This window comes from Streptomyces olivochromogenes, assembly GCF_021538895.1.
Taxonomy (GTDB): domain Bacteria; phylum Actinomycetota; class Actinomycetes; order Streptomycetales; family Streptomycetaceae; genus Streptomyces; species Streptomyces olivochromogenes_A.
The window spans coordinates 1-57,671 of record NZ_JADDRL010000051.1; the positions used below are offsets into that span (position 1 = coordinate 1).

The 57,671-nt window shown below is 70.8% G+C and carries 50 protein-coding genes (1 of these 50 running past the window's edge); 31 read left to right on the plus strand and 19 right to left on the minus strand.

Annotated features, from left to right (window positions below; genetic code table 11):
* Positions 1-315 (minus strand): MFS transporter (locus IPZ69_RS24825; protein ID WP_235456671.1); only part of this gene is annotated, 315 nt, incomplete at its 3' end.
* A gap of 93 nt (positions 316-408) precedes the next feature.
* Positions 409-1,455, minus strand: a complete 1,047-nt coding sequence (locus IPZ69_RS24830; protein ID WP_235456598.1) for a S66 family peptidase — start codon at positions 1,453-1,455, stop codon at positions 409-411.
* A gap of 101 nt (positions 1,456-1,556) precedes the next feature.
* Here IPZ69_RS24830 and aroQ point away from each other — a divergent pair, with 101 nt between their 5' ends.
* Positions 1,557-2,030 carry a type II 3-dehydroquinate dehydratase gene (gene aroQ / locus IPZ69_RS24835; RefSeq protein ID WP_235456601.1) on the plus strand — a complete coding sequence of 158 codons (474 nt, stop codon included), beginning with the start codon at positions 1,557-1,559 and terminating at the stop codon, positions 2,028-2,030.
* Positions 2,031-2,383: 353 nt separating this feature from the next.
* Here aroQ and IPZ69_RS24840 read toward each other — a convergent pair whose 3' ends face one another.
* Together IPZ69_RS24840 and IPZ69_RS24845 are read right to left on the minus strand one after the other, a co-directional pair.
* Positions 2,384-3,040: an MBL fold metallo-hydrolase gene (locus IPZ69_RS24840; RefSeq protein WP_235456603.1), complete on the minus strand. Its 657-nt coding sequence runs from the start codon at positions 3,038-3,040 to the stop codon at positions 2,384-2,386.
* Positions 3,041-3,130: 90 nt separating this feature from the next.
* Positions 3,131-3,820 carry a maleylpyruvate isomerase family mycothiol-dependent enzyme gene (locus IPZ69_RS24845; RefSeq protein ID WP_235456606.1) on the minus strand — a complete coding sequence of 230 codons (690 nt, stop codon included), beginning with the start codon at positions 3,818-3,820 and terminating at the stop codon, positions 3,131-3,133.
* Positions 3,821-4,043: 223 nt separating this feature from the next.
* Between IPZ69_RS24845 and uvrA the strand changes: the two genes are divergently transcribed.
* Positions 4,044-7,082 carry an excinuclease ABC subunit UvrA gene (uvrA, locus tag IPZ69_RS24850; protein WP_235456608.1) on the plus strand — a complete coding sequence of 1,013 codons (3,039 nt, stop codon included), beginning with the start codon at positions 4,044-4,046 and terminating at the stop codon, positions 7,080-7,082.
* Positions 7,083-7,172: 90 nt separating this feature from the next.
* Here uvrA and IPZ69_RS24855 read toward each other — a convergent pair whose 3' ends face one another.
* Entirely contained in the window at positions 7,173-8,084 is a 912-nt protein-coding gene (locus IPZ69_RS24855) for a carbohydrate kinase family protein (RefSeq protein WP_235456609.1), read from the minus strand.
* On the minus strand, positions 8,081-9,202 hold the full coding sequence (locus tag IPZ69_RS24860; protein WP_235456611.1) for a LacI family DNA-binding transcriptional regulator: 1,122 nt from the start codon (positions 9,200-9,202) through the stop codon (positions 8,081-8,083). The genes IPZ69_RS24855 and IPZ69_RS24860 overlap by 4 nt, the downstream gene beginning before the upstream one ends.
* A gap of 184 nt (positions 9,203-9,386) precedes the next feature.
* On the opposite strand from IPZ69_RS24860, the gene IPZ69_RS24865 reads away from it, so the two are divergent.
* Positions 9,387-9,815 carry a Rieske (2Fe-2S) protein gene (locus tag IPZ69_RS24865; protein ID WP_235456612.1) on the plus strand — a complete coding sequence of 143 codons (429 nt, stop codon included), beginning with the start codon at positions 9,387-9,389 and terminating at the stop codon, positions 9,813-9,815.
* 43 nt (positions 9,816-9,858) lie between these two features.
* Here IPZ69_RS24865 and IPZ69_RS24870 read toward each other — a convergent pair whose 3' ends face one another.
* Positions 9,859-10,806, minus strand: a complete 948-nt coding sequence (locus IPZ69_RS24870; protein ID WP_235456614.1) for a hypothetical protein — start codon at positions 10,804-10,806, stop codon at positions 9,859-9,861.
* Between the two features lie 303 nt (positions 10,807-11,109).
* Between IPZ69_RS24870 and uvrC the strand changes: the two genes are divergently transcribed.
* From uvrC to pgi, 12 genes are all read left to right on the plus strand, one after another.
* The gene (uvrC, locus tag IPZ69_RS24875; RefSeq protein ID WP_235456615.1) at positions 11,110-13,245 is read left to right on the plus strand and encodes an excinuclease ABC subunit UvrC; all 2,136 of its coding nucleotides are present in this window, start codon (positions 11,110-11,112) and stop codon (positions 13,243-13,245) included.
* Positions 13,242-14,243, plus strand: coding sequence for an RNase adapter RapZ (gene rapZ / locus IPZ69_RS24880; protein ID WP_235456618.1), 1,002 nt, complete (start codon positions 13,242-13,244; stop codon positions 14,241-14,243). The genes uvrC and rapZ overlap by 4 nt, the downstream gene beginning before the upstream one ends.
* Positions 14,240-15,334, plus strand: a complete 1,095-nt coding sequence (locus IPZ69_RS24885; RefSeq protein ID WP_235456620.1) for a gluconeogenesis factor YvcK family protein — start codon at positions 14,240-14,242, stop codon at positions 15,332-15,334. The genes rapZ and IPZ69_RS24885 overlap by 4 nt, the downstream gene beginning before the upstream one ends.
* On the plus strand, positions 15,325-16,314 hold the full coding sequence (gene whiA, locus IPZ69_RS24890) for a DNA-binding protein WhiA (RefSeq protein WP_030642347.1): 990 nt from the start codon (positions 15,325-15,327) through the stop codon (positions 16,312-16,314). Before IPZ69_RS24885 ends, whiA begins: the two co-directional genes overlap by 10 nt.
* A gap of 149 nt (positions 16,315-16,463) precedes the next feature.
* Positions 16,464-19,418, plus strand: coding sequence for a M14 family metallopeptidase (locus IPZ69_RS24895; RefSeq protein ID WP_235456621.1), 2,955 nt, complete (start codon positions 16,464-16,466; stop codon positions 19,416-19,418).
* A gap of 251 nt (positions 19,419-19,669) precedes the next feature.
* Positions 19,670-20,677 (plus strand): type I glyceraldehyde-3-phosphate dehydrogenase, encoded by a 1,008-nt coding sequence (gap, locus tag IPZ69_RS24900; protein ID WP_235456622.1) that lies wholly within the window; start codon positions 19,670-19,672, stop codon positions 20,675-20,677.
* A 144-nt stretch (positions 20,678-20,821) separates the two neighbouring features.
* Positions 20,822-22,033, plus strand: a complete 1,212-nt coding sequence (locus tag IPZ69_RS24905; RefSeq protein WP_235456623.1) for a phosphoglycerate kinase — start codon at positions 20,822-20,824, stop codon at positions 22,031-22,033.
* A 5-nt stretch (positions 22,034-22,038) separates the two neighbouring features.
* The gene (gene tpiA / locus IPZ69_RS24910; protein ID WP_235456624.1) at positions 22,039-22,815 is read left to right on the plus strand and encodes a triose-phosphate isomerase; all 777 of its coding nucleotides are present in this window, start codon (positions 22,039-22,041) and stop codon (positions 22,813-22,815) included.
* 98 nt (positions 22,816-22,913) lie between these two features.
* Positions 22,914-23,150 carry a preprotein translocase subunit SecG gene (gene secG / locus IPZ69_RS24915; RefSeq protein WP_235456625.1) on the plus strand — a complete coding sequence of 79 codons (237 nt, stop codon included), beginning with the start codon at positions 22,914-22,916 and terminating at the stop codon, positions 23,148-23,150.
* Positions 23,151-23,355: 205 nt separating this feature from the next.
* On the plus strand, positions 23,356-23,691 hold the full coding sequence (locus IPZ69_RS24920) for an RNA polymerase-binding protein RbpA (RefSeq protein ID WP_003976875.1): 336 nt from the start codon (positions 23,356-23,358) through the stop codon (positions 23,689-23,691).
* 145 nt (positions 23,692-23,836) lie between these two features.
* Positions 23,837-25,081: an MFS transporter gene (locus tag IPZ69_RS24925; protein WP_374293833.1), complete on the plus strand. Its 1,245-nt coding sequence runs from the start codon at positions 23,837-23,839 to the stop codon at positions 25,079-25,081.
* A gap of 74 nt (positions 25,082-25,155) precedes the next feature.
* A complete protein-coding gene (gene pgi / locus IPZ69_RS24930; RefSeq protein WP_235456626.1) occupies positions 25,156-26,808 on the plus strand; it encodes a glucose-6-phosphate isomerase in 1,653 nt (550 codons plus the stop codon).
* 57 nt (positions 26,809-26,865) lie between these two features.
* Here pgi and IPZ69_RS24935 read toward each other — a convergent pair whose 3' ends face one another.
* From IPZ69_RS24935 to IPZ69_RS24945, 3 genes are read right to left on the minus strand one after another with little or no spacing between them, the layout of a single operon-like run.
* Positions 26,866-29,148 carry an ABC transporter permease gene (locus tag IPZ69_RS24935; RefSeq protein ID WP_235456627.1) on the minus strand — a complete coding sequence of 761 codons (2,283 nt, stop codon included), beginning with the start codon at positions 29,146-29,148 and terminating at the stop codon, positions 26,866-26,868.
* A 51-nt stretch (positions 29,149-29,199) separates the two neighbouring features.
* Positions 29,200-29,949: an ABC transporter ATP-binding protein gene (locus IPZ69_RS24940; RefSeq protein WP_235456628.1), complete on the minus strand. Its 750-nt coding sequence runs from the start codon at positions 29,947-29,949 to the stop codon at positions 29,200-29,202.
* Positions 29,946-30,461: a PadR family transcriptional regulator gene (locus IPZ69_RS24945; protein WP_235456630.1), complete on the minus strand. Its 516-nt coding sequence runs from the start codon at positions 30,459-30,461 to the stop codon at positions 29,946-29,948. The genes IPZ69_RS24940 and IPZ69_RS24945 overlap by 4 nt, the downstream gene beginning before the upstream one ends.
* A 128-nt stretch (positions 30,462-30,589) precedes the next feature.
* Between IPZ69_RS24945 and IPZ69_RS24950 the strand changes: the two genes are divergently transcribed.
* The 5 genes from IPZ69_RS24950 (at position 30,590) to IPZ69_RS24970 (ending at position 37,317) form a co-directional block, all read left to right on the plus strand.
* Positions 30,590-31,858, plus strand: a complete 1,269-nt coding sequence (locus IPZ69_RS24950) for an ABC transporter substrate-binding protein (RefSeq protein WP_235456632.1) — start codon at positions 30,590-30,592, stop codon at positions 31,856-31,858.
* Between the two features lie 221 nt (positions 31,859-32,079).
* Complete coding sequence (locus IPZ69_RS24955; RefSeq protein ID WP_235456675.1) at positions 32,080-33,702, plus strand: glycoside hydrolase family 13 protein; 1,623 nt, start codon at positions 32,080-32,082, stop codon at positions 33,700-33,702.
* Between the two features lie 55 nt (positions 33,703-33,757).
* Complete coding sequence (locus IPZ69_RS24960; protein ID WP_235456633.1) at positions 33,758-35,086, plus strand: ABC transporter substrate-binding protein; 1,329 nt, start codon at positions 33,758-33,760, stop codon at positions 35,084-35,086.
* Positions 35,087-35,092: 6 nt separating this feature from the next.
* On the plus strand, positions 35,093-36,457 hold the full coding sequence (locus IPZ69_RS24965) for an ABC transporter permease (protein WP_235456634.1): 1,365 nt from the start codon (positions 35,093-35,095) through the stop codon (positions 36,455-36,457).
* Positions 36,458-36,477: 20 nt separating this feature from the next.
* On the plus strand, positions 36,478-37,317 hold the full coding sequence (locus IPZ69_RS24970) for a carbohydrate ABC transporter permease (protein ID WP_235456676.1): 840 nt from the start codon (positions 36,478-36,480) through the stop codon (positions 37,315-37,317).
* Between the two features lie 53 nt (positions 37,318-37,370).
* Here IPZ69_RS24970 and pgl read toward each other — a convergent pair whose 3' ends face one another.
* From pgl to tkt, 5 genes are read right to left on the minus strand one after another with little or no spacing between them, the layout of a single operon-like run.
* Complete coding sequence (pgl, locus tag IPZ69_RS24975; protein ID WP_235456635.1) at positions 37,371-38,153, minus strand: 6-phosphogluconolactonase; 783 nt, start codon at positions 38,151-38,153, stop codon at positions 37,371-37,373.
* Entirely contained in the window at positions 38,150-39,226 is a 1,077-nt protein-coding gene (gene opcA / locus IPZ69_RS24980) for a glucose-6-phosphate dehydrogenase assembly protein OpcA (RefSeq protein WP_235456637.1), read from the minus strand. The genes pgl and opcA overlap by 4 nt, the downstream gene beginning before the upstream one ends.
* Positions 39,223-40,761, minus strand: a complete 1,539-nt coding sequence (gene zwf / locus IPZ69_RS24985; protein WP_235456638.1) for a glucose-6-phosphate dehydrogenase — start codon at positions 40,759-40,761, stop codon at positions 39,223-39,225. The genes opcA and zwf overlap by 4 nt, the downstream gene beginning before the upstream one ends.
* Positions 40,762-40,765: 4 nt before the next feature.
* A complete protein-coding gene (gene tal / locus IPZ69_RS24990) occupies positions 40,766-41,884 on the minus strand; it encodes a transaldolase (RefSeq protein ID WP_235456640.1) in 1,119 nt (372 codons plus the stop codon).
* Between the two features lie 33 nt (positions 41,885-41,917).
* Positions 41,918-44,005, minus strand: coding sequence for a transketolase (tkt, locus tag IPZ69_RS24995; RefSeq protein WP_235456642.1), 2,088 nt, complete (start codon positions 44,003-44,005; stop codon positions 41,918-41,920).
* Positions 44,006-44,366: 361 nt separating this feature from the next.
* Here tkt and IPZ69_RS25000 point away from each other — a divergent pair, with 361 nt between their 5' ends.
* From IPZ69_RS25000 to IPZ69_RS25015, 4 genes are all read left to right on the plus strand, one after another.
* Positions 44,367-45,335 (plus strand): heme o synthase, encoded by a 969-nt coding sequence (locus IPZ69_RS25000; RefSeq protein WP_235456644.1) that lies wholly within the window; start codon positions 44,367-44,369, stop codon positions 45,333-45,335.
* A gap of 93 nt (positions 45,336-45,428) precedes the next feature.
* The gene (locus IPZ69_RS25005; RefSeq protein ID WP_235456646.1) at positions 45,429-45,761 is read left to right on the plus strand and encodes a hypothetical protein; all 333 of its coding nucleotides are present in this window, start codon (positions 45,429-45,431) and stop codon (positions 45,759-45,761) included.
* A gap of 86 nt (positions 45,762-45,847) precedes the next feature.
* Positions 45,848-46,954: an amidohydrolase family protein gene (locus tag IPZ69_RS25010; RefSeq protein ID WP_235456648.1), complete on the plus strand. Its 1,107-nt coding sequence runs from the start codon at positions 45,848-45,850 to the stop codon at positions 46,952-46,954.
* An 18-nt stretch (positions 46,955-46,972) separates the two neighbouring features.
* The gene (locus IPZ69_RS25015; protein ID WP_235456651.1) at positions 46,973-47,710 is read left to right on the plus strand and encodes a nucleotidyltransferase domain-containing protein; all 738 of its coding nucleotides are present in this window, start codon (positions 46,973-46,975) and stop codon (positions 47,708-47,710) included.
* A gap of 1 nt (position 47,711) precedes the next feature.
* Here the strand turns inward: IPZ69_RS25015 and IPZ69_RS25020 are convergent, their stop codons facing one another.
* The 4 genes from IPZ69_RS25020 to IPZ69_RS25035 all read right to left on the minus strand — a co-directional run bounded on the left by IPZ69_RS25020 (position 47,712) and on the right by IPZ69_RS25035 (position 51,388).
* Complete coding sequence (locus IPZ69_RS25020) at positions 47,712-48,722, minus strand: COX15/CtaA family protein (RefSeq protein ID WP_374293840.1); 1,011 nt, start codon at positions 48,720-48,722, stop codon at positions 47,712-47,714.
* A gap of 71 nt (positions 48,723-48,793) precedes the next feature.
* Positions 48,794-49,510, minus strand: a complete 717-nt coding sequence (locus IPZ69_RS25025) for an ABC transporter permease (RefSeq protein WP_235456677.1) — start codon at positions 49,508-49,510, stop codon at positions 48,794-48,796.
* Between the two features lie 53 nt (positions 49,511-49,563).
* Positions 49,564-50,541: an ABC transporter ATP-binding protein gene (locus tag IPZ69_RS25030; RefSeq protein WP_235456652.1), complete on the minus strand. Its 978-nt coding sequence runs from the start codon at positions 50,539-50,541 to the stop codon at positions 49,564-49,566.
* A gap of 31 nt (positions 50,542-50,572) precedes the next feature.
* Entirely contained in the window at positions 50,573-51,388 is an 816-nt protein-coding gene (locus IPZ69_RS25035; protein ID WP_235456653.1) for an aminoglycoside N(3)-acetyltransferase, read from the minus strand.
* Between the two features lie 161 nt (positions 51,389-51,549).
* On the opposite strand from IPZ69_RS25035, the gene IPZ69_RS25040 reads away from it, so the two are divergent.
* The 7 genes in view from IPZ69_RS25040 to sufU are tightly spaced (at most 56 nt apart) and all read left to right on the plus strand, a layout consistent with a single transcriptional unit that may run on beyond the window.
* Positions 51,550-52,284, plus strand: a complete 735-nt coding sequence (locus IPZ69_RS25040; RefSeq protein WP_235456654.1) for a helix-turn-helix transcriptional regulator — start codon at positions 51,550-51,552, stop codon at positions 52,282-52,284.
* The gene (gene sufB, locus IPZ69_RS25045) at positions 52,281-53,702 is read left to right on the plus strand and encodes a Fe-S cluster assembly protein SufB (protein ID WP_235456655.1); all 1,422 of its coding nucleotides are present in this window, start codon (positions 52,281-52,283) and stop codon (positions 53,700-53,702) included. The genes IPZ69_RS25040 and sufB overlap by 4 nt, the downstream gene beginning before the upstream one ends.
* 56 nt (positions 53,703-53,758) lie before the next feature.
* Complete coding sequence (gene sufD, locus IPZ69_RS25050; protein WP_235456656.1) at positions 53,759-54,943, plus strand: Fe-S cluster assembly protein SufD; 1,185 nt, start codon at positions 53,759-53,761, stop codon at positions 54,941-54,943.
* Positions 54,940-55,263, plus strand: coding sequence for a non-heme iron oxygenase ferredoxin subunit (locus IPZ69_RS25055; RefSeq protein WP_235456657.1), 324 nt, complete (start codon positions 54,940-54,942; stop codon positions 55,261-55,263). The genes sufD and IPZ69_RS25055 overlap by 4 nt, the downstream gene beginning before the upstream one ends.
* 7 nt (positions 55,264-55,270) lie before the next feature.
* Complete coding sequence (gene sufC, locus IPZ69_RS25060) at positions 55,271-56,035, plus strand: Fe-S cluster assembly ATPase SufC (RefSeq protein ID WP_235456658.1); 765 nt, start codon at positions 55,271-55,273, stop codon at positions 56,033-56,035.
* On the plus strand, positions 56,032-57,288 hold the full coding sequence (locus IPZ69_RS25065) for a cysteine desulfurase (protein WP_235456659.1): 1,257 nt from the start codon (positions 56,032-56,034) through the stop codon (positions 57,286-57,288). Before sufC ends, IPZ69_RS25065 begins: the two co-directional genes overlap by 4 nt.
* 16 nt (positions 57,289-57,304) lie before the next feature.
* Positions 57,305-57,671 carry the 5' portion of a Fe-S cluster assembly sulfur transfer protein SufU gene (gene sufU, locus IPZ69_RS25070; protein ID WP_235456661.1) on the plus strand. 101 nt of this gene lie beyond the right edge of the window, so 367 of the gene's 468 nt are visible here — the first part of the coding sequence; the start codon lies at positions 57,305-57,307; its stop codon lies off the right edge, out of view.

Sequence of the window (57,671 nt, forward strand, 5' to 3'; positions counted from 1 at the left end):
AGCGCTCACGCCGATCGCGCCGTACGACGGCACGCAGCCCACCGCGACCGTCGAGGCGCCGGTGAGCAGCAGCGAGGCGACGAGGACCGGCCGCCGCCCGCGCCGGTCCCCGATGTGCCCGAACAGCACCGACCCCAGGGGCCGGGCCACGAACCCCACGCCGAAGGTCGCGAAGGCCGCCAGCGTCCCGGCCACCGGCGAGAACGTCGGGAAGAACAGCGGCCCCAGGACGAGGGCCGCCGCTGTCCCGTAGACGAAGAAGTCGTAGAACTCGATCGCGGTCCCGGCGAGCGAAGCCGCCGCGAGCCGCAGCATGGAGGGTGCCCTTACGGTGCGTACATCGTGCATGTCGCGTCAACTACCCAGCGTCACCGTGGGTTACGGGGGCGCACGGTGGTGAGGCGATCTTCAGTAGGTGACGGTGATGCGCCGGGCCGGGCCGTCGACGCGGATCGTGCCGCCGTACGGGAGAACGAGTTGGGGATCGGTGTGGCCGAAGTCCACATCGAAGACGGCTGGCATGTCGGGGGCGTACGTCTTCAGCGCGCACTGCACGGCCTCGCGCTGTTCGGCGGCGTAACGCGCCGCCTCCTCGGGGCTGTTGGGCTGTTCGAAGGACCAGGTCTTGGCGCGGGCCATCAGCAATGCGGAGAACCGCTCCAGCAGGCCGCGCTCGCCGAGGTTCCGCAGGGTCCGGAAGACCTCCGCGCCGCTCGGCAGTTCCTCCGAGGTCTCCAGGAACAGGACGCCGCCGTCGTACTCGTCGAGGTCGTGCGCGATCTCGCGGTCGGCCATCAGCAACCACCCGAGGATCTCCAGGTTTCCGCCCCAGCCGCGGCCCTCGACCACCCGGTCCGCGTTCAGCCAGGTCCATCCGGTGCCGGGCCGGGTCTCGGGTTCCGCGTCGAAGGTCGCCGGGTCGGCCCAGTCGCGGTTGACGTCGTTCCAGCGCTCGGCCGGCCGGAGTTCGTACGCGCCGGAGGTGAACAGGGCCGCCCTGATCGACTCGGCGGTGTGCGGGTTCAGGGCGCCGGGGCGGCCCAGCTCGCACATCACCGTCGCTCCGTGGTAGCCGACGATCCCGGTGTTGCGCAGGAACATGAGCAGGTTCGTGTTGTCGCTCATTCCGAAGAACGGCTTCGGGTTCGCCCGGATCAACTCCCGGTCCAGCAGCGGCAGCACCGTGATCTGGTCGTCGCCACCGATCGTGGCGATGACCGCCTTGATCTCCGGGTCGGCGAACGCCGCGTGGATGTCGTCGGCGCGCTCCTGCGGTGTCGCGCCCATCTTCCGGGTCGTCGGATACTCGACCGGTTCCAGTCCGTACTCCTCGCGCAGCCGCCGCAGGCCCAGTTCGTGGGGGCGCGGGAAGAGCCCGGGCAGGCCGGACGAGGGCGAGATGACGGCGATGCGGTCGCCGGGCGCGGGCTTGGGAGGGTACGAAGGCAGGGTCATGGCCGGAGCGTAGGGCCCCTCGCTCGGCCGCCGCACCGTGATAAACCGGGTCTGAGCAGCGGTCCCGTACCGACCGCGCACCCGAACGGACCGGAGGAACCGTGCCCCGCACCCTGGCCAACGCCCCGATCATGATCCTCAACGGGCCCAACCTGAACCTGCTCGGCCAGCGCCAGCCGGAGATCTACGGCAAGGACACGCTCACCGACGTCGAGGTGCTGTGTGCCGCGGCGGCGGCCGTGCACGGGGGCACGGTGGACTTCCGGCAGTCCAACCACGAGGGCGAGTTGGTGGACTGGATCCACGAGGCGCGGCTCGGCCACTGCGGGATCATCATCAACCCCGGTGCCTACTCGCACACGTCGGTCGCGATTCTGGACGCGCTCAACGCCTGCGACGGGATGCCGGTGCTGGAGGTCCACATCTCCAACATCCACCGGCGTGAGTCGTTCCGGCACCACTCGTACGTCTCCCTGCGCGCCGACGGCGTCATCGCGGGGTGCGGCGTGCAGGGGTACGTGTTCGCCGTGGAGCGGGTCGCGGCGCTCGTGGGGGCCGCGCAGGCCGACGCCTAGGGTTGCGCGGACGACCGGGCTTGCGCCTGGGCCGCCGGCCGAGGGCGGGGATCGGAAGGCCGGCGGCCCCTACCGCTCAGGAGCCGTCATCCTGCGCGGGGCTGCTTCCAGTTGACTGCGCACGGACGGGCCAGGGGAGCGCGCACGGACCACCGGCGCGTGTGAACGATTCACACGGGGCGCGCACAACGAGCCCACGCGGGGCGTGTGTTCAGAGTGCGCGCCGGGCAGGCGCGCACTGCACCCGCGCGCGAGCCGACTGCGCCGGCTCACTGCCCGCGCGCGGGTCTCCCACGTCTGCCGACCACGCGCGCCCCGTTGACCATGCGTGCCCGTTCAGTACGCGCGCCCGCTCACCACCCGCGCGCGTGCCACTCCGGCAGGTGCGGTCGCTCCGCGCCCAGCGTGGTGTCGTTGCCGTGGCCCGGGTAGACCCAGGTCTCGTCCGGCAGCGCCTCGAAGATCTTCGTCTCGACGTCGTGGATCAGGCTGGCGAACGCCTTCGGGTCCTTGCGCGTGTTGCCCACGCCACCGGGGAACAGGCAGTCCCCGGTGAAGACGTGCGGGTGGCCGTGCGGGTCGTCGTAGACCAGCGCGATGGACCCCGGCGTGTGCCCGACGAGATGGCGCGCGGTGAGCTCGACGCGCCCCACCCGGATGACGTCCCCGTCGTCGACGAGGACGTCGGTCGGCACCGGGATGCCGGGGGCGTCGTCCCGGCCCGCGTACGTCCGGGCACCCGTGGCCGCCACGACCTCGGCGAGCGCCTGCCAGTGGTCACCGTGCTGGTGCGTGGTGACGACGGACGCGATGCCGTCGTCACCGATCATGCCCAGCAGTGCCCGCGCCTCGTTGGCGGCGTCGATCAGAAGTTGTTCGTCCGTGGCCCGGCAGCGCAGCAGATAGGCGTTGTTGTCCATCGGACCGACCGCGATCTTGGTGATCATCAGGTCCTTCAGCTCGTGCACGTCCGCCGGTCCGCCGACCGTCACTTCGCCGCTGTACGTCATGACGATCAGCCTATAGCGGGGGAGCGACCCAGGTGCTGTACCCGTGCTGCACAGGCACTGCAGGCGTACTGCACGAGCACTGGCGGCGCGCTAGAGCGGAGGCAGCGCCGGCAGCGCACCGCCCTTCACCGTCAGCCCGGACCCGTCGCGACGCCCGGAGAGCCAGCCGAGCAGCTCGGTGGCCGGCCCCTCGATCGCGACCGGGTCGCCCCCGGCACCGCCGCCGGTGGTCCAGATCCGGCCGTCCTCGCTGGTCAGGCTGGTCGAGGGCACGGTCTCGTGCCCGCCGAAGCGTTCCGTGAGGAAGTCGATCTCCCGTTCCACGAACTCCGCAGGAAGATCCTCCAGCTCGTAGCCGATGCCGAGGTCCACGTGGTGCAGATCGACCTCGACCCAGCGCCGGAACGGCACCCGGGACGCCGAGTCGGTGACCCCGTTGCGCAGCTCCACCGTGCGCGACCAGTCCGCCGGCGCGGCCCCGGTCTCCTGGAAGCTGGCGGCGGTCTCGCGCAGGTCGGCGAGCTGGACGTCGAGGGGGCGCGGGGCGTCCCGCTCGATGTCGGCGTCCCGGGCCTGTGCGGACGCGTACATCGGACGCCCCTGGAGCACGTTCACGAGCGCGTCCGCGTTGCGGGCGAGGTGGGCGAGGATGTGGCCGCGGGTCCAGCCGGGCAACCGTGACGGCTCGGCGACGGAGGCGTTGTCCAAAGTGGCGGCTGCGGTCAGCAGGCGTTCGGTCGCGTCGCGTACAGACGCCAGGTCACGCGCGTGATCAATCATGAGGCCGACCCTAGCTCCGCCACTCCTTCGGGTGAAGGTGGTGGACCGCCACCGCAAATCGAATGCGCGTGCTATATGGTCGAGGGTGGCGTCGGGCATGCTGGATGGCCGGGGATTGTTGTGGAACCTGGAATCCGACCGGCGTTGTCAGTGGCTCCCCCTAGTCTGAAGACGCACGGGGGCCCCGCCCCTGTCACTTCTCTCAAGAAAGGTGCGGACCGGCGTGGCCGACCGTCTCATCGTCCGTGGCGCGCGCGAGCACAACCTCAAGAATGTCTCGCTCGACCTGCCGCGCGACTCGCTCATCGTCTTCACGGGCCTGTCTGGGTCGGGCAAGTCCTCGCTGGCCTTCGACACGATCTTCGCCGAGGGGCAGCGGCGCTACGTGGAGTCGCTCTCCTCGTACGCCCGCCAGTTCCTCGGCCAGATGGACAAGCCGGACGTCGACTTCATCGAGGGCCTGTCGCCCGCGGTGTCCATCGACCAGAAGTCGACCTCGCGCAACCCGCGCTCGACGGTCGGCACGATCACCGAGGTCTACGACTACCTGCGTCTGCTCTTCGCGCGCATCGGCAAGCCGCACTGTCCCGAGTGCGGCCGCCCGATCTCGCGCCAGTCGCCGCAGGCCATCGTCGACAAGGTCCTGGAGCTGCCGGAGGGGAGCCGCTTCCAGGTGCTGTCGCCGCTGGTGCGCGAGCGCAAGGGCGAGTTCGTCGACCTGTTCGCGGACCTCCAGACCAAGGGCTACAGCCGCGCGCGGGTGGACGGCCAGACGATCCAGCTCTCCGAGCCGCCCACGCTCAAGAAGCAGGAGAAGCACACCATCGAGGTGGTCGTGGACCGCCTGACGGTGAAGGACTCCGCCAAGCGCCGCCTCACCGACTCCGTGGAGACCGCGCTCGGCCTGTCCGGCGGCATGGTCGTGCTCGACTTCGTCGACCTCCCCGAGGACGACCCCGAGCGCGAGCGCATGTACTCGGAGCACCTGTACTGCCCGTACGACGACCTCTCCTTCGAGGAGCTGGAGCCCCGCTCCTTCTCCTTCAACTCGCCCTTCGGCGCCTGCCCCGAGTGCACCGGCATCGGCACGCGCATGGAGGTCGACCCGGAGCTGATCGTCCCGGACGAGGACAAGTCCCTCGACGAGGGCGCCATCCACCCCTGGTCGCACGGGCACACCAAGGACTACTTCGGCCGCCTGATCGGCGCCCTCGCGGACGCGCTGGGCTTCCGGACCGACATCCCCTTCGCCGGTCTGCCGCAGCGCGCCAAGAAGGCGCTCCTCCACGGCCACAAGACGCAGATCGAGGTCCGCTACCGCAACCGGTACGGACGCGAGCGCGTGTACACCACCCCCTTCGAGGGCGCCGTCCACTTCGTCAAGCGCCGGCACAGCGAGGCCGAGAGCGACGCCAGCCGTGAGCGCTTCGAGGGCTACATGCGCGAGGTGCCCTGCCCCACCTGTGAGGGCACGCGCCTGAAGCCGATCGTCCTCGCGGTCACGATCATGGAGAAGTCGATCGCCGAGGTCTCCGCGATGTCGATCAGCGACTGCGCGGACTTCCTTGGCGAGCTGAAGCTCAACGCCCGCGACAAGAAGATCGCCGAGCGGGTGCTGAAGGAGGTCAACGAGCGGCTGCGGTTCCTGGTCGACGTCGGCCTGGACTACCTCTCGCTGAACCGAGCGGCCGGCACGCTCTCCGGCGGTGAGGCCCAGCGCATCCGCCTGGCCACCCAGATCGGTTCCGGCCTCGTCGGCGTCCTGTACGTCCTTGACGAGCCGTCCATCGGCCTGCACCAGCGTGACAACCACCGGCTGATCGAGACCCTGGTCCGGCTCCGCGACATGGGCAACACGCTCATCGTCGTCGAGCACGACGAGGACACCATCAAGGTCGCCGACTGGGTCGTCGACATCGGCCCCGGCGCGGGCGAGCACGGCGGCAAGGTCGTGCACAGCGGCTCCCTCAAGGAACTGCTGACCAACGCCGAGTCGCAGACCGGTCAGTATCTGTCCGGCAAGAAGTCGATCCCGCTGCCCGACATCCGGCGCCCGCAGGACCCCTCCCGTCGCCTCACGGTGCACGGCGCCCGTGAGAACAACCTGCAGGACATCGACGTGTCCTTCCCGCTGGGCGTCTTCACGGCCGTCACGGGTGTCTCCGGCTCCGGCAAGTCGACGCTGGTCAACGACATCCTGTACACGCACCTGGCCCGCGAGCTGAACGGCGCGCGCAACGTCCCCGGGCGGCACACGCGCGTGGACGGCGACGACCTCGTCGACAAGGTCGTGCACGTCGACCAGTCGCCCATCGGCCGCACCCCGCGGTCCAACCCGGCGACGTACACCGGCGTCTTCGACCACATCCGCAAGCTGTTCGCCGAGACGACCGAGGCGAAGGTCCGCGGCTACCTGCCCGGCCGCTTCTCCTTCAACGTCAAGGGCGGCCGCTGCGAGAACTGCGCGGGCGACGGCACCATCAAGATCGAGATGAACTTCCTCCCGGACGTCTACGTCCCGTGCGAGGTCTGCCACGGAGCCCGGTACAACCGGGAGACGCTGGAGGTCCACTACAAGGGCAAGTCCGTCTCCGAGGTCCTGAACATGCCGATCGAGGAGGCGACCGAGTTCTTCGAGGCCGTCCCGTCGATCGCCCGCCACCTGAACACGCTGAAGGACGTCGGCCTCGGCTACGTCCGCCTCGGCCAGTCCGCGACCACCCTGTCCGGCGGTGAGGCACAGCGCGTCAAGCTCGCCAGCGAGCTGCAGAAGCGCTCCACCGGACGCACGGTCTACGTCCTGGACGAGCCGACCACCGGTCTGCACTTCGAGGACATCAGCAAGCTGCTGAAGGTCCTCGCCGGCCTCGTCGACAAGGGCAACACGGTCATCGTCATCGAGCACAACCTCGACGTGATCAAGACCGCCGACTGGGTCGTCGACATGGGGCCGGAGGGCGGCGCCGGCGGCGGACTCGTCGTCGCGGAGGGCACGCCCGAGGAGGTCGCCGCGGTACCGGCCAGCCACACCGGCAAGTTCCTGCGCGAGATCCTCGGCGCCGACCGGATCAGCGACGCGGCCTCGGTGAAGGCCCCACGCAAGGCGGCGGCCAAGAAGACGGTCGCGGCCGGTTCGACGGCGCGGAAGACGGCCACGGCCCGGACGACCAAGGCCGCCAACAACACGGCGACCTCGAAGGCCGCCGGGGCGACCAAGAAGGCGGCACCCGCGAAGAAGACGACGCGGGCCCGCAAGGCGTGAGCCCAGCGACGCGCACGCCCTGACGCGTCCCGGAAGAACGAAGAGAACGGCGCCCCGCGGCAACTGTCCGCGGGGCGCCGTGCGTTTCGGTTAGAACTCCCCGAGTTCGGCGGCGAACGGCGGCTCCGCCCCCGCCCGCGAGCAGGTGATCGCCGCCGCGCGGGCCGCGAACCGCAGCAGCCGGGTCCAGCCGTCGGCGCCCAGCCCCGCGAGCGCCTCGGGGGAGAGGGCGTCCTGGGCGGACAGACCGTGCAGCAGGGCCGCGTTCACCGTGTCGCCGGCCCCGATCGTGTCCACGACCTCGACCTTCTCGCCCGGCACGGAGTGCTCCACGCCGTCCCGGGTGAAGACGGTGAGGCCGTCGCCGCCCCGAGTGATCACCACGGCCGAGGGACCCGCGGCCAGCCACTCGCGCGGGGTGCCGCCCAGCCACTCGGCGTCCTCCGCGGAGAGCTTCAGCAGCGTCACCGAGGGCAGCCAGCCCTTGAAGCGCTCCCGGTAGGCGTCCGCGTCGGGAATGAGGCCCGCCCGGATGTTGGGGTCGAGCGCGGTGAACAGGCCTTGGCCGGCGGCGCTCCGCATCAGCTCCTCATAGGCGCTCGCTCCCGGTTCCAGGACGAGCGAGCAGGTGCCGAAGGACACCGCGCGCGCCGTGGCGGGGAGGACGGCGGGGGCCGCGAACAGGCGGTCGGCGGTGCCCTCGACGTAGAAGGAGTAGGCGGCCGAGCCGTTCCCGTCGACGGTGGCGACGGCGAGGGTGGTCGGTTCGGTGCCCCGCTGGACACCCGAGACGTCGACGCCCGCCCCGCGCAGCCCGTCGAGCAGGGCCTCGCCGAAGGCGTCGTGGGACGTGCGGGAGCAGAAGGCGGTGGGGGAGCCGAGGCGGCCGAGGGCCAGGGCCGTGTTGTACGGTCCGCCGCCGAGCGCCGGTTTCAGGCCGGCGAGGGCACCCGTGCCCTGCGGTACCAGGTCGATCAGTGCCTCACCGGCGACGACGATCACGAGACGGTTCCTTTCCTGGGCTGTTCGGGTCGGTCGAGCTGCTCGCGCCCCGCGGACGCCGTGTGCCGATCAGGGCAGCCGCACGAGGTCCGGTGGACGAAGGCGCAGGGGAGCCGCACGGTCCGGGCGGGCGCGTCCGGCGCGGCCAGACGGTCGAGCAGCACCCGCACGGCCTGCGCGCCGATCTCCTTGCTGGGCTGGGCGATCGCGGTGAGCCGGGGCGAGAACAGGTCCGCCCAGGCGAAGTCGTCGAAGCAGCACAGGGCGATGTCGTCCGGCACGGACAGTCCTCGCTCGCGCAAGGCCCTCAGGGCGCCGATGGTCATCGCGTTGTTGGCGGTGATGAGCGCCGTCGGCGGAGTGGCCAGGGACAGCAGGGCCGCCGTGGCCTGCTCGGCGCCGGCCGACGCGGAGTTGCCGGGGACGACGAGGCGTTCGTCGTACGGCAGCCCGGACGCGGCGAGGCCGTGCCGGTAGCCGGTGATCCTTTCGCCGGTGGTGCTCAGCCCGGGCAGGCCGGCGACCAGGCCGATCCTGCGGTGGCCGAGGCCGGAGAGGTGGGTGACGAGCTGGGCCATCGGTTCGGTGCTCTCGGCGCACACCTGGTCGAAGCGCGCTCCGCCGTCGACGCCCACGTCGACGCCCACGTCGCCGCCGGCGTCGGCGTGGGCGTCGACCACCCGGTCCAGGAACACGGTCGGCACGCAGTGGCGGCCCAGGTAGGCGAGGAGCCCGCGCGGGTCCGCGGACGGGGCGACGATCATGCCGTCCACGCGTCGCTCGTGGAGCAGCTGGACGACCTTGCGTTCGTGCTCGGGGTCGTCGTGCGGGTCGGCGATGAGCAGGCTGTAGCCCTCCTCCAGGGCACCGGCCTCGACACCTTGGAGGATCTCCGTGAAGTACGGGTTGCTGATCGCCGACACCGCGAGCCCGATGGAGCGGGTGCGGGAGGTCACCAGGGAGCGGGCCAGGGTGTTGGGCGTGTAGCCCAGTTCGTCGATCGCGTCGAGCACCGCCTGGCGGGTGCGGGGCAGCACCGGGCGCGTGCCGTTCAGTACGTGGGAGACGGTCGCCACGGAGACTCCGGCGCTCCGTGCGACGTCGGCCATGGTGGGCATCGCGTTGTCTCCCTGCGCCGCGGTGGGGGCCTTCTGGCCGGGACGGTATCCCATCCAGCGTCTGACGTAAACGCTTGCGCAAACGTTTACGAGTCATCCAGCCCTCGTCCCCACCCGGCGCCCGGCGGGCGGACCGCCCCCGGGTATCGTCGGCCTGCACCGCCCCCGACCAGTGGAGACCCTGATGCCCGGCCGATCCCCCGCGAGCCGTCGTACCGTCCTGCGCGGAGCCGCCGTGACTCCACTCGCCGGACTCGGCCTGACCGCCTGCGCGGGAGTGGGAGGCGGCGTCACGGCCGACGCCACGCCGACCGGGCCGGTCGAGCTCGGGGCCGAGAGCGAGGTCACGAAGGGCGGCGCCAAGCTGTACCGGGACCACAACGTGGTGGTCAGCCGGGACGGCAACGGCACCCTCAAGGCGTACAGCACGATCTGCACGCACGCGGGATGCGCCATCAACAAGCTCGAGGGCACGAAGCTGATCTGTCCGTGCCACGGGAGCGAGTTCGACGCCGTGACCGGAAAGGTGGTCCAGGCCCCGGCCACCGAGCCGCTGAACGAGCTGTCGGTCAAGGCCGCGAACGGGAAGCTCGTGGCGGGCCCGGGCGCCTGATCCCCTCACCCGGAGCCGTCGACGGCACCGCGCGTCGGAGCGGTCACTCCCAGTCCCAGCCGATCCCCACGAGGCCGGGCCGGACCCGCGGCTCGACCAGGTGGACCGAGCGGTGCACCCCGCTCAGCGGCAGCTCCTGCCGGCCGCTGCGCGGGGCCGCCGCCGAGTGCTGGGCGAACCGGTGGCAGCGCGCCGGCAGCGCGGCGGGGTCGAAGCGCACCTGGAGCGCGTACTGGCCGCCGGGAAAGCCGAAGCCGTGGACGTACTCGCGCGAGATCCCGGCCGTGCCGTCCTCGACGCCGTACCGGAAGAGGAAGGTGTCGCCGGACCGCAGCCGGGTGCCGAAGAGCAACTCGGTGACGAGGACGCCCGTGTCCCGGTCCAGGCGGACGCGTCCCGTGCGGCAGTTCTCCAGGGCGTGCACCCGCATCCGCTCCGGCGCGCAGCCCGGGTCGCCGTGGTGGACGGCCACGAACCGGTCGACGCCGTCCCGGTGGGCCCGCACGATGTGGTGCGACTCGCGTCCGGCCAGCTCACGGCGGCCTCCGATGCGCACCCGCTCGTGGTGCCCGAGGGTGTGCAGGCCCCCGTCGAGGGACCAGCCGAGGTCGGCCAGGAGCCGGTCCAGGACGCCGGAGGCCTCGATCAGGGAGCGGTACGAGCGGACGGCAGGGCGCCGGGCGGCCGTGTGCTCGTCGGCCTCGGCGAGCAGCCGTATCAGCGACTCGTCCGGCAGCTGCAGGATCTCCTCCAGGGCCCGTACGGCCCGGAGCGACTCCGGGCGCTGCGGGCGCCGGGCGCCCTGCTGCCAGTAGCTCAGGCTGGTGACGCCCACCCGGACCCCGTACCGCGACAGATGGTGCTGCACCCGCTGGAGCGGCAGTCCGCGGGCGGCGATCGCGGCGCGCAGCGCTATGTGGAAGGGGCCGCCCCGCAGGGCCGTGTCCAGTTCCGCGGTGGCGACGTCAGCGTGCTGTGTGGCGTGCCGCATGCCGAGGGGCCTCTCTGTGAAGGTTCACTACGGTTGGTCAGACCGTTCGCGTGGTGCTTCGGGGCCACCCCGTCGGCGCCGGGGCGTCTGCGCAGCCGTACGCCGTATCCGGACGCCGTCGTTCACGGCCCGAGTTCCCCCGCATTGAAGCGTGTTGACCAAGCCCCGACAACACCTCGTGCCCAAGGGGGCCGCGCACCTGGCTGAGCCGTGACCCCTTCATGCGGGGCCGCCCGCGCCCGGCTGTCCGGCGTTGTCCACAGGCCCGCCGGAGTGTCACCGCTCGCCAGTAGGGTGTGAGACATGGCCGACCCCTCCAGCTACCGCCCCAGGCCGGGAGAGATTCCGGACTCTCCCGGGGTCTACAGGTTCCGCGACGAGCACCGCCGGGTGATCTACGTCGGAAAGGCGAAGAGCCTGCGCCAGCGCCTGGCGAACTACTTCCAGGACCTGGCGAGCCTGCACCCGCGCACCCGGACGATGGTCACCACCGCCGCGTCCGTCGAGTGGACCGTCGTGTCCACGGAGGTCGAGGCGCTGCAGCTGGAGTACTCCTGGATCAAGGAATTCGACCCCCGGTTCAACGTCAAGTACCGCGACGACAAGAGCTACCCCTACCTCGCGGTGACGATGAACGAGGAGTTCCCGCGCGTACAGGTGATGCGCGGTCACAAGAAGAAGGGCGTCCGGTATTTCGGCCCGTACGGGCACGCGTGGGCGATCCGGGACACGGTCGACCTGCTGCTGCGCGTCTTTCCCGTGCGCACCTGCTCGGCGGGTGTCTTCAAGAACGCCGCCCGCACCGGCCGCCCCTGCCTGCTCGGCTACATCGGCAAGTGCTCCGCGCCCTGCGTGGGCCGGATCTCCGCCGAGGAACACCGCGAACTCGCCGAGGAGTTCAGCGACTTCATGGCCGGGCGCACGGGCACGTACCTCCGCCGTCTCGAAAGGCAGATGACGGAGGCGGCCGACGAGATGGAGTACGAGCGGGCCGCCCGCCTGCGCGACGACATCGGGGCCCTGAAGAAGGCCATGGAGAAGAGCGCGGTCGTGCTCGCCGACGCGACCGACGCCGACCTGATCGCGGTCGCCGAGGACGAGCTGGAGGCGGCCGTCCAGATCTTCCACGTGCGCGGCGGACGGGTGCGCGGTCAGCGCGGCTGGGTGACCGACAAGGTCGAGGAGGTCACCACGGCCGCCCTCGTCGAGCACGCCCTCCAGCAGCTGTACGGCGAGGAGACCGGGGACGCCGTCCCCAAGGAGGTCCTGGTCCCGGCCCTGCCCGACCCGGTGGAGCCGGTGCAGGAGTGGCTGACCGGCCGGCGCGGCTCGAACGTGTCGCTGCGCATCCCGCAGCGCGGCGACAAGCGGGCCCTGATGGAGACCGTCGAGCGCAACGCCCAGCAGTCCCTCGTCCTGCACAAGACCAAGCGCGCCTCCGACCTCACCACGCGCTCGCGCGCCCTGGAGGAGATCGCCGAGGCCCTGGACCTGGACAGCGCCCCGCTGCGGATCGAGTGCTACGACATCTCGCATCTCCAGGGCGACGACGTCGTGGCCTCCATGGTCGTCTTCGAGGACGGGCTGCAGCGCAAGAGCGAGTACCGCCGCTTCCAGATCAAGGGCTTCGAGGGGCAGGACGACGTCCGCTCCATGCACGAGGTGATTACCCGCCGCTTCCGGCGCTACCTCGCCGAGAAGGAGCGGACCGGCGAGTGGGCGGACGAGACCGGCTCGGCCAACGGTCTCCAGGACGGTGACGGCTCGGCCGACGGTCTCCAAGCCGGTGAAGGCTCGACGAACGTCCTCCAGGACGGCGACGGCTCGACCAACGGCCTCAAGGACGACGACGGCCGTCCCCGGAAGTTCGCCTACCCGCCCCAGCTCGTCGTCGTCGACGGCGGACAGCCGCAGGTCGCCGCTGCTCAGCGCGCCCTGGACGATCTCGGCATCGACGACATCGCTGTCTGCGGCCTCGCCAAGCGCCTGGAGGAGGTCTGGCTGCCGCGGGAGGACGACCCGGTGGTGCTGCCGCGCACCAGCGAGGGCCTGTATCTGCTGCAGCGCGTGCGCGACGAGGCCCACCGGTTCGCGATCACGTACCAGCGCACCAAGCGGGCCAAGCGCTTCCGGGCCGGTCCCCTGGACGACGTGCCGGGCCTCGGCGAGACACGCAAACAGGCGTTGATCAAGCACTTCGGCTCGGTGAAGAAGCTGCGGTCCGCGACAATCGACCAGATCCAGGAGGTGCCCGGGATAGGCCGCAAGACGGCCGAGACCATCGCCGCGGCCCTCGCCCAGGCGGCTCCGGCCGCGCCCGCCGTGAACACGGCGACTGGAGAGATCATGGATGACGAGGAACCCGATACGACGGCGGGTTCCTCGGGGGAGCCCGTGACCGCGGGCACCCGGGACGAACGACGGGGGCAGGAGACATGACCGAGCACGACGCACAGCCCACAGCCGAGCGAGATCAGGCGCCCAGGGAAACGGGAGAGGACCAGCCGCAGCAGGCGGTTCAGGAAAACGGAGAACAGGTGAGTACGGACACCACCGCGGCCGGGGTCCCCGAGGCGGCCATCCCCGAGTTGGTGATCATCTCCGGCATGTCCGGAGCCGGCCGGTCGACGGCGGCCAAGTGTCTGGAGGACCTCGGCTGGTTCGTCGTCGACAACCTGCCGCCCGCCCTGATCCCCACCATGGTGGAGCTCGGCGCCCGCTCCCAGGGCAACGTGGCGCGGATCGCGGTCGTCGTCGACGTACGCGGCCGCCGCTTCTTCGACAACCTGCGCGAATCCCTCGCGGACCTGGCGGCGAAGAGCGTCACGCGCCGCATCGTCTTCCTGGAGTCCTCCGACGAGGCCCTGGTGAGACGCTTCGAGTCGGTGCGCCGCCCGCACCCCCTCCAGGGCGACGGCCGCATCGTGGACGGCATCGCCGCCGAGCGCGAGCTGCTGCGCGAGCTGCGCGGCGACGCCGACCTGGTGATCGACACCTCCAGCCTCAACGTGCACGAGCTGCGGGCCAAGATGGACGCCCAGTTCGCCGGCGAGGAGGAGCCGGAGCTGCGGGCCACCGTGATGTCCTTCGGGTTCAAGTACGGCCTGCCGGTCGACGCCGACCTGGTCGCCGACATGCGGTTCCTGCCGAACCCGCACTGGGTCCCGGAGCTGCGCCCGTACAGCGGCCTCAACGAGGAGGTCGCCGCCTACGTCTTCAACCAGCCCGGAGCCAAGGAGTTCCTCGACCGGTACGCCGAGCTGCTGCGGCTGATCGCGGCCGGCTACCGGCGCGAGGGCAAGCGCTATGTGACCATCGCCATCGGCTGTACCGGCGGCAAGCACCGCTCGGTCGCCATGTCGGAGAAGCTCGCCGCGCGGCTCGCGGCCGAGGGCGTGGAGACGGTGGTCGTGCACCGGGACATGGGACGGGAATGACGCAACGCACTCCGCGGCTGGGCAGGCTGCGCCGGATGGTCCCCGAGGCACGCCCGGTCCGCACCGGGTCCGAGACCCGGACGGCCCGCCCGGCCGAGCGCCGCGGCGGCCGGGCACGCCGCCGTGGCGCCCAGCCCAAGGTGGTCGCCCTGGGCGGCGGCATGGGCCTGTCCGCTTCGCTCGCCGCGCTGCGCCGGATCACCGGCGACCTCACCGCCGTCGTCACCGTGGCCGACGACGGCGGCTCCAGCGGGCGCCTGCGCGACGAGCTGGGCGTGCTGCCGCCCGGCGACCTGCGCAAGGCGCTGGCCGCGCTGTGCGGAGACGACGACTGGGGCCAGACCTGGGCCCGGGTCATCCAGCACCGCTTCCACTCCAAGGGCGACCTGCACGACCACGCGGTCGGCAACCTGCTGATCGTCGCCCTGTGGGAGCAGCTCGGCGACCATGTGCAGGCCCTCGACCTGGTCGGCAAGCTGCTCGGCGCGCACGGGCGCGTGCTGCCCATGTCCGCCGTGCCGCTGGAGCTCCAGGCCCTGGTCAAGGGGCACGACCCGGAGCGGCCGGAGGAGGTGGACACCGTCCGTGGGCAGGCCACCGTCGCCCTGACCCCCGGCGAGGTGCAGTCCGTGCACCTGGTGCCGCACGACCCGCCCGCGGTCCCCGAGGCCGTCGCCGCGGTCCTGGACGCCGACTGGGTGGTCCTCGGCCCCGGTTCCTGGTTCTCCTCGGTCATCCCGCACCTGCTCGTGCCCGAGCTCCTGGACGCGCTCACGGAGACCAAGGCGCGCCGGGTGCTCTCGCTGAACCTCGCCCCGCAGCCCGGAGAAACCGAGGGCTTCTCCCCGCAGCGTCATTTGGAGGTTTTGGGGCGACACGCCCCTAAACTCGCCCTGGACGTGGTGCTGGCCGACGAGGCCGCGGTGCCCGACCGCGACTCGCTCACCGAGGCCGCCAAGCGGCTCGGAGCCGCGGTCGAGCTGGCGCCGGTGGCCCGGACCGACGGAAGCCCCCGGCACGACCCGGAGCTGCTGGCCGCCGCGTACGACCGTATTTTTCGGATGCATGGAAGGATCGGCCCATGGCGATGACGGCAGCGGTGAAGGACGAGATCTCCCGGCTCCCCGTCACCCGGACCTGCTGCAGGAAGGCGGAGGTTTCCGCCATCCTGCGGTTCGCCGGCGGCCTTCACCTGGTGAGCGGGCGCATCGTGATCGAGGCGGAGCTGGACACCGCGATGGCGGCCCGGCGGCTCAAGCGGGACATCCTGGAGATCTTCGGGCACAGTTCCGAGCTGATCGTGATGGCGCCCGGCGGGCTGCGCCGCGGCTCGCGCTACGTGGTGCGCGTGGTGGCGGGCGGCGACCAGCTGGCCCGCCAGACGGGTCTCGTCGACGGCCGCGGCCGGCCGATCCGGGGCCTGCCCCCGCAGGTGGTCTCCGGGGCCACCTGCGACGCGGAGGCGGCCTGGCGCGGGGCGTTCCTGGCGCACGGCTCGCTCACGGAGCCCGGCCGCTCCTCCTCCCTGGAGGTGACCTGCCCCGGTCCCGAGGCCGCGCTCGCGCTGGTCGGCGCCGCCCGCCGGCTGTCGATCGCGGCGAAGGCCCGCGAGGTGCGCGGAGTGGACCGGGTCGTCGTCCGTGACGGTGACGCGATCGGCGCCCTGCTGACCCGCCTCGGCGCGCACGAGTCCGTGCTCGCCTGGGAGGAGCGCCGGATGCGCCGCGAGGTCCGCGCCACGGCCAACCGGCTCGCCAACTTCGACGACGCCAACCTGCGCCGCTCCGCGCGCGCGGCGGTCGCCGCCGGTGCCCGTGTGCAGCGCGCCCTGGAGATCCTCGGCGACGAGGTCCCCGAGCACCTCGCGGCCGCCGGCCGGCTGCGCATGGAGCACAAGCAGGCCTCCCTGGAGGAACTGGGCGCCCTCGCCGACCCGCCGCTGACCAAGGACGCCGTGGCGGGCCGGATCCGCCGACTGCTCGCGATGGCCGACAAGCGTGCCTCCGACCTGGGTATCCCGGGCACGGAGGCCAACCTCTCCGAGGAGCTCGCCGACAACCTGGCGGGGTGAACGAAGCAGGACAACTGGCCGGTGCCGACGCCCGTTTGGGTGTCGGCACCGGCGTTTGTGTGTCTTTGAGGCGCTCTTGACTCGATCATGGACTGACATGAGCCTGGCAACCTGTTCGCCGCCGTGGCGGACCACCGCTAGGGGGGTTCATGAGACACAGAGCGAGATCGATCCTCGCTGTCGGCGCGCTCCTGCTCGGCGGAGCGAGCCTTGCGCCCATAGCCCAGGCGCAGAGCGGAAGTTCCTCCCCGTCCGACCCCGACGAGGTCAAGGTCTTCCGCGCCGAAGTCACCCAGAAGCAGATACCCCTGCTGCTCCAGGCGGGCCAGGACGGCCACGAGTTGGACGCACGGCCGGCCGGGAACGGCCGGAGCGCCGTCGAGGTCTACCTCACCGACCAACAGGCCGGGAAACTGCGGAAGCAGGGCGTCGACCTCACCGAACACACGCTCTCGGCCAAGGCCGAGGCGCGCGTCGAGGACGCCGCCCAGGGCGTGTTCCGCCCGTACAGCGCAAGCGGCGGTCTGGAGCAGGAGATCGTCGGCACCGGTCGGGCCCACCCGGATCTCACCAAGGTCGAGTCCATCGGCAAGACCGTCGACGGCCAGGACATCCTCGCGCTCAAACTGACCCGGAACGCGAAGAAGTCGAAGGACGGCTCGAAGCCCTCCGTGCTGTACATGTCCAACCAGCACGCCCGTGAGTGGATCACGCCGGAGATGACCCGGCGTCTGATGCACTACTACCTGGACAACTACAAGACGGACAAGCGGATCAAGAAGATCGTCGACTCGACCGAGCTGTGGTTCGTCCTCTCGGCCAACCCCGACGGCTACGACTACACCTTCCAGAACTCCGACACCCGCCTGTGGCGCAAGAACCTCAGGGACGTCAACGGCGACGGTGTCATCTCCACCGGCGACGGCGTCGACCTCAACCGCAACTTCGCCTACAAGTGGGGCTACGACGACGAGGGTTCGTCCCCCAACCCGACCAGCCAGACCTACCGGGGCGCGAGCCCCGGGTCCGAGCCGGAGACCCGGGCGCTGGACGCCTTCGAGAAGCGCGTCGGCTTCACGTACGGCATCAACTACCACTCGGCCGCCGAACTGCTCCTCTACGGCGTCGGCTGGCAGGTGGCCACCCCGACGCCGGACGACGTCCTGTACAAGGCGCTCGCCGGCACCCCCGAGCACTCCGCGGTCCCGGGCTACCACCCGCAGGTCTCCTCGGAGCTGTACACCACCAACGGCGAGGCGGACGGCCACGCGTCCAACGTCAACGGCATGTCGATGTTCACCCCCGAGATGTCGACCTGTCAGACCGCCTCGAACCTCGACCCGAACGACGCCTGGAAGGCCTCCGACTGCCAGTCGGTCTTCAACTTCCCCGACGACGAGAAGCTGATCCAGCAGGAGTTCCAGAAGAACGTCCCGTTCGCGCTCTCCGTCGCCGAGACCGCCGCCCACCCCGACCGGCCGGTCTCCTCGGTCGGCCTGAGCGCCGCCGACTTCACCCCGGCGACGTTCTCCACGTCGTACGCCCGCGGCGCCGACCAGCAGGTCTCGGTCGTCGTACGGAAGTCCGTGCGCGACAAGGAGCTCAAGTACCGCGTCAACGGCGGCCGTACGCAGGACCGGGCGCTGCGGCCCTGGAAGGGCGGCGAGACCTACGGCGGCGACGACAACCTCTACTTCGACGAGTACCGGGCCAAGGTCCAGGACGGTGCGCCGGGCGACAAGGTCGAGGTGTGGTTCACCGGCCGGGCCACAGGCGGCAAGAAGGTCTCCAGCGCGCACTTCACCTACACCGTCGCCGAACGGCCGCGCGCGGACACCCTCGTCGTCGCCGAGGAGGGCGCGGCCGCCACACAGGCCCAGAAGTACGTGGACGCGCTGAAGGCGAACGGCCGCAGGGCGATCGTCTGGGACGTCGCCACCCAGGGCGCGCCCGACGCGCTCGCCGTGCTCAAGTACTTCAGGACCGTCGTGCACTACTCGGGCGCGACCGGCCCCGGCAACGACACCCAGCTCCAGCTGCGCGCCTACCTGAACGAGGGCGGCAGGCTGATCGAGGCCGGCGAACTGGCCGGTGGCAGCGTGAAACTCGCCGACGGCACCCCGTCGGACGACTTCAGCCAGTACTACCTGGGCGCCTACTCGCGCACCTCGACCCCCGGAGCCACCGGCTTCACCGGCTCCGGCAACCTCGGCGGCTTCACCGGCGCCCTCGGCGACGCTCCCGGCAACGCGCTCGACAAGGCAGGGACCTACGGCGTCACCTCCGACGAGCTGTCCGTGGCCAAGTACCCGCAGTTCGCCAGCGCGGGGGCGGGCCAGTTCGCCGGAACCGTCAACCCGTACGGACCGTTCGCGGGCTCGGCCATGGCCGCCGCGGTCCACACCGACGACGCCTACAAGCGCCTCACCCGCACCATCGACCTGACCGGCGTCGGCGCCGCCGACAAGCCGACCCTCAGCACCCGGCTGCTGTGGGACACCGAACCCGGCTACGACCACGCCGTGATCGAGGCGCACACCGTCGGCGCCCACGACTGGACGACCCTCCCGGAGACGGGCGGCGCCACCAGCACCGCCGTCCCGGCGGAGTGCGGGGCCGGATTCCTGATCGGCGAGCACCCGTGGCTCAAGCACTATCTGACGCTCGCGGACAACGCCTGCGCGGCGACCGGGACCACCGGTTCCTGGAACAGCCTCACCGGCAGCTCCAGCGGCTGGCAGCAGGTCGGCTTCGACCTGAGCGCCTACGCGGGCACGTCCGTCCAGGTCTCGATCAGCTACATCACCGACCCCGGCAGCGGCGGCCACGGCGTCCTCGCCGACGACGCCTCGCTCGTGGTCGGCGGCACGGCGAAGGAGACCGAGGGCTTCGAGTCGTCACTGGGTCCCTGGAGCGTGGCCGGACCGCCCGCCGGCAGCCCGGCGGTCCTGAAGGACTGGACCCGCACCGGAGTCCTGTTCAAGACGTACGGAGCGGTCACCACGAAGGACACCGTGCTGCTGGGCTTCGGTCTGGAGCAGGTCCCCGCGGCGGCCGACCGGACGGCCCTGGTCAAGAAGGCGCTGGCGTCACTCGACAAGTGAGCCGACCCGCTCACGAACGAGTGACAACACCGCCGCGAGGCACCGTCATTTCCTGACATGGCGGGGCGATCAACCCCCCGAAGAATGGCGGTCCGTACCCCTACTGACGGGTACGGACCGCCCTGCCGCGTATGAGGCATCTGGATGTCACCTCGGGAGCCTCAGAGAGGTAGGGTCGGGGGTGGTCGGGGACATCCCAAATACAGCTCGCCGGCACCGCATGGCCGGCGTACCAACGAGGAGATCGGTTCGTGACGATCCGCGTAGGCATCAACGGCTTCGGTCGTATCGGTCGCAATTACTTCCGCGCGCTGCTGGAGCAGGGCGCAGACATCGAGATCGTGGCTGTCAACGACCTGGGTGACACCGCGACCACCGCGCACCTGCTGAAGTACGACACCATCCTGGGTCGCCTGAAGCAGGAGGTGACCCACACCGCCGACACGATCACCGTGGACGGCCACACCATCAAGGTCCTCTCCGAGCGCAACCCCGCCGACATTCCGTGGGGCGAGCTGGGCGTCGACATCGTCATCGAGTCGACCGGCATCTTCACCAAGAAGGAAGACGCCGCGAAGCACATCGCCGGTGGCGCAAAGAAGGTCCTCATCTCGGCTCCGGCCTCCGGCGAGGACATCACCATCGTGATGGGCGTCAACCAGGACAAGTACGACCCGGCGAACCACCACGTCATCTCCAACGCCTCCTGTACCACCAACTGCGTGGCGCCGATGGCGAAGGTCCTCGACGAGAACTTCGGCATCGTCAAGGGTCTGATGACCACGGTGCACGCGTACACCAACGACCAGCGCATCCTGGACTTCCCGCACAAGGACCTGCGCCGCGCCCGTGCCGCCGCGGAGAACATCATCCCGACCACGACGGGTGCCGCCAAGGCCACCGCCCTGGTCCTCCCGCAGCTCAAGGGCAAGCTGGACGGCATCGCCATGCGCGTCCCGGTCCCCACCGGCTCGGTCACCGACCTCGTCCTGGAGCTGGGCCGCGAGGTCACCAAGGAAGAGATCAACGCCGCCTTCCAGAAGGCCGCCGAGGGCGAGCTCAAGGGCATCCTCGAGTACACCGAGGACCCGATCGTCTCCTCCGACATCGTCAACGCCCCGGCGTCCTGCACCTTCGACTCCTCCCTGACCATGGTTCAGGAGGGCAAGAACGTGAAGGTCATCGGCTGGTACGACAACGAGTGGGGCTACTCCAACCGCCTCGTCGACCTGACGGTCTTCGTCGGCAACCAGCTCTGATCGGCAGAGCAGGCACCTGATGTGCAGCAGGGCTCGGGCAGCGCACCGTCGCGCTGCCCGAGCCCTGACGCACGTGCGGATCGACCCTCTATGTACGGTCGATCAGCCCTCGTACGATCAAGAGCCCTCCTCAGGAGTCCCCTCATGAAGACCATCGACGAACTTCTCGCGGAAGGCGTGGACGGCAAGCGGGTCTTCGTCCGCGCCGACCTCAACGTGCCGCTCGCCGACGGCGTCATCACCGACGACGGCCGCATCCGCGCCGTCCTGCCCACCGTCAAGGCCCTCGCCGAGGCGGGCGCCAGGGTGGTCGTCGCCTCGCACCTGGGCCGCCCCAAGGGCGCTCCGGACCTCGCCTTCTCGCTGCTGCCCGCCGCCGAGCGGCTCGGTGAACTCCTCGGCGCCCCGGTCGCCTTCGCCCAGGACACCGTCGGCCCCGCCGCCCACGACGCCGTGAACGGTCTTCAGCCCGGCCAGGTCGCGGTCATCGAGAACCTGCGCTTCAACGCCGGCGAGACCGCCAAGGACGACACCGAGCGCGGCGAGTTCGCCGACCGGCTGGCCGCCCTCGCGGACGTCTACGTCGGCGACGGCTTCGGCGCGGTCCACCGCAAGCACGCCTCCGTGTACGACCTCCCGGCCCGCCTGCCGCATTACGCCGGCTACCTCATCGCCACCGAGGTCGGCGTCCTGAAGAAGCTCACCCAGGACGTCAAGCGCCCCTACGTCGTCGCCCTCGGCGGCGCCAAGGTCTCCGACAAGCTCGCCGTCATCGACGAGCTGCTCGGCAAGGCCGACCGCCTCCTCATCGGCGGCGGCATGGCCTACACCTTCCTCAAGGCCAAGGGCTACGAGGTCGGCATCTCCCTCCTCCAGGAGGACCAGGTCCCGACCGTCACCGAGTACATGGAGCGCGCGCAGAAGCAGGGCGTCGAGCTGCTTCTCCCCGTGGACGTCGTGGTCGCCCGGGAGTTCCCGGACCTGAAGGCCAAGGCTCCCACCGAGCACACCGTGGTCGACGCGGACAAGATCCCCGCCGACCAGGAGGGCCTGGACATCGGCCCGAAGACTCGCGAGCTGTACGCCGCGAAGCTCGCCGACGCCGAGACCGTTTTCTGGAACGGTCCCATGGGCGTCTTCGAGCACCCCGACTACGCCGAGGGCACCAGGGCGGTCGCCCAGGCTCTCGTCGAAGCGGACGGTTTCTCCGTCGTCGGCGGCGGTGACTCCGCCGCTGCCGTGCGTACGCTCGGCTTCGACGAGAACGCGTTCGGTCACATCTCGACCGGTGGCGGCGCCTCCCTCGAATACCTCGAGGGCAAGACGCTCCCCGGCCTCGCCGCACTGGAGGACTGACCTCGATGAGCACGCGCACGCCGATCATGGCGGGCAACTGGAAGATGAACCTCAACCACCTGGAGGCCATCGCCCACGTCCAGAAGCTCGCCTTCGCCCTGGCCGACAAGGACTACGAGGCCGTCGAGGTCGCCGTCCTGCCGCCCTTCACCGACCTGCGCTCGGTGCAGACCCTGGTCGACGGGGACAAGCTCAAGATCAAGTACGGCGCCCAGGACCTCTCGGCGCACGACTCGGGCGCCTACACCGGCGAGATCTCGGGCCCCATGCTGGCCAAGCTGAAGTGCACGTACGTGGTCATCGGCCACTCCGAGCGCCGCCAGTACCACAACGAGACCGACGAGCTCGTGAACGCCAAGGTCAAGGCCGCCTTCAAGCACGGCCTGACCCCGATCCTGTGCGTCGGCGAGGAACTGCACGTCCGCGAGGCCGGCGACCACGTCACGCACACGCTCGCCCAGGTCGAGGGCGGTCTGAAGGACGTCACGGCCGAGCAGGCCGAGATCGTCGTGATCGCCTACGAGCCCGTCTGGGCCATCGGCACCGGCAAGGTCTGCGGTGCCGCGGACGCCCAGGAGGTCTGCGCCGCCATCCGTGGCAAGATCGCCGAGCTGTACACGCAGGACGTGGCCGACAAGGTCCGCGTCCAGTACGGCGGCTCCGTGAAGTCCGGGAACGTCGCCGAGATCATGGCCCAGGCCGACATCGACGGCGCTCTGGTGGGCGGTGCCTCGCTGGACGCGGACGAGTTCGTCAAGATCGTCCGCTTCCGCGACCAGTGAGTATGCGGTAGCGGGGATCCGTCGTACCCTTGCGGGGGCATGGTGGTACGCCACCGTGTCCCCGTCGTCCATCCGAATCCGAGGAAGTTGGTCCAGCCGTGGTTTTGGGGTTCTCGATCGCCCTGATCGTCTTCAGCCTGCTGCTGATGCTGCTGGTGCTGATGCACAAGGGGAAGGGCGGCGGCCTCTCCGACATGTTCGGTGGCGGCATGCAGTCGTCCGTCGGCGGCTCCTCCGTCGCCGAGCGCAACCTCGACCGCATCACGCTGGTGGTCGGCCTGCTGTGGTTCGCGTGCATCGTCGTCCTCGGCCTGCTGATGAAGACGAGCAGCTGATCACGTCCCGTACGCACATTCCGTACGTAAGGCCCCATGTTCGGTACGCGCACCTGAGCGCGGCCTATCATGGGGCTTGCGTCTAGGTGTGAGGGTTGTAACTCCAATCACTGGACGCGCGTTGGGCCTTACGTAGACTGAGGCGCTCGCAGCGGAGCGAAACGCCGACTCGCTTCGCGGCACCATCACGCAGGGAGTTACGACCGTGGCAAGTGGCAACGCGATCCGAGGAAGCCGGGTCGGGGCGGGGCCGATGGGCGAGGCCGAGCGCGGCGAGTCCGCGCCGCGTCTGCGCATCTCCTTCTGGTGCTCCAACGGGCATGAGACGCAGCCTAGCTTCGCCAGCGACGCGCAGGTTCCCGAGACCTGGGACTGCCCGCGCTGCGGCTTCCCGGCCGGACAGGACCGGGACAACCCGCCGGACCCGCCGCGCACCGAGCCGTACAAGACGCACCTCGCGTACGTACGGGAGCGGCGCAGCGACGCGGACGGCGAGGCGATCCTCGCCGAGGCGCTCGCCAAACTGCGGGGCGAAATCTAGAAGTTGTGACCGGCCGGGCGCCCGAGGGCGTCTGGCCGGAGCTGTTTCGCGCGGTCACCGACGCCCCGTTGTCAGTGGCGCCCTTTACGGTGTGTGCATCGACGCATCGTGAGGGGGACGCGTGACGGCGGTGGAGACGACAGGCGTGGGCACACCCACCTGGCGCGGGGGATTCGGGCGGTTGTGGACCGCCGCCGTGGTCTCCCGGTTCGGAGACGCCCTGCGTACGTCGGCCCTGCCCCTGCTCGCCGTACGCCTGACCGACGAGCCCCTCGTCATCGCCTCCGTGACCGCGTGCGGGTATCTCCCGTGGCTGCTGTTCGGGCTGCTCGGCGGCGCCCTGGCGGACCGCGTGGACCAGCAGCGGGCGATGTGGGCCGTGGACACCGTGCGGGGCCTGCTCGTCGCCGCGTTCGCGCTGGCGGTGGGCCTCGGACACGCCTCCGTGCCCCTGCTGCTCGCCCTCGCGTTCTCGCTGACCACCCTGCAGACGCTCTTCGACAACGCCGCCACGGCCCTGCTGCCCGCCCTGGTGCCGCGCGAGGCCCTGGGCGGCGCCAACGCCCGTCTGATGACCGGTCAGCAGCTCGCCGGCGGCCTGCTGGCGGTCCCGTTCGTACCGCTGCTGCTGACGGCCGGGGCCTTCGTGCCGTTCGCGGCGGACGCGGGCACCTATCTGGCCGCGGCGGCCCTCGTGGCGTCCCTGCGGATACGACCGCCCGAGCGGGAGCCGCGCCCGGCCGGCAGCACCCTGCGCGCGGAGATCGGCGCGGGGCTGCGCGCCCTGTGGCACGACGGCGTGCTGCGCGCGGTCTGCACGGCCACCCTGCTGTGCAACATCGGCATGGGCGCCCTGATCGCCACGCTCGTGCTGCACGTGACCCGCTGGCTGCACGCGGGCACCGCCGGGTACGCGGCCGCGATGACGGCGTACTCGGTGGGCAGCCTCGTCGGCGGCTTCCTGGCGCAGCGGATCGCGCGCCGCACCGGGCGGGCGCGGGCCCTGCTGGTCGCCGGCGGCGTCCAGACGGCGTCCCTGCTGCTCATCGGTTCCGTACGGCAGCTGCCGGCGCTCGTCGCGGGCATGCTGCTGCTCGGCGCGATGAACATGGTGTGGAACGTCAACCAGGTCACGCTGATGCAGCAGCGCGGCCCGGAGTCCATGGTGGGCCGCATCGCCTCCGCCTTCCGCACCGCCTCGACGTCCGGCGCCCCGCTCGGCGCCCTCCTCGGCGGAGTCGTGGCCCGGGCGTACGGACTGAACGGCCCGGCCCTGCTCGCGGCCGCCCTCTTCGGGCTGGCCGTCATCTCGTTGATACCGGCCCGCAAGCCGGACGTACCTGTTGTTGCGCCGCGGGACCGGGCGGCGACAGGCGATGCCCCACGCTGATCAATTAGGTTGGGACCGGCAGCGGGGCAAGGTACGCAGCAGGACAGGTGTAGGAAAGAAGGCTGAAGTCGGAAATGAACGCAGACGGCCGTACCAGGCTCAACCAGACGCCCGAGTGGACCGCTCTGGCCAAGCACCGGGAACAGCTCGCCGACATTCATCTGCGGGACCTGTTCGCGGCCGATCCGGGGCGCGGCGCGGGCTACACGCTCCAGGTCGGTGATCTGTACGTCGACTACTCGAAGCACCTGGTCACCGACGAGACGCTGCGGCTGCTGCGCGAGCTGGCCGCCGCGACCGACGTCTTCGGCCTGCGGGACGCGATGTTCCGCGGGGAGAAGATCAACGTCACCGAGAACCGGGCCGTGCTGCACACCGCGCTGCGGGCCGCGCCCGACGCGGTGGTCGAGGTCGACGGGGAGAACGTCGTCCCGGCGGTGCACGCGGTGCTCGACAAGATGAGCGGCTTCGCGGAGCGGGTCCGTTCGGGTGCCTGGACCGGTCACACCGGCAAGCGCATCAAGAACGTGATCAACGTCGGCATCGGCGGCTCCGACCTGGGCCCGGCCATGGCCCACGAGGTGCTGCGCAGCTTCGCCGACCGCGACCTCACGGTCCGCTTCGTGTCGAACGTGGACGGCGCCGACCTGCACGAGGCCACCCGCGACCTGGACGCGGCGGAGACGCTGTTCATCATCGCCTCCAAGACCTTCACCACGATCGAGACGATCAGCAACGCGACCTCCGCCCGCAACTGGCTGCTCACCGAGCTGAAGGCCGGCCAGGACGCCGTCGCCAAGCACTTCGTGGCCCTGTCGACGAACGCCGAGAAGGTGGCGGACTTCGGCATCGACACGGCGAACATGTTCGAGTTCTGGGACTGGGTCGGCGGCCGGTACTCGTACGACTCGGCGATCGGCCTGTCCCTGATGATCGCGATCGGTCCGGACCGGTTCCGGGAGATGCTCGACGGCTTCCGGCTCGTCGACGAGCACTTCCGCACCGCGCCGGCCGAGTCCAACGTGCCGCTCCTGCTCGGCCTGTTGGGCATCTGGTACGGCAACTTCCACGACGCCCAGTCGCACGCCGTCCTGCCCTACAGCCACTATCTGTCCAGGTTCACCGCCTACTTGCAGCAGCTGGACATGGAGTCCAACGGCAAGTACGTCGCGCGGGACGGGCAGGAGGTCGACTGGCAGACCGGTCCGGTGGTCTGGGGCACGCCCGGCACGAACGGGCAGCACGCCTACTACCAGCTCATCCACCAGGGGACGAAGCTGATCCCGGCGGACTTCATCGGCTTCGCCGAGCCGGTGGCCGAGCTCGCCGACGAGCTCAAGGCCCAGCACGACCTGCTGATGGCCAACTTCTTCGCCCAGACGCAGGCGCTCGCCTTCGGCAAGACCGCCGACGAGGTGCGCGCGGAGGGCGTCGCGGAGGAGCTGGTGCCGCACAAGAGGTTCCTGGGCAACCGGCCGACGACCACGATCCTCGCGCGCGAGCTGACCCCGTCGGTGCTCGGGCAGCTCGTCGCGCTGTACGAGCACAAGGTGTTCGTCCAGGGCGCGATCTGGAACATCGACTCCTTCGACCAGTGGGGTGTCGAGCTGGGCAAGGTGCTGGCCAAGCGGGTGGAGCCGGCCCTGACCGAGGGCGCGGAGGTCGCCGGCCTGGACGAGTCCACGAAGGCGCTGGTCGCGAAGTACCGGGAGCTGCGCGGGCGTTAGGCCCGTCCCGTCCCGCCGTGGCGGGGAGTTCCCCCGAGGGGCTCCCCGCGCGGCCGGTCACGCCATGGCGCTCAGGGTGTCCGCCAGCCGGCGTCGGGTCGCCCTGGCCGCCGGGAGGGCGGACAGCGCGACGGCGCCCAGGACGGCGGCCGCCCCCAGCAGCAGGACCAGGCGCCAGGAGGGGCTCTGGGCGATCCCGGCGCCGATCCCGCTGGAGTGGCCCTGGGCGTCGATCAGCCAGTGGGCGAGGGGGAGCCCCACGGCCGTGCCGACGAGCGCCGAGGCCAGCGCGGTGCAGCCGGTCGCCGTCACGGTGATCGCCGTGATCTGTCGCGGGGACAGCCCGATCGCCTTGAGCGCCGGCAGGTCCCGCTCGCTCTCGCGGACGGTGCCGCCGATCGCCGTCAGCAGCTCGATGAGCCCGATGAGCGCGAGGACCGCGATCAGCCCGACGACGACACCGCGCAGCGGGGACAGCCCGTCGGCCGGGTTGGTCACGGGATGCACGTCCAGGTGGCCGAGGCCTGCCGCGGCCAGCGCCCCGGCGACGGCGTGCGGGTCGGCGCCGGGCCGCAGCCGCAGCTGGTACAGGGTCGGGGCGAGCTTCGGGTCGTTGTCCTGGAGGGTGTCGAGCGAGGTCGAGATGACCCGGCCCGCGTTCTCCGGCTCGATGCTGCGGCCCACGATGTGCAGGATCTGCGGCTGGTCGCCGACGGTCATCCGCACCCAGTCGCCCACGTGCACGTCGAGCAGGTCGAGCAGGCCCTGCCCGGCCACCGCCTCGTCGGGGCCGCGCGGGGCCCGGCCCTCGGCGACCACGTAGGGGTACGGGTCCCGGTGGGTGCCGAGACCGCGCAGGGCGATCGTGGCGGTCTGGCCGGGGACCAGGGCGGCCACCTCGACGCCCGGGTAGGCGGCGGCGACCCGCGGGGCTCGGTCCAGCAGGGCGCGGGTCTCCCGGTCGCCGATACCGCCGTCGGTGCGGACGGTGAGCGACGCCGGCAGGCCCATCCGCTCCGGAGTGCTCTGGAAGCGGTCGATGGTGGTCCACGCGCTCATAGCGACCACGATCAGGAGCAGCGGCAGCGCGAGTCGGCCGACCGTGGCCAGCGTCCGGGGCCGGCGCGTGAACGCCCGGTGCCAGCCCAGGACCAGCGCGGGCGGCACCCGCAGGCCGAGCGCCCGGCGCGCGAGAGAGGACAGCCGCCCGCCTGCCGGAGCCGCCGAGCGGGGCACCGGCACCGGGGGCACCCGTCCCGCCCGCCAGGCCGCGAGCCCGGTGACCGCGCCGATGAACAGCACGGCGCCGACCGGTACGGCGACCAGCGCGGCGGTGTGTCCCGGCAGCCCGTGCCACACCCCGACCGCGTCGCCCAGGCGTCCCGGGAGCCGGCTGCCCGGCCCCCAGGTGAGCGCCGCCGCGGCGACGGCGCCGAGCAGCGCGTACGCCACGTGCTGGAGCAGGAAGATCCGGACCACCTGGGCGGGCGTGAAGCCGATCGTCTTCAGCACCGAGATGTCCCGCAGATGGCCGCGGATCCGGGTGGCGATGGCGCCGTGCACGGCGAACCCGGCCGCGAGCAGCGCGCCCAGCCCGAACAGGCCGAGTATCTGGCCGAGCAGCCGGTTGTCGCCCTGTGCCTCGCCGCGCGCCTGCTGCCAGGTGGAGACCTCGCTGACCGCGCCCGAGCCCAGCAGCGTGACGGCGCGCTGGACGACGTAGTCGGTGTCGTCCGGGTCCGTCAGGCGCAGTCCGACCACCCGGCCGCCGGGGGCGCGCACGGCGGCCGACGGCGCCCAGACCAGCCCCGGCCGGTCACCCGGGCTGTAGCGGGGCTCGGCGCTCTCGGCGATGCCGACGACGGTCAGGGTCCGGGCCGTGCCGGGCAGCGTCAGGCTGTCGCCGGGCTCGGCCAGCAGGGACCGGGCGAGGCGGCTCTCCAGGACCACGCCGTCCGGGGTGCCCGCATCCAGCCAGTGACCGGAGGTGAGCAGTGGGCGGCCGACGGTGGGCCGGCCGGCCGTGGCGCGCAGTTCGACGAAGGCGCGGGTGCCGCGGTCGGCGACGGTGACCGACTCGGTGGAGTAGGGGCCCGCGACGGTCTGGACGCCGTCCAGGCCGATCAGCCTGCCGGTGTCCGCGGACGCGGTGGTGTGCAGCCACACGTGGGCGCCGCGGGCCTGCGCGAAGACGCGCTGCCAGGGGTTGGTCGCATAGCCGAAGAGTGCCGTGGCCAGCAGGAGCGAGGCGACGATTCCGGCGGTCGCGAGCACCATGAACAGCGCCTCGCCGCGGTGCGTGCGCAGATCCGAATGCGCCCAGCGCAACGTGGCCCGCACGCCCTCAGCCCCTCGCTCGCGACAACGCGTCGTACACAGCGGCCACGTCCCTCAGTCCCTCAGTTCCAGCACGCCCGAGATGCCGGCGCCCCGGGACGGCGTGCCGTCGAGGGTGGCGTCGTCGGCGATGCGGCCGTCGAAGAAGCTGATGACGCGGTCGGCGGCGCTGGCCAGCCGGGCGTCGTGGGTGACCAGCACGATGGTCTGGCCGCGCTGGTGGAAGCGGGACAGCAGGCGCATCACCTCGCGGGTGCCCTTGCTGTCGAGGCTGCCCGCGGGCTCGTCCGCCAGCAGCAGCGGGGGATGGTTGACCAGGGCCCGGGCCAGCGCCACGCGCTGCTGCTCACCGCCGGACAGCTCGCCCGGCATGCTGCGCTCCTTGCCCGCGAGGCCCAGCTCGGTCAGCAGTTCCTCCCGCTCGGTCCGCGCCCGCTTCGGCGGGACACCGGCGAGCAGGGCCGGCAGCTCGACGTTGTCGGCGACCGACAGATTGGAGACCAGGTTGAAGAACTGGAAGACGATCCCGATGCGCTTCCTGCGCTCCATCGCCCAGCGCGCCTCGGAGTAGGAGTCGGCGCACTCGCCGTCCAGCCAGATGCGGCCGGCGTCCGGCCGCTGCAGCCCGCCGAGCAGGTGCAGGAGCGTGGACTTCCCGGCGCCGGAGGGGCCGGTGACGGCGACGAACTCGCCCCGTGCGACGGACAGGCCCACCCCGCGTACGGCATGCGCGGGCGCGCCCTCGCCGTAGTGGGTCTTGACCAGGCCCTCGGCACGCAGCAGAGGAGTGGGGGTGTCGCTCACTCCAGCTCCTCCAGCTCCTCCTGGCACCGCTCCAGCCAGTCGAGGTCGGCCTGCAGATGCAGCATGGCGCCCTCTATCAGCAGGTGGGCGATGCGGTTGTCCCGGTTCTCGGTGGCGGCCAGTTTCGACAGGTCGCGCATGGTGTTGAGGTACTGGCGCCGCTGTCTGTTGATGAGGGCGATCTGTTCGGCGAGACCGGTCCGCGGGGCGAGGGCCAGTTTCATGAAGAACTCGTCCCGGACCCGTGGCTCGTCCTCGGGCACCTCGAACCAGGCGCGCAGCGCCTCACGCCCGGCGTCGGTGAGGTGGTAGACCTTCTTGTTGGGCCGGCTGGACTGCTCGACGTCCTCGCCCTCGATCAGTCCCGACTTCTCGAGGCGGCCGAGGGTCACGTAGATCTGGCCGACGTTCGGCTGAGGGTACGCGGAGCCCAGCAGTTGCTCAAGGTCCTGCTTCAGCTCGTACCCGTGGGCGGGGCCGCGCGCGAGGAGTGCCAGGAGGGGCAGGCGCACTCGTGCTGTCCTCCTGTCTGCTCAATGTGCTCCAGGCCCTAGTATCGCCCATACCTAACAGGTATACATGGCCTCTGACCGTCGGGCGAGGGTGCCCGTGGCCGGGTGTACGTGCTAGGGAGGAACCTATGCGGTGGATGCGCGCCGCCGGTAGGGGGCTCCTCGTTCTCGCCGTGGTCCTCACCGGGTACGTGGCCTCCGGCGCACACGCCGACGAGGGCGCCGACGGCCGTGGCCCGCTCACCCTGGCCACCGCGGGGGACCTGACGGGCTACCTCGGCCCGCTGCTGGACGGCTGGAACCGTGCCCACCCTGCCGAGAAGGTCACCCTCGTCGAGCTCCCGGACTCCGCCGACGAGACCCACGCGCAGATGATCACCGACCTGCGCGGCGGGGACGGCGGCCGCTTCGACGTCCTCAACATCGACGTCAACTGGACCTCGGAGTTCGCCGCGGCCGGCTGGATCCGCCCGCTGCCGCGCGACAGCTTCCCGCTGAGCGGCTTCCTGCGGCCGGTCGTCGACACGGCCACCTACGACGGGCGCCTGTACGCGGTCCCGTACGTCACCAACGCCGGCCTGCTCCTGTACCGCAAGGACGTCCTCGACAAGGAGGGCGTGCAGCCGCCGCGCACCTGGGCCGAGCTGGAGCGCGACGCGAAGACCATTGCGCCCAAGTACGGGCTCGACGGCTACGCGGGCCAGTTCCTGCCGTACGAGGGCCTCACCGTGAACGCGGCCGAGGCGGTGTACTCGGCGGGCGGGAGCATCCTCGGCGACGAGGGCGAGCGCGTCACCGTGAACTCCGACGCGGCCCGCGAGGGCATCGGGTTCCTCGCGCGCGGCGTGCGCGAGGGCTGGATACCGAAGCGGGCCCTGACGTACAAGGAGGAGGAGTCCAAGCAGGCCTTCCAGGACGGCCGGCTCCTCTTCCTGCGCAACTGGCCCTACGCGTACGCCGTCGCCTCGGCCCCGGGCTCCCCGGTCGCCGGGAAGATCGGCGCCGTACCGCTGCCCGGACCGGACGGACGCGGCAGGAGCGTGCTCGGCGGCTCGAACCTCGCCGTCAACGCGCACGCCCGCCATCCCGACTCGGCCGCGCGCCTCATCGCGTACCTCACCGGCGAGCGCGTCCAGCGCCAGGTCCTCACCCGCGGCGCGCTGCCCCCCGTACGCGCCTCGCTCTACGACGATCCCGCGCTCGTCCGGCGGTTCCCCTATCTGCCGACCCTGCGCACCGCTGTGCTCTCGGCCGCCCCGCGCCCCAAGAGCCCGCACTACGACCAGGTCAGCCTGGTGGTGCAGGCGGTCGTCCACGACGCGCTGACCGGGCGGGAGACGCCCGAGAGCGCGGTACGGCGGCTGGCCCGCGAACTCGCGGCCGTCTCCCACCGCTAGAGCCCTCGCGTCCGACCCTTTCTGTCGGAGTCCTCTAGTTACATGTTAGGTAACGCGGACGTCTCATCTCGCTCCCCCGTGCCCGATTAAATCGGGACATACATCCCCAACTGTGCAGTAGCTTGCGGACAGTTCATTGACACCCTCACGACACGCCTACTTAACATGCATGCATAACGGTTGGCACGCACAGACAGGTCAACGGGGTGAGTCCCAAGCACATCCGCACCCACCACTGGTGGCGCGACGCGGTGATCTACCAGGTGTACGTCCGCAGCTTCCTGGACAGCACCGGCGATGGAATCGGCGATCTGGCAGGGGTCAGGGCCGGACTGCCGTACCTCAAGAAGCTCGGCGTCGACGGCATCTGGCTGAGCCCCTTCTACCCCTCGCCCCAGCACGACCACGGCTACGACGTCGCCGACTACTGCGGCGTCGACCCGCTCTTCGGCGACCTCGCCGAGTTCGACCTGCTGGTGGGCGCCGCCCGGCGGCTGGGCATCAAGGTGCTCCTGGACGTCGTCCCCAACCACTGCTCCAGCGAGCACCCGTGGTTCGGCGAGGCGCTCGCCGCCGAGCCGGGCAGCCCGGCCCGCGCCCGCTTCCACTTCGCCGACGGCCGCGGCCCGGACGGCGCCGAGCCGCCCAACAACTGGCACGCAATGTTCGGCGGCCCGGCCTGGACCCGGGTCACCGAGTCCGACGGCCGCCCCGGCCAGTGGTACCTGCACATGTTCACGCCGGAGCAGCCCGACTGGAACTGGCGCACCCCCGAGATCCCCGCCGAGTTCGACCGCGTCCTGCGCTTCTGGCTGGACCGGGGCGTGGACGGCTTCCGCATCGACGTCGCCGCCGGACTCTTCAAGCACCCGGACCTGCCCGACTCCCCGGACCCGGAGGCCGACGCCCGCACCCGCGACTCGGTCAACCCGCTCGCCTGGAACCAGCCCGAGGTCCACGACGTGTGGCGGCACTGGCGGTCGGTGTGCGAGGAGTACACCGACCGCGACGGCCGCGAGCGCCTCCTGGTCGGCGAGGTCTCGGTGCCCACGGCCCGCGAACACGCCCGCTACGTCCGCCCGGACGAACTCCACCAGGCCTTCTTCTTCGACCTGCTCGGCGCCCCCTGGGACGCCGACGCCTTCCGCAAGGTCATCGCCGAGGCCATGCAGGACATAGCCGGCACGGGCTCGACGGTCACCTGGGTCCTCAACAACCACGACCAGGTCCGCACCGTCACCCGCTACGGAGAACCCGCCACCGAGGGCAGCGGCATCGGTGCCGCCCGCGCCCGCGCCGCCGCGCTGCTGATGCTGGCGCTGCCCGGAGCCGCGTACATCTACCAGGGCGAGGAGCTCGGCCTGCCCGAGGTCGTCGATCTGCCCGACGACGTGCTCACCGACCCGATCTTCCGCCGCACCGGCAGCCGCGCCCGGATCCGCGACGGCTGCCGGGTGCCGCTGCCGTGGTCGGGACAGGCCTCCCCGTTCGGCTTCACCTCGGGCGCGGAGGGCGCGAAGCCCTGGCTGCCGCAGCCCGCGTGGTTCGCCGAGCACGCCACCGACCGGGCCCTCGCCGACACCCGCTCCTTCTGGCACCTCTACCGCGACGGCCTCCAACTGCGCGCCGCCCTGCCCCAGCTCGGCGAGGGCACGCTGCGCTGGCTGGACGCCCCGCCCGGCGTGCTGGCCTTCGCCCGCGGCGACGACCTGGTCTGCGCCGTCAACTTCGGTACGTCCCCCACACCCGCGCCGGTCTCCGGCACCCCCCTGTTGTCCAGCGGTCCGTGTCCGGCCGGGGTGCTGCCCGGTTCGACCGCGGCCTGGTGGCTGAACGACCTCTGATCACCCCGCATCCCGAAACAGCCGTCAACTCCCACCTCCCGAAGGGACATCAACGATGATGCGACGACGTACGACCCTGCTCACCGGCTGCACCGCCCTGGCCCTGGCCCTCGGCGCGACCGCCTGCGGCGGAAGCGGCCCGGTCTCCGCCGGCGGCGGCGACAAGGCGCTCGACGGCCAGACGGTCACCGTGGCCGGTGTCTGGTCCGGCAGCGAGCAGAAGAACTTCCAGAAGGTGCTGGACGCCTTCTCCGAGAAGACCGGCGCCAAGACCCAGTTCGTGTCCACCGGTGACAACGTCTCCACCGTCGTCGGCAGCAAGATCGAGGGCGGCAACGCCCCCGACGTCGTCATGGTCCCGCAGGTGGGCGTGCTCCAGCAGTTCGCGAAGAAGGGCTGGCTCAAGCCGCTGTCCCCGGCCACCCAGAAGACGGTCGACGCCGACTTCGCGCCCGTGTGGAAGAAGTACGGCAGCGTCGACGGCACCCTCTACGGCCTCTACTTCAAGGCCGCCCACAAGTCGACGGTCTGGTACAGCCCCGACGCCCTCGCGCAGGCGGGTGTGAAGCCTCCTACGACCTACGCCGAGATGCTCAAGGCCGGGCACACCGTCTCCGACTCCGGACTCGCCGCCTTCTCGGTCGCCGGACAGGACGGCTGGACGCTCACCGACTGGTTCGAGAACATCTACCTCTCCCAGGCCGGACCCGAGAAGTACGACGCCCTCGCCGCCCACAAGCTGAAGTGGACCGACGCGAGCGTGGTCAAGGCGCTCACCACGCTCGGCAAGCTGTTCAAGGACAAGCAGCTGATCGCGGGCGGCCAGAAGGCGGCCCTCAACACCGACTTCCCGGGCTCCGTGGAGAAGGTGTTCGGCCCCAAGCCCGAGGCCGGCCTGGTCTACGAGGGCGACTTCGTGGCCGGCGTGGCGCACGACCAGTTCGGCAAGACCATCGGCACGGACGCGAACTTCTTCCCCTTCCCGGCGGTCGACGGCGGTACGGCACCGGTCGTCAGCGGCGGCGACGCGGCAGTGGTCCTCAAGGACGGCAAGAACGCCAAGGCCGGCATGAAGCTCATGGAGTACCTCGCGAGCCCCGAGGCCGCGGCCGTCTGGGCGAAGGCCGGCGGCTTCCTGTCCCCGAACAAGAAGCTCGACCTCGCCTCCTACGGCGACGACGTCACCCGCGCCACCGCCAAGTCCCTGGTCGAGGCGGGCGATTCGGTCCGCTTCGACATGTCCGACCAGGCGCCCGCGGCCTTCGGCGGCACCAAGGGCGCGGGGGAGTGGAAGCTCCTCCAGGACTTCCTGCGCGACCCGTCCGACCCGAAGGGGACCGCGGCCGGCCTGGAGGCCGCTGCGGCCAAGGCATACCAGGACTGACCTGCCATGACCGCCACCACGCTCGTTGACAAAGCGGCGGGCCCGTCGGCCGCCCCGGGTGCGGCGCGCAAGCGCCGCACCCGGCGGCGGGGACGGATCATCGCCCTCCTGTTCGTCCTGCCCGCCCTGGTCCTGCTCGGCGCGCTCGTCGTCTACCCGGTGCTGTTCTCCGTCGGCCGCAGCTTCTTCGACGCCTCCGGCAACCGGTTCGTCGGCGGCGACAACTACACCGAGATGTTCCGCGACCCGGCGACGCTCAAGGCCATCCGCAACACCGCGATCTGGGTCGTCGTCGCCCCGGCGCTGCTGACCGGCCTCGGGCTGATCCTGGCCGTGCTGGTCGAGAAGGTCCGCTGGGCCACCGCGTTCAAGCTGCTGCTCTTCATGCCGATGGCGGTGTCCTTCCTGGCCGCCGGCATCATCTTCCGGCTCGCCTACGACGAGGACCCCGACAAGGGCGTGCTGAACGCCGCCGTCGTCTCGGTCCACGACGCCTTCCAGGGCACGTCGTCCTACCCGACGGCACGGGCGCGCGACGGACAGGGACTCACCCGGGGCCAGGACGGCTCCTACCTGACGGGCGCCGGCCTGTCCCCGGGTGACTCGGCGGACCTCGGGCTGGTCGGCGTCCTGCCCAAGGACCTGCCCCGGGGCGCCGCGTCCGCCTACCCGGCCGCCTCCCGCACGGCCGCCCCCGACGAACTGCGCGGCGTCGTCTACCTGGACTTCACGCCCGGCGGGGGAGGTAAGCAGGGCAAGGTGGACCCGAAGGAGAGCGGGCTGCCCGGCATGAAGGTCGAGGCGATCCGCGACGGACGGTCCATCGCGAGCGCGACCACCGCCTCCGACGGCTCCTTCCGCTTCACCGGGCTCGACAACGGCACGTACACGCTGAAGCTGCCCGCGTCGAACTTCGCACCGCCCTACCAGGGCGTCTCCTGGCTCGGCCCGGCGCTGGTCACACCGGCGATCATCGGGGCGTACCTGTGGATCTGGACCGGCTTCGCCATGGTGCTGATCGGCGCGGGCCTCGCGGCCCTGCCGCGGGACACGCTGGAGGCGGCCCGGATGGACGGCGCGAACGAGTGGCAGATCTTCCGCCGGATCACGGTCCCGCTGCTCGCCCCCGTGCTGACCGTGGTCTTCGTGACCCTCGTCATCAACGTGATGAAGGTCTTCGACCTCGTCTACATCATCGCGCCCGGCCCGGTGCAGGAGGACGCGACCGTTCTCGCGACCCAGATGTGGCTGGTGTCCTTCGGCGGCGGCAACAACCAGGGCCTCGGCAGCGCGCTGGGCGTGCTGCTCCTGCTCCTGGTGATCCCCGCGATGGTCTTCAACGTCCGCCGCTTCCGAAGGAGCCAGCGATGAACCCGGCGACGAACCCGGCGATGAACACGGTCAGGCGCGGCCTGGGCAACGGCCTGGTGCAGGCGTTCCTGGTGGTGATCGGCCTGGTCTGGCTGACCCCGCTGGCCGGACTGTTCGTGTCGTCGATGCGGTCCGCCCAGGACACGGCCAAGGGCGGCTGGTGGACGGCCCTGGCGAGTCCGGGCCAGCTGTCCTTCGACAACTACTCGGCCCTGCTGAAGAACGCCGGCATGACGCAGGCCTTCTGGAACACCGTGCTGATCTCGGTGCCGACGACGGCCCTGGTCGTCGGCATCGCGGCGCTCGCCGGCTACGCCTTCGCGTGGCTGGACTTCCCCGGGCGCGAGCCGATCTTCCTGCTGGTGGTCGCCCTGTTGGTGGTGCCGGTCCAGATCGGCCTGCTGCCGGTCGCCAAACTCTTCGGCCAGCTGGGCCTGTTCGGCACGATTCCCGGCGTCGTGCTCTTCCACGTGGCCTACGGACTGCCGTTCGCGGTGTTCCTGCTGCGCAACTACTTCGCCGAGATACCGAAGGAGATGCTGGAGGCCGCCCGCATGGACGGCGGCAGCGAATGGCGCATCTTCACGCGCCTGGTGCTGCCGGTGGGCCGGCCGGCCATCGCCAGCCTGGCGATCTTCCAGTTCCTGTGGGTCTGGAACGACATGCTGGTCGCCCTGCTCTTCGCCGACAGCTCGTCCCAGCCGCTGACCGTGGAACTCCAGTCCCAGATCCGTCAGTTCGGCAGCAACATCGATGTCCTGGCGCCCGGGGCGTTCCTGTCGCTGATCGTGCCCGTGGTGGTGTTCTTCGCCTTCCAGCGGCACTTCGTACAGGGAGTGATGGCCGGATCCGTGAAATAGCGGCCGAGAACGTGAGGCAGGGGCGGCGGCGCGGGGGGCCGCCGCCCCTTCGGTCACGGTGAGGCCGGCGGATACAGCGAGCGGGGCAGCTGGGCCGCCGCCGTCGAGTCCAGGAGCCACAGGGTGCGCTGACGGCCGTACGCGCCGGCCGCCGGAGCCTGGATCTCGCCCGCGCCCGACAGGGCGATCGCCACGGCGTTCGCCTTGTCCTCGCCGGCGGCGAGCAGCCACACCTCACGGGCCGCCCGGATCGCCGGCAGGGTGAGGGTCACCCGGGTCGGCGGGGGCTTGGGCGCGCCGTGGACACCCACCACCGTGCGCTCCGTCTCCCGGACCGCGGGCAGCTCCGGGAAGAGCGAGGCCACGTGGGTGTCCGGGCCGACGCCCAGGAGCAGGACGTCGAAGGTGGGCACCGCACCGTGGTTCTCGATGCCGGCGGCCTGCGCCAGCTCCACCGCGTAGGCCTCGGCCGCCGCGTCCACGTCCGCGCCGTACGTTCCGCCCGACGCGGGCATGGCGTGCACGCGCTTCGGGTCCAGCGGTACGGCGTCCAGCAGCGCCTCGCGGGCCTGGGTGACGTTGCGCTCCGGGTCCCCCTCGGGGAGGAACCGCTCGTCGCCCCACCACACGTCCAGCCGGCCCCAGTCGACGGCGTCCCGGGCCGGGGCGGCCGCCAGGGCGGCCAGCAGCCCGTTGCCGTTGCGGCCGCCGGTGAGCACCACGGACGCGTGACCCCGGGAGGCCTGCGCGTCCACGATCTTGGTGATCAGGCGGGCCGCGGCGGCCTGTGCCATCAGTTCCTTGTCGCGGTGCACGACCAGCTGCGGGGTGCTCACTTCGCCGCCGCCTTCTTCGCCGCGCCCGTGGCCTTCTTGGCGGCCGCCTTCTTCGCGGGCGCCGGCTCGGCCCGCGTGACCGGTTCCCCGGCCGCGGCGGGTTCGTCGGCCGAGGCGGGTTCCCCGGCCGCGACCGGCTGCTCGGGCACGCTGCCCAGCCGGTCCACCCCGAACCGCAGCGCCGACGCGTAGGTGTCGTCCGGGTCGAGCCGGCGCAGCTCCTCCGCGATCAGCTCGGCCGTGTCACGCCGCTTGAGCGCCACCGCCCGGTCGGGCTGGCCCTCGATCATGAGCGTGGCCAGCGCCCCGTCCGCCCGGTCCAGGGCGATCGGGCCGCAGCTCGTGTCCATGCGGACCGCCGTCAGACCGGGGCCCGAGGACAGCGAGCGCTTCACCGGGACGTTCAGCCGGTCCGCGAGCCACATCGCCAGCAGCTCGCAGCTCGGGTTGAACTCCTCGCCCTCCACCTCGACGGCCTCGACCTCGCAGGTGACCTGGTCCAGCGCGGCGGCCAGCATCGAGCGCCAGGGCGTGATGCGGGTCCACGACAGGTCCGTGTCGCCGGGGGTGTAGGTGTCCGCGCGGGCGGACAGCTCCCGTACCGGCTGCTCGGCGGCGTAGGTGTCGGTGACCCGGCGCTGGGCGAGGGCGCCCAGCGGGTCCTTGGCCGGGTCGAGCGGAGAGTTCACCGGCCACCAGACGACGACCGGGGCGTCCGGCAGCAGCAGCGGCAGGACGACCGAGTCGGCGTGGTCGACGGCCTCGCCGTACAGCCGCAGCACCACCGTCTCACCGGTGCCCGCGTCCGCGCCCACCCGTACCTCGGCGTCCAGGCGCGAGGTGGTGCGGTCGCGGGGCGAGCGGGAGACGCGCTTGACGACCACCAGCGTGCGCGAGGGGTGCTCGCGCGAGGCGTCGTTGGCGGCCTTCAGGGCGTCGTAGGCGTTCTCCTCGTCGGTGACGATGACGAGGGTCAGCACCATGCCGACGGCCGGCGTGCCGATGGCCCGGCGGCCCTGGACGAGCGCCTTGTTGACCTTGCTGGCCGTGGTGTCCGTGAGGTCTATCTTCATGGCCGGCGCCAGCTCCGTCCGTCTCGTGCGAGCATCTCGTCGGCCTCCGCGGGACCCCACGTGCCCGACGGGTACTGCGCGGGCTTGCCGTGCTTGTCCCAGTACTCCTCGATCGGGTCGAGGATCTTCCAGGACAGCTCGACCTCCTCCGTGCGCGGGAAGAGGTTGGCGTCGCCGAGCAGCACGTCCAGGATGAGTCGCTCGTACGCCTCCGGGCTGGACTCCGTGAACGACTCGCCGTAGGCGAAGTCCATGGACACGTCCCGGATCTCCATCGAGGTGCCCGGCACCTTGGAGCCGAAGCGGACCGTGATGCCCTCGTCGGGCTGGACGCGGATGACCACCGCGTTCTGCCCGAGCTCCTCCGTCGCCGTGTGGTCGAAGGGGGAGTGCGGGGCCCGCTGGAAGACCACCGCGATCTCGGTGACCCGGCGGCCCAGCCGCTTGCCGGTGCGCAGGTAGAAGGGGACGCCCGCCCAGCGGCGGTTGTCGATCCCCACCTTGATGGCCGCGTAGGTGTCGGTCTTCGACTGCGGGTCGATGCCGTCCTCTTGCAGGTAGCCGATGACCTTCTCGCCACCCTGCCAGCCGCCCGCGTACTGTCCGCGCACGGTGCTGCGGCCCAGGTCCTTGGGCAGCCGCACCGCGCCCAGGACCTTCTCCTTCTCCGCGGCCAGCGCGTCCGCGTCGAAGGAGGCGGGCTCCTCCATGGCGGTGAGCGCCATCAGCTGGAGCAGGTGGTTCTGGATGACGTCACGGGCGGCGCCGATGCCGTCGTAGTAGCCGGCCCGGCCGCCGATGCCGATGTCCTCGGCCATCGTGATCTGCACGTGGTCCACGAAGGACCGGTTCCAGATCGGCTCGAACATCGTGTTGGCGAAGCGCAGCGCCAGGATGTTCTGGACGGTCTCCTTGCCGAGGTAGTGGTCGATCCGGAACACCTGGTCCGGTTCGAACACCTCGTGCACGACCTTGTTGAGCTCCTCGGCCGACTTCAGGTCGTGGCCGAACGGCTTCTCGATCACCGCGCGCCGCCAGGAGCCGCCGGACTGGTCGGCCAGGCCGTGCTTCTTCAGCTGCTGGATGACCACCGGGAAGGAGCGCGGCGGTACGGACAGGTAGAAGGCGAAGTTGCCGCCCGTGCCCTGTGCCTTGTCCAGTTCCTCGATCGTGGAGCGCAGCCGCTCGAACGCGTCGTCGTCGTCGAAGGTGCCCTGGACGAAGCGCATCCCCTGGATGAGCTGCTGCCAGACCTCCTCGCGGAACGGCGTCCTGGCGTGCGCCTTGACGGCGTCGTGGACCTCCTGCGCGAAGTCCTCGTTCGCCCACTCGCGGCGGGCGAAGCCCACCAGTGAAAAGCCCGGCGGCAGCAGACCCCGGTTGGCGAGGTCGTACACGGCGGGCATCAGCTTTTTACGCGACAAATCGCCCGTGACGCCGAAGATGACCAGGCCCGACGGCCCCGCGATACGCGGGAGCCGTCGGTCTGCGGGGTCACGGAGCGGGTTCGCCCCGGAACCGGCAAAGGGGGACAAGATGTCAGCCCTCCGAAGGGGAGAGGCGCTCCAGCTCAGCCTCGGTCGACTTGAGAAGGTCGTTCCAGGACGCCTCGAACTTCTCGACGCCCTCGTCCTCCAGGACCTGGACCACGTCGTCGTACGAGATCCCGAGCCTCTCGACGGCGTCGAGGTCGGCGCGGGCCTGCTCGTAGCCGCCGGTCACGGTGTCACCGGTGATGCTGCCGTGGTCCTCGGTGGCCAGCAGCGTGGCCTCCGGCATGGTGTTCACGGTGTTCGGCGCCACCAGGTCGTCGACGTACATGGTGTCCCGGAACGCCGGGTCCTTCACGCCGGTCGACGCCCACAGCGGACGCTGCTTGCGGGCGCCCGCCCTGTCCAGGGCGCTGAAGCGGTCGGAGGAGAAGACCTCCTCGTACGCCTGATAGGCGAGGCGCGCGTTGGCGACGGCGGACTTGCCGCGCAGCGCCTTGGCCTCGGGGGTGCCGAGCGCGTCCAGCCGCTTGTCGATCTCGGTGTCCACACGGGACACGAAGAAGGACGCCACCGAACGGATCAGCGACAGGTCCAGGCCGCGTTCCTTGGCCTTCTCCAGGCCGGCCAGGTACGCGTCCATGACCTCGCGGTAACGCTCCAGCGAGAAGATCAGCGTGACGTTGACGCTGATGCCGAGGCCGATGACCTCGGTGATCGCCGGCAGACCCGCCTTGGTGGCCGGGATCTTGATGAGCGTGTTGGGGCGGTCGACCAGCCAGGCCAGCTGCTTGGCCTCGGCGATCGTCGCCTTGGTGTTGTGGGCGAGGCGCGGGTCGACCTCGATCGACACACGGCCGTCCTGGCCGTCGGTGGCGTCGAAGACGGGGCGCAGGATGTCGGCGGCGTCGCGGACGTCCGCCGTGGTGATCATGCGGATGGCCTCGTCGACGGTGACCTTGCGGGCGGCGAGGTCGGAGACCTGCTGCTCGTAACCGTCACCCGAAGAGATCGCCTTCTGGAAGATCGTCGGGTTGGTGGTGACGCCCACGACGTGCTGCTGGTCGATCAGCTCGGCGAGATTGCCGGACGTGATCCGCTTGCGCGACAGGTCGTCCAGCCAGATCGCGACGCCTTCTTCGGAGAGGCGCTTGAGTGCGTCTGTCATGGAATTACATCTCCTACGTGTCGTATATGAGCGTCAGCGCTGCGCGGCGGCGATGGATTCCCGGGCCTTGGCGGCCACATTCTCGGCAGTGAAGCCGAACTCGCGGAAGAGCACCTTGCCGTCGGCGGAAGCACCGAAGTGCTCCAGGGAAACGATGCGTCCGGCGTCCCCGACGTACTTGTGCCAGGTGAGGCCGATTCCCGCCTCGACCGAGACACGGGCCTTCACGGACGGCGGCAGCACCGAGTCCCGGTACCCCTGGTCCTGCTCCTCGAACCACTCCACCGACGGCATGGACACGACCCGGGCGGGGACACCCTCGGCCTGCAGCTGCTCGCGGGCCTCGACGGCCACGTGCACCTCGGAACCGGTGGCGATCAGGATGACCTGGGCGTTGCCGCCCTCGGCCTCGAACAGCACGTAACCGCCGCGCGCCGCGTCCTCGTTGGGCTCGTACACCGGCACGCCCTGACGGGTCAGCGCGAGGCCGTGCGGAGCGCCCTTGCCGAACTCCTTGGTGTAGCGGCCGAGGATCTCGCGCCAGGCGATGGCGGTCTCGTTGGCGTCCGCCGGGCGGACGACGTTCAGACCGGGGATGGCGCGCAACGAGGCCAGGTGCTCGATCGGCTGGTGCGTCGGGCCGTCCTCACCGAGGCCGATGGAGTCGTGCGTCCACACGTACGTCACCGGCAGGTGCATCAGGGCCGACAGACGCACCGCGTTGCGCATGTAGTCGGAGAAGACGAGGAACGTACCGCCGTAGACACGGGTGTTGCCGTGCAGCGTGATGCCGTTCATCTCCGCGGCCATGGAGTGCTCGCGGATGCCGAAGTGGATGGTCCGGCCGTAAGGGTTCGCCTCCGGCAGCGGGTTGTCCGCCGGCAGGAACGAGCTGTCCTTGTCGATGGTCGTGTTGTTCGACCCGGCGAGGTCGGCGGAACCGCCCCACAGCTCGGGGACGACCGCGCCGAGCGCCTGCAGCACCTTGCCGGAGGCGGCGCGGGTCGCGATGCCCTTACCGGGCTCGAAGACCGGGACCTTCTCCTCCCAGCCGGTGGGCAGCTCACCCTTGCTGATGCGGTCGAACTCGGCGGCGCGCTCGGTGTTCTCGTCGCGCCAGAGCTGGAAGGACTTCTCCCAGTCCGCCCTGAACGAGCGGCCGCGCTCGACGGCCTGGCGGGTGTGGGCCAGGACCTCGTCGGCGACCTCGAAGGACTGCTCCGGGTCGAAGCCGAGGACGCGCTTGGTGGCCGCGACCTCGTCGTCGCCCAGCGCCGAGCCGTGCGCGGCCTCGGTGTTCTGCGCGTTCGGGGCGGGCCAGGCGATGATCGAGCGCATCGCGATGAAGGACGGCTTGTCCGTGACCTTCTTCGCGGCCTCGATCGCGTTGTAGATGGCGTGCGGGTCCAGGTCGCCGTCCGGCTTCGGGGCGACGCGCTGCACGTGCCAGCCGTACGCCTCGTAGCGCTTGACGGTGTCCTCGGAGACGGCGGTCTCGGTGTCGCCCTCGATCGAGATGTGGTTGTCGTCCCACAGCAGGATCAGGTTGCCGAGCTCCTGGTGGCCGGCCAGCGAGGACGCCTCGGCTGAGATGCCCTCCTGGAGGCAGCCGTCACCGGCGACGCAGTAGATGAAGTGGTCGAAGGGGGACTCGCCCTGCGGGGCCTCGGGGTCGAACAGGCCGCGCTCGTAGCGGGCGGCCATCGCCATGCCCACCGCGTTGGCGACACCCTGGCCGAGCGGGCCGGTCGTCGTCTCGACGCCCTTGGTGTGCCCGTACTCCGGGTGGCCCGGGGTCTTCGAACCCCAGGTGCGGAAGGCCTTCAGGTCGTCCAGCTCCAGGCCGAAGCCGGCCAGGTAGAGCTGCGTGTAGAGGGTCAGGGAAGAATGACCGGCGGACAGTACGAAGCGGTCGCGGGCGACCCACTCGGGGTCGGCCGGGTCGTGCCTCATCACCTTCTGGAAGAGGGTGTAGGCGGCCGGCGCCAGGCTCATCGCCGTACCCGGATGGCCGTTGCCGACCTTCTGTACGGCGTCGGCGGCAAGGACCCGGGCGGTGTCCACGGCCCGCTGGTCCAGCTCGGTCCACTCGAGGTCTGTGGTGGTCGGCTTGGTGCTCACCCTGAGTCAGGGCTCCTCTCCACATGTCGGTCGCCGGTCTTCCGGGCGCGCGCCCACCGGCTGCCGGTGCACTGGGTGCCCACCGGCCTTCGCTGAGCCTACCCCCGTGAAGACGTGCATTTTTTCGAGTCATTCCAGACTGCCGGGCCTTACGGGGATCCGCCTCCCGGCCACTCCGGATCGCATTCGGCACATGAATACGGAGCCGCTCATCTGACTGCTCAATCGGGCTCCCCGGCCGCTCGTACGGGACGCCCTTCAACACGACCCCACCCCCGCGAATGTCCGGGTCTGGGCAACGTCTACAGTGGCGTGGTACGCGCGAGTCTTTACCGTCGGTTCACACGGCGGGCTCGCTGGGATGTCTCTGTCAGGGGTGTGCGTGACGGCCGTCGAATCCCGTCCAGCGGGAGTACTCGGTGCGAGCGAGAGCCCGAGCCACCGGCCGTTCGGGGCCCGTGTCAAGGCTTTCGTGGCGCTGACCAAGCCGCGGATCATCGAGCTGTTGCTCATCACCACCGTTCCGGTGATGTTCCTGGCGCAGCAGGGCGTGCCTGACCTGGGCCTGGTGCTGCTGACCTGCGTCGGCGGCTATCTCTCCGCGGGCGGCGCCAACGCGCTGAACATGTACATCGACCGCGACATCGACGCGCTCATGGACCGCACCTCGCAGCGCCCGCTGGTCACCGGGATGGTCAGCCCGCGCGAGTGCCTCGCCTTCGGCATCACGCTGGCGGTCGTCTCGACGCTGCTGTTCGGACTGACCGTCAACTGGCTGTCCGCCTGGCTGTCGCTCGGAGCGCTCCTCTTCTACGTCGTCGTCTACACGATGATCCTCAAGCGGCGTACGTCGCAGAACATCGTGTGGGGCGGCATCGCGGGCTGCATGCCGGTGCTGATCGGCTGGTCCTCCGTCACGAACTCCATGTCGTGGGCCCCGGTCATCCTCTTCCTGGTGATGTTCTTCTGGACGCCGCCGCACTACTGGCCGCTGTCGATGAAGGTGAAGGACGACTACGCGCGCGTGGGCGTGCCGATGCTCCCGGTCGTCGCCTCCAACAAGGTCGTCGCCCAGCAGATCGTCCTCTACAGCTGGGTGATGGTCGGTGTGTCGCTGCTGCTGACCCCGCTCGGCTACACGGGCTGGTTCTACACGCTGGTCGCGCTGGTCGCGGGCGGCTGGTGGCTGTGGGAGGCGCACGGCCTGCAGAACCGCGCGAAGGCGGAGGTGACGGGCGCGAAGCTCAAGGAGATGCGCCTGTTCCACTGGTCCATCACCTATGTGTCGCTGCTGTTCGTGGCGGTCGCGGTGGACCCCTTCCTGCGGTGACCGACCGAGACCTGCCCGACGGGCGGGGTGCGTGGCCAAGGCCACGCACCCCGCCCGTCGCCGTTTGATCTACCCGTCGGTAGCATCCTGACCATGGCAGACACGCAGCAGGTTGACCCGAAGGCCGAGCGCACCGTGGCGCGGCTCGCCCGGCAGATCAGCGCCTTCTCGAAGGCGCACGGCGGTGCCGAGGGCCAGGTGGCCTACATCGGCGAACGTGGCGCCCGGATCGTCCTCGTCGGCGAGGACGGCGGCTGGGGCGACCTGGTGGCGCCCAGCTACGCCATCGCCGAGCAGGCGGTGGAGAAGTCCGGGATCACCGTCCACGAGTCCTTCGACGGCGAGTTCGCCGCCAAGGTGAAGACGGGCCCGTACGAATGGAAGCGGATGGCCGGTATCCAGATCGGCGGCCCGAGCAACAGCTGAACCTCGGAGCAACACCTGACACCCGGTTCACCCGTTAGGACCTGAGAGAGCCTGAAGAGGGCGCGGTCCAGTCGGGGAGTGACCGGATGATCGAGACGTCGTCCCTGGTGGACCAGTACTGCCACGGCGTGCTGAGGACGGAGCTGGGCCTCGGCACGTTCGAGGCCCAGCTGGCCCGGACCGAGGGTCCGCCCGCGCCCGGCACCACGCTCTTCGACACCCAGACGGGTTTCGCCGTACGCCGCTGGTGCCCCCCGCTGCTCGGCCTGGAGCCGCACTGCCCGCCCGCCCGCTATCTCGCCCGGCGCCGCGAACTGGGCGTACTGGAAGCGGGCCGCCGCCTGTTGCGCGGCAGCGGCATCACGACCTATCTGGTCGACACCGGACTGCCCGGCGACCTCACCCCGCCCGCCGAACTGGCCACCGCCGGCGCCGCCGAGGCCCGCGAGATCGTCCGCCTGGAACTCCTCGCCGAGCAGGTCGCCGACACCTCCGGCACCGTCGAGTCCTTCCTCGCCAACCTCGCCGAGTCCGTGCACGGTGCCGCCGCGAGCGCCGTCGCCTTCACCTCCGTGGCGGGCGTACGGCACGGCCTCGCCCTGGCGCCGGAGCCGCCCGGGCCGGGGGAGGTGCGCGGTGCGGCCGGCCGCTGGCTGGCCGGGCGCCGGGTCGGCGGGGAGCTGAGCGACCCCGTGCTGCTGCGGCACCTGCTGTGGATCGCGGTCGCCTCGGGCCTGCCGCTCCAACTGCACGCCGGGCTCGGGGAGCCGGGGGCGCGCATCGACCGCACGGATCCGGTGCTCCTCACCGACTTCGTCCGCGCCACGGCCGGCCTCGGCACGGACCTGGTCCTGCTGCACGGCTACCCCTACCACCGCCACGCCGCCCACCTCGCGGGCGTCTTCCCGCACGTCTACGCCGACTCGGGCGCCGCGCTCGTGCGCACCGGCGCCCGCGCCGCGACGGTCCTCGCCGAGATCCTGGAACTGGCGCCCTTCGGCAAGATCCTCTTCTCCAGCGGGGCGCACGGCCTGCCCGAACTGCACGTGGTGGGCGCGCGGCTGTTCCGGGAGGCACTGGACCGGGTGCTGGGCGGCTGGGTCGCCGAGGGTGCGTGGTCGCTCAAGGACGCCCAGCGCGTGGCCGTACTGGTGGCGGCCGGGAACGCACGGCGGGTGTACGGCCTGGGTTGAGCTGTCCAGACTGGGCGCATGCCGACCGACGCCTTACTCGACCGCTTCTTCACGGCCCTCGCGCCCCTCGCCCCGGTCGCCCTCTGGGCGCACGGCTCGCTCGCCGGGGGCGACTACCAGGAGGGCCGCAGCGACCTGGACCTCATCGCGGTGCTGGAGGGCCCCGTGACGCTGGGCACCGTACGCAGGGTCGTCACCCTGCACCGCGCGCTGCGGATCGATCCGCTCGCCGACAAGCTGCACTGCAGCTATATGACGCCGGACGGGCTGGGCGACGCCGGCCGCAAGCACCTGACCTGGGCGCACGACCATGTGCTGCGGCGGCCGGTCACCCCCGTCACACGGCGCGAACTGCACGCCTTCGGGCGGGTGCTGTACGGACGGCCGCCGGCCGGTCTCCTGCCGCCGGTGACGGACCGGGAGCTCCATGACTTCGTCGTGCGCGACCAGCGGGAGTTCTGGCGGCCCGCCGTCGACAAGGCACGGCTGTGGAAGCAGGACGTCTGGGTCGACCTGGGCCTGGTGACCTTCGCCCGCGCGAGCGTCACCCTGCGCGAGGGCCGGCTGATCTCCAAACGCGAGGCCCTCGACCTGCTGCCCGGCTTTGGCGCGCCCGCCGAGGTGGTCGAGGACATCGACCGCCGCCGGTACGGGAATCCGGCGCCGCCCACCGAGCCGTGGACGACCCGCAGGGCCGAGCTGACGAGGAACTACCTGGGCCCGGCCATCGACGCGCTCGTGGCGGCGTACGGCTGACTCACGCGCGCGTGCCGACCGTCGCCTCCACCGAGGGACCGGGGACGCCGGCCACCACGTCGGGACGCTCCCGCAGGGACAGCAGGACGCGCAGCACCCCGATCCACACCAGGCACGAGCCGAGCATGTGGAGGCCGACGAGCACCTCGGGCAGGTGCGTGAAGTACTGGACGTAGCCGATGACCCCCTGCGCGAGCAGGATCACGAACAGCTCGCGCGTCCGGTGCAGCGGTCCCTTGGGGGCGTCGACCGCCTTCAGGACGAACCACAGGGCGAAGGTCAGCGTGACCACGATCCAGGCGAGCACGGCGTGCAGCTTGGTGACCGTCTCCCAGTCGAGCTGGATCCGGTCGACCTCGCTGGAGTCACCCGCGTGCGGGCCCGCGCCGGTCACCACCGTGCCGACCGCGATCAGCAGGGCGGACGCGGTCACCAGGAACCACACCAGCTGCTGCACGGCCTTGCCGACCAGTGGCCGCGCCGCCCCGTCGCCCTCCCGGGTGCGCTGCCACATCACCGTGGCGACGGCGATCAGCGCCGAGGAGAGCAGGAAGTGCGCGGCGACGGTGTACGGGTTCAGGCCCACCAGGACCACGATCCCGCCGAGCACCGCGTTGCCCATGATCACCCAGAACTGCGCCCAGCCCAGCCGGGTCAGCCCGCGCCGCCACGGCTTCTCGGCGCGGGCGGCGACGATCGCCCAGCCGACGGCCGCGCACAGCACGTACGTCAGCATGCGGTTGCCGAACTCGATGGCGCTGTGGAAGTCCATCGCGCTGGTGGGGGTGAGCGAGCCGTCGGTGCACTCGGGCCAGGTCGGGCAGCCCAGGCCCGAGCCGGTCAGCCGGACGGCGCCGCCGGTCACCACGATGACCACCGCCATGACGAGCGCGGCGAGGGCGGCCCGCTGGACCGTCCGGGGATCCGGGGTCCAGCGTGCGGCGATGAAGGCGAGCGGGTTGCGCAGGGCCGCCACGGCGTCGGCGGGGGTCAGCTTTGGCACGTGCACCATGGTAGGCCGCCGCTTGTGCACGCTTTCACGAGGGGCCGCCCCCGAGGTTGACCAGGGGTACCTCGATCGGGTCACTCCCAGCGGAAGAACTTCCCGGCCGCCGCCAGTCCCACGACCGCCCAGACGGCGAGGATGCCCAGGTCGCCCCAGGGCGTCCCGGCCCCGTGCTGGAGCACGTCCCGCAGCCCGTCCGAGAGCGCGGAGATGGGCAGCAGACCGAGCACCTGCTCCCCGGCCGAGCCGAACTTGTCCAGCGGCACCATCACCCCGCCGCCCACGAGCAGCAGCAGGAAGACCAGGTTGGCGGCGGCGAGCGTCGCCTCCGCCTTCAGCGTGCCGGCCATCAGCAGGCCGAGGCCCGAGAAGGTGGCCGTGCCGAGGACCAGCAGGAGCAGGACGGCGAGGGGGTTGCCGTGCGGGGACCAGCCCAGCGCGAAGGCGATCGCGGTCAGCAGGATCACCTGGAGGACCTCGGTGACCAGCACGGACGCCGTCTTCGCGGCCATCAGACCCCAGCGCGGCAGCGGGGAGGAGGCGAGCCGCTTGAGCACGCCGTAGCGGCGCTCGAAGCCGGTCGCGATGGCCTGCCCGGTGAACGCCGTGGACATCACGGCGAGGGCCAGGATGCCCGGGGCGAGGAAGTCGACCGCCTCGCCCTTGCCGGTGTCGACGATGTCCACGGAGCTGAAGAGCACCAGCAGCAGGGTCGGGATCACGACCGTCAGCAGCAGCTGCTCGCCGTTGCGCAGCAGCATCTTCGTCTCCAGCACCGCCTGGGCCGCGATCATGCGGGGCAGGGGCGCCGCACCCGGCTTGGGGGCGTACGTACCGGTCGCGGTCGTCACGAGCGCAGCTCCTTGCCGGTCAGCTCCAGAAAAACGTCTTCGAGAGTGTGCCGTTCCACCGAGATCCGGTCCGGCATCACCCCGTGCTGGGCGCACCACGAGGTGACCGTGGCCAGCAGTTGCGGGTCGACCTTGCCGACGACCCGGTAGCTGCCCGGGGTCAGCTCGGCGGCCGTGCAGTCGGCCGGGAGCGCCTTGAGCAGGGAGCTCACGTCGAGCCCGGGACGGCCGGTGAAGCGCAGGGTGTTCTCGGCGCCGCCCTTGCACAGCTCCTCCGGGGAGCCCTGGGCGATGACCCGGCCGCCGTCGATGATCGCGACGTCGTCGGCGAGCTGCTCGGCCTCGTCCATGTGGTGCGTGGTGAGGATGATCGAGACGCCGTCGGTGCGCAGGTCGCGCACCAGCTCCCAGGTGGCCCGGCGGGCCTGCGGGTCGAGGCCGGCGGTCGGCTCGTCCAGGAACACCAGCTCCGGGCGCCCGACGACGGCCAGGGCGAGCGCGAGCCGCTGCTGCTGGCCGCCGGAGAGCCGGCGGTAGGTGGTCCGGCCGGTGCTGCCCAGTCCGAGCCGCTCGATGAGCGCGTCCACGTCCAGTGGATGCGCGTGCAGCTTGGCGACGTGGCGCAGCATCTCGTCCGCTCTGGCGCCCGAGTACACGCCCCCGGACTGCAGCATCACACCGATGCGGGGACGCAGCTCGGCGGACTGCCGGACCGGGTCGAGGCCCAGGACGCGCACCGTGCCGGAATCCGGCTTCCGGTATCCCTCGCAGGTCTCGACCGTGGTCGTCTTCCCCGCCCCGTTGGGGCCGAGGACGGCGGTCACCCCCGCCTGGGCCACCAGGTCGAGGCCGTCCACCGCGGTCTTCGTGCCGTACCGCTTCACCAGGGCCTGGACCTCGATGAGCGGGTGCGGCGCGAAGCGTCTCGTCGAGGGGCGGTGGTCGGGAGACGGGCGGGCGGGCTCACTGCGCATGGGTCCAGAGTCTAGGTACGCCGTCCGGCCGTCAGGCGGGCGGGTGCAGGAACTCCTCCTCACGGGGTCGGTGCACCGGCAGCCACCGCTCCGCGTAGGCCACCGCGTCCGCCACCGGGAACAGCCGCGTTTGTGCCGCTCCGACGGTGCCGCGTGCCACGGGCCGGTCCCGCTCGAAGTCGTGGCCGAGCTCGTCGAAGCGGTCGGAGTCGATCGAGACCTCGACCACCGTCTCCCAGCCGCCGCCCGGGGCGGGCCGTCCCACCCGGACCAGGGGCGCCGGGATGCGGTACTCGGCGAGGTGGAAGGAGGTGCAGGTGGCGTAGCCGGCGCCGAGCAGCAGCACCCGGGCGCCCAGCTTCTCCAGCCGGGCCAGCGGGCTGCGCTCGCCGAGCCGGCAGTCCGGGGCGTGACCCTCGACGATCTCGGCCGCGCGTGGGCCGAGGGCCGCGAAGGAGGTCTGCGGGTGCGCGCTGCGCAGGGCGCCCGGCCAGGTGCGGACGGTCTCCGGGAGCACACCGACCCCGCGCGAGGGCGTGAGCAGCGGGTCGTACTCGGGCATGGTGGCGCGGATCCGCTCCCACCAGGCCTCGGGCACCGGCGGATTGCTCCACACGGCCGGGTCCGACACGTCGCCGGTCTGGGTCGGCACGACCAGCGTGCCCTGGGGACCGAGGGCGTCGAGCAGTCCCTGGACGACGGTGACGGCCCCGCCGTTGACCCAGCCGAGCGAGCTGAGCGAGGAGTGCACCAGCAGGATCTCGCCGGTCTCGACACCCAGTCGGCGCAGCTGGGTGGAGACGGTGTCGCGCGTGACAAGTGGGCCGGTCGGAGGGGGTGTGGGCATGGTTCGCGAGTGTTCCCGAAGAGCCGAGCCGGTGCCACCGATTTGATCGATCGAAGATCGTTTCCGCAGGTCAGATTAGGTATGCCTAAGTGACGCAGTGCACCGTCCGCTGCCGAGGGGGTGGCTTGTCAGGCTCTGAGGAATTACGCAACAATGGCGTTGTGAAAAACGTCGGCGAGGCTCCGGAGACCCCCACGGGGGCCCCTCATGAAGAGCTCGCGACCGGTGAGCGCTCGACGCGCAACCGCGTCGCGCGGTCCATCCTGGACCACGGCCCGTCGACCGTCGCCGAGCTCGCCGGACGGTTGGGCCTCACCCAGGCGGCCGTACGACGTCACCTGGACGCCCTGACCGCCGACGACGTCGTGGAGGCGCGCGAGCAGCGGGTGTACGGGGCGCGGACGCGCGGCCGCCCGGCCAAGGTCTTCGTCCTCACCGACTGCGGCCGCGACGCCTTCGACCAGTCGTACGACAAGCTAGCCGCGGACGCGCTGCGCTGGATCGCCGACCAGGAGGGCGGCCAGGAGGCGGTCGCCGCCTTCGCCCGCGCCCGGATCGCGGCCCAGGCGCACGCGTACCGCAAGGCGATCGAGGCCGTCACCCCCGACAAGCGGGCCGAAGCGCTGGCCAAGGCCTTGAGTGTCGACGGGTACGCTGCTACGGCGCGCAGCGCACCGGTCGGCGAGCAGCTCTGTCAGCACCACTGCCCGGTCGCCCATGTCGCGGAGCAGTTCCCCCAGCTGTGCGAGGCGGAGACGGAGATCTTCGCCGAGCTGCTCGGAACGCACGTCCAGCGACTGGCGACCATCGCCCACGGCGACGGCGTCTGCACGACGTTCATCCCCAAGATTTCACCTGACGCATCTGCAAGCACGGCCGGGAGGAACCCCGCATGACTCTCCCCACGGAGACTGCTCACCCCGAACTCGAGGGTCTGGGCACGTACGAATACGGTTGGGCCGACTCCGACGAGGCCGGCGCCTCTGCGAAGCGTGGTCTGAACGAGGACGTGGTCCGGGACATCTCGGCGAAGAAGTCCGAGCCGGAGTGGATGACCAAGCTCCGCCTCAAGGGCCTGCGCCTCTTCGAGAAGAAGCCCATGCCGAACTGGGGCTCGGACCTGTCGGGCATCGACTTCGACAACATCAAGTACTTCGTGCGCTCCACGGAGAAGCAGGCGGAGTCCTGGGAGGACCTGCCCGAGGACATCAAGAACACCTACGACAAGCTGGGCATCCCGGAGGCCGAGAAGCAGCGCCTCGTCGCCGGTGTCGCCGCCCAGTACGAGTCGGAGGTCGTCTACCACCAGATCCGCGAGGACCTGGAGGAGCAGGGCGTCATCTTCCTCGACACCGACACGGCGCTGAAGGAGCACCCGGAGCTCTTCAAGGAGTACTTCGGCACGGTCATCCCGGTCGGTGACAACAAGTTCGCCTCCCTGAACACCGCCGTGTGGTCGGGTGGCTCCTTCATCTACGTCCCGCCGGGCGTCCACGTGGAGATCCCGCTCCAGGCCTACTTCCGCATCAACACGGAGAACATGGGCCAGTTCGAGCGGACCCTGATCATCGTCGACGAGGGTGCCTACGTGCACTACGTCGAGGGCTGCACGGCCCCGATCTACAAGTCGGACTCGCTACACTCCGCGGTCGTCGAGATCATCGTCAAGAAGAACGCCCGCTGCCGTTACACGACCATCCAGAACTGGTCGAACAACGTCTACAACCTGGTCACCAAGCGCGCCGTGGCGTACGAGGGCGCGACCATGGAGTGGATCGACGGCAACATCGGCTCCAAGGTGACGATGAAGTACCCGGCCGTCTACCTGATGGGCGAGCACGCCAAGGGCGAGACCCTCTCCATCGCCTTCGCGGGCGAGGGCCAGCACCAGGACGCCGGTTCCAAGATGGTCCACATGGCGCCGAACACCTCGTCCAACATCGTCTCCAAGTCGGTGGCGCGCGGCGGCGGCCGTACCTCGTACCGCGGCCTGGTCGAGATCGGCGAGGGCGCCGCGGGCTCCAAGTCCAACGTGCTCTGCGACGCGCTGCTCGTCGACACGATCTCCCGCTCCGACACGTACCCCTACGTGGACGTCCGCGAGGACGACGTGTCCATGGGCCACGAGGCGACCGTCTCCAAGGTCTCCGAGGACCAGCTCTTCTACCTGATGAGCCGCGGTCTGACCGAGTTCGAGGCGATGGCGATGATCGTGCGCGGCTTCGTCGAGCCGATCGCCAAGGAGCTCCCGATGGAGTACGCCCTTGAGCTCAACCGGCTGATCGAGCTCCAGATGGAAGGCGCGGTGGGCTAGCCCCCGACCGCGGTCCATCAAGCCACTCACGTAAGAAAGCGAGCACTACGACAGCCATGGCTGAGGCTCAGAACATCCCCGTGGGCTCCACCACCGCGGGCCAGATCGCGGTGGCCGCCGAGTCGACCGTCGCCACGCGCATGAGCGCGCCCCCGTCCTTCGACGTGGCGGACTTCCCGGTCCCGCACGGCCGCGAGGAGGAGTGGCGGTTCACCCCGCTGGAGCGCCTGCGGGGCCTGCACGACGGCACCGCCGTCGCGAACGGCGTGGGCGTGAAGATCGCCGTCGAGGCCCCCGAGGGCGTCACCGTCGAGACCGTCGGCCGCGACGACGCGCGGCTCGGCAGGGCGGGCATCCCGGTGGACCGCGTGGCCGCCCAGGCCTACTCCGCGTTCGAGCAGGCCGGCGTGGTCACCGTCCCCAAGGAGACGGTGCTCACCGAGCCGATCCGCATCGCCGTGCACGGCCAGGGCGGGGTCGCCTACGGCCACCAGGTCATCGAGCTGGGAGCCTTCGCCGAGGCCGTCGTCGTCATCGACCACACCGGTGACGCCGTGCTCGCCGCCAACGTCGACTACATCCTGGGCGACGGCGCCAAGCTCACCGTCGTCTCCGTCCAGGACTGGGACGACAAGGCCGTGCACGTGGCCCAGCACAACGCGCTCGTCGGGCGCGACGCCTCCTTCAGGTCGGTCGTCGTCACCTTCGGCGGTGACCTCGTGCGCCTGAACCCGCGCGTCACCTACGCGGGCACCGGCGCCGAGGCCGAGCTCTTCGGCCTGTACTTCACCGACGCCGGGCAGCACCAGGAGCACCGCTTGCTGGTCACCCACAACACCCCGCACTGCAAGTCGAACGTCGTCTACAAGGGCGCGCTGCAGGGCGACGCGGCGCACGCCGTGTGGATCGGCGACGTGCTCATCGAGGCCAAGGCCGAGGGCACGGACACGTACGAGATGAACCGCAACCTCGTCCTCACGGACGGCGCGCGCGTCGACTCGGTGCCGAACCTGGAGATCGAGACCGGCGAGATCGTCGGCGCCGGCCACGCCTCCGCCACCGGCCGCTTCGACGACGAGCAGCTCTTCTACCTGATGGCCCGCGGCATCCCCCAGCACGAGGCCCGCCGCCTGGTGGTCCGCGGCTTCTTCGCCGAGCTGGTCCAGCAGATCGGCGTCGCGGACATCGAGGAGCGCCTGATCGCCAAGATCGAGGAGGAGCTGGAGGCGTCGGTCGCATGACCAGCACCTTCGTACGCGCCTGTGGGCTGAGCGAGCTGGAGGAGGACACCCCGAAGCGGGTGGAACTCGACGGCACGCCGATCTCGGTCGTCAAGACCGAGGGGGAGGTGTTCGCGATCCACGACATCTGCTCGCACGCCAACGTCTCGCTCTCCGAGGGCGAGGTGGAGGACTGCCAGATCGAGTGCTGGCTGCACGGCTCCAGCTTCGACCTGCGCACCGGTAAGCCGTCCGGCCTCCCCGCGACGCGCCCCGTCCCCGTTTACCCCGTAAAGATCGAAGGGGACGACGTTCTCGTCTCCGTCACCCAGGAGTCCTGAGGCACCCATGGCAACGCTTGAAATCCGAGACCTGCACGTCACCGTCGAGGCCGACAACGCCACGAAGGAGATCCTCAAGGGCGTCGACCTCACCGTGAAGCAGGGCGAGACGCACGCCATCATGGGCCCCAACGGCTCGGGCAAGTCGACCCTCGCCTACTCGCTCGCGGGTCACCCGAAGTACACGATCACCAGCGGCACCGTGCTGCTCGACGGCGAGGACGTCCTGGAGATGTCCGTCGACGAGCGCGCCCGCGCGGGCCTGTTCCTGGCGATGCAGTACCCCGTCGAGGTCCCCGGCGTCTCGGTCTCCAACTTCCTGCGCACCTCCGCCACCGCGGTCCGCGGCGAGGCCCCCAAGCTGCGCACCTGGGTGAAGGAGGTCAAGGGGGCCATGGAGCGCCTCAACATGGACCCGTCCTTCGCCGAGCGCAACGTCAACGAGGGCTTCTCCGGCGGTGAGAAGAAGCGCCACGAGATCCTCCAGCTGGAGCTGCTCAAGCCGAAGGTCGCGATCCTCGACGAGACGGACTCCGGCCTGGACGTCGACGCCCTGCGGATCGTCTCCGAGGGTGTGAACCGCGTCCGTGAGACCGGCGAGGTCGGCACCCTGCTGATCACGCACTACACGCGCATTCTGCGCTACATCAAGCCCGACTACGTCCACGTCTTCTCCGGCGGCCGCATCGTCGAGTCCGGCGGCGCCGAGCTCGCCGACAAGCTGGAGGACGAGGGCTACGAGGCCTACACGAAGGGTGGCGCATCCGCGTGACACAGCTGCCGGGCCTCCTCGACACCGAGGCGATCCGCAAGGACTTCCCCGTCCTGGACCGGCTGGTCCACGACGGCAAGAAGCTCGTGTACCTGGACAACGCGGCGACCTCGCAGAAGCCGCGCCAGGTGCTGGACGCCCTGAGTGAGTACTACGAGCGCTACAACGCCAACGTCCACCGCGGGGTGCATGTGCTCGCCGAGGAGGCCACGGCGCTGTACGAGGGCGCGCGCGACAAGGTCGCCGAGTTCATCAACGCGCCGAGCCGCGACGAGGTGATCTTCACCAAGAACGCCTCCGAGTCGCTCAACCTCGTGGCAAACATGCTGGGCTGGGCCGACGAGCCCTACCGCGTGGACCGCGAGACCGAGATCGTCATCACGGAGATGGAGCACCACTCCAACATCGTTCCGTGGCAGCTGCTCGCGCAGCGCACCGGCGCGAAGCTGAAGTGGTTCGGGCTGACCGACGACGGCCGTCTCGACCTCTCCAACATCGACGAGATCATCACGGAGAAGACGAAGATCGTCTCCTTCGTCCTGGTCTCCAACATCCTGGGCACGGTCAACCCGGTCGAGGCCATAGTCCGACGCGCCCAGGAGGTCGGCGCGCTGGTCTGCATCGACGCCTCGCAGGCCGCGCCGCACATGCCGCTGGACGTACAGGCCCTGCAGGCCGACTTCGTGGCCTTCACCGGCCACAAGATGTGCGGCCCGACCGGCATCGGCGTGCTCTGGGGCCGCCAGGAGCTGCTGGAGGACCTGCCTCCGTTCCTGGGCGGCGGCGAGATGATCGAGACCGTGTCGATGCACTCCTCGACGTACGCCCCGGCGCCGCACAAGTTCGAGGCGGGCACGCCCCCGATCGCCCAGGCGGTCGGTCTCGGCGCCGCGATCGACTACCTCAACTCGATCGGCATGGACAAGATCCTCGCCCACGAGCACGCGCTCACCGAGTACGCGGTCAAGCGCCTGGCGGAGGTCCCGGACCTGAGGATCATCGGCCCGACCACGGCCGAGGACCGCGGGGCGGCCATCTCCTTCACGCTGGGTGACATCCACCCGCACGACGTGGGCCAGGTTCTCGACGAGCAGGGCATCGCGGTCCGTGTCGGCCACCACTGCGCGCGGCCCGTCTGCCTGCGGTACGGAATTCCTGCGACCACGCGAGCGTCGTTCTATCTGTACTCCACGCCGGCCGAGATCGACGCTCTGGTCGACGGGCTGGAGCACGTACGGAACTTCTTCGGCTGACGGGACGAGCGATCGCATGAAGCTGGATTCGATGTACCAGGAAGTCATCCTGGACCACTACAAGCACCCGCACGGGCGTGGTCTGAGGGATGGCGACGCCGAGGTGCACCACGTGAACCCGACGTGCGGCGACGAGATCACCCTCCGAGTGAAGTACGACGGTACGACGATCGAGGACGTCTCGTACGAGGGCCAGGGCTGCTCGATCAGCCAGGCCTCGGCCTCCGTCCTGAACGAACTCCTCGTCGGCAGGGAACTGGCCGACGCGCAGAAGATCCAGGAGACCTTCCTGGAGCTGATGCAGTCCAAGGGACGGATCGAGCCGGACGACGCGATGGAGGACATCCTGGAGGACGCGGTCGCGTTCGCCGGTGTGTCCAAGT

Coding starts and splice junctions, on each gene's coding strand:
- IPZ69_RS24830 (WP_235456598.1), bottom strand. CDS start 1,455: ATGACCCTGCCTTCGTACCCTCCCAAGCCCGCGCCCGGCGACCGCATC.
- IPZ69_RS24840 (WP_235456603.1), bottom strand. CDS start 3,040: ATGACGTACAGCGGCGAAGTGACGGTCGGCGGACCGGCGGACGTGCAC.
- IPZ69_RS24845 (WP_235456606.1), bottom strand. CDS start 3,820: ATGATTGATCACGCGCGTGACCTGGCGTCTGTACGCGACGCGACCGAA.
- IPZ69_RS24860 (WP_235456611.1), bottom strand. CDS start 9,202: ATGCCCACCATGGCCGACGTCGCACGGAGCGCCGGAGTCTCCGTGGCG.
- IPZ69_RS24865 (WP_235456612.1), top strand. CDS start 9,387: ATGCCCGGCCGATCCCCCGCGAGCCGTCGTACCGTCCTGCGCGGAGCC.
- IPZ69_RS24870 (WP_235456614.1), bottom strand. CDS start 10,806: ATGCGGCACGCCACACAGCACGCTGACGTCGCCACCGCGGAACTGGAC.
- uvrC (WP_235456615.1), top strand. CDS start 11,110: ATGGCCGACCCCTCCAGCTACCGCCCCAGGCCGGGAGAGATTCCGGAC.
- rapZ (WP_235456618.1), top strand. CDS start 13,242: ATGACCGAGCACGACGCACAGCCCACAGCCGAGCGAGATCAGGCGCCC.
- IPZ69_RS24885 (WP_235456620.1), top strand. CDS start 14,240: ATGACGCAACGCACTCCGCGGCTGGGCAGGCTGCGCCGGATGGTCCCC.
- whiA (WP_030642347.1), top strand. CDS start 15,325: ATGGCGATGACGGCAGCGGTGAAGGACGAGATCTCCCGGCTCCCCGTC.
- IPZ69_RS24895 (WP_235456621.1), top strand. CDS start 16,464: ATGAGACACAGAGCGAGATCGATCCTCGCTGTCGGCGCGCTCCTGCTC.
- IPZ69_RS24905 (WP_235456623.1), top strand. CDS start 20,822: ATGAAGACCATCGACGAACTTCTCGCGGAAGGCGTGGACGGCAAGCGG.
- tpiA (WP_235456624.1), top strand. CDS start 22,039: ATGAGCACGCGCACGCCGATCATGGCGGGCAACTGGAAGATGAACCTC.
- pgi (WP_235456626.1), top strand. CDS start 25,156: ATGAACGCAGACGGCCGTACCAGGCTCAACCAGACGCCCGAGTGGACC.
- IPZ69_RS24950 (WP_235456632.1), top strand. CDS start 30,590: ATGCGGTGGATGCGCGCCGCCGGTAGGGGGCTCCTCGTTCTCGCCGTG.
- IPZ69_RS24960 (WP_235456633.1), top strand. CDS start 33,758: ATGATGCGACGACGTACGACCCTGCTCACCGGCTGCACCGCCCTGGCC.
- IPZ69_RS24965 (WP_235456634.1), top strand. CDS start 35,093: ATGACCGCCACCACGCTCGTTGACAAAGCGGCGGGCCCGTCGGCCGCC.
- IPZ69_RS24970 (WP_235456676.1), top strand. CDS start 36,478: ATGAACACGGTCAGGCGCGGCCTGGGCAACGGCCTGGTGCAGGCGTTC.
- opcA (WP_235456637.1), bottom strand. CDS start 39,226: ATGAAGATAGACCTCACGGACACCACGGCCAGCAAGGTCAACAAGGCG.
- tal (WP_235456640.1), bottom strand. CDS start 41,884: ATGACAGACGCACTCAAGCGCCTCTCCGAAGAAGGCGTCGCGATCTGG.
- IPZ69_RS25000 (WP_235456644.1), top strand. CDS start 44,367: ATGTCTCTGTCAGGGGTGTGCGTGACGGCCGTCGAATCCCGTCCAGCG.
- IPZ69_RS25005 (WP_235456646.1), top strand. CDS start 45,429: ATGGCAGACACGCAGCAGGTTGACCCGAAGGCCGAGCGCACCGTGGCG.
- IPZ69_RS25010 (WP_235456648.1), top strand. CDS start 45,848: ATGATCGAGACGTCGTCCCTGGTGGACCAGTACTGCCACGGCGTGCTG.
- IPZ69_RS25015 (WP_235456651.1), top strand. CDS start 46,973: ATGCCGACCGACGCCTTACTCGACCGCTTCTTCACGGCCCTCGCGCCC.
- IPZ69_RS25020 (WP_374293840.1), bottom strand. CDS start 48,722: ATGGTGCACGTGCCAAAGCTGACCCCCGCCGACGCCGTGGCGGCCCTG.
- IPZ69_RS25025 (WP_235456677.1), bottom strand. CDS start 49,510: ATGATCGCGGCCCAGGCGGTGCTGGAGACGAAGATGCTGCTGCGCAAC.
- IPZ69_RS25030 (WP_235456652.1), bottom strand. CDS start 50,541: ATGCGCAGTGAGCCCGCCCGCCCGTCTCCCGACCACCGCCCCTCGACG.
- IPZ69_RS25035 (WP_235456653.1), bottom strand. CDS start 51,388: ATGCCCACACCCCCTCCGACCGGCCCACTTGTCACGCGCGACACCGTC.
- sufB (WP_235456655.1), top strand. CDS start 52,281: ATGACTCTCCCCACGGAGACTGCTCACCCCGAACTCGAGGGTCTGGGC.
- sufD (WP_235456656.1), top strand. CDS start 53,759: ATGGCTGAGGCTCAGAACATCCCCGTGGGCTCCACCACCGCGGGCCAG.
- IPZ69_RS25055 (WP_235456657.1), top strand. CDS start 54,940: ATGACCAGCACCTTCGTACGCGCCTGTGGGCTGAGCGAGCTGGAGGAG.
- sufC (WP_235456658.1), top strand. CDS start 55,271: ATGGCAACGCTTGAAATCCGAGACCTGCACGTCACCGTCGAGGCCGAC.